Source organism: [Scytonema hofmanni] UTEX 2349 (genome assembly GCF_000582685.1).
Taxonomy (GTDB): Bacteria; Cyanobacteriota; Cyanobacteriia; order Cyanobacteriales; family Nostocaceae; genus Hassallia; species Hassallia hofmanni.
Window position 1 is genome coordinate 1 of sequence record NZ_KK073767.1, and the last position, 49,621, is coordinate 49,621.

A 49,621-nucleotide genomic window follows, 5' to 3' on the forward strand; every position below is an offset into this window, starting at 1 on the left:
GTCGAGCCTAAGCCCCCAGAAAACTAGAAATAGTTGAAGGAAGATGGGTAATGAGGTATGTTTGACATACACCAAATCATTGAGGAGCCGTGTGAAGCAAAAGTTTCAAGCACGGTTTTGTAGAGCAGCGGCTCTCGTGATGGAGTCGCTGACTTTAATCGAAGAGAAATAACGAAATAAGTAGGTAGGTAGAAAAAAACCAAACTATGTAAAGATCAAATAAATACGGAGAAGGCATCTACCGAGGTAATTTAAAGTATGGGCGCTCGTCTAAGAGTATTTTTGACTCGTGAGCAAAACCAAACCCTATTAAATCTAAGAACAGCAGAGGTGTCACAGAAGGTCAAAGACCGAAATTCGCGGCGTGTGGACGGACAGAATCCTCTGTCCGCGCCAATTATCAATGAAAGACAACGACAAACTTATTTCGGCGCTCTAAATTATTACACACAAGAGTTTCTAATTAAGCCTTGTAAAAAAGGTGATTCTAGTAACGCGATCGCGCAGGGTAAAATATTTAATTTCCCAGTATCCAAAAAGCCGTATTGCTTTGATTTGGGATGGCGCTAGTTATCATCGTTCTGCTGAATTTAAAGCTTACTTAGATACTCTTAATCAAGGGTTAAGTGAAGATAAATGGAAAATTACTTGCATTCGATTTGCGCCCAATGACCCAACGCAAAATCCTGTAGAGGACATCTGGTTGTACGCTAAAAACTTTATTCGAGAGTTTTACCACTTATGTAAATCGTTTCCTCAGATCAAGAGATTATTTGAACTCGTTACTAATCATCAAGTTTTTGATTTCCCGAAGATATTTATGTATGGTTCATTTTTTTCACAACTCATTTAGGATTGCTATATGACAGCTAGACACTACGTATTGGCAATATTTAAGACAATTAACCAGCAATAAAATTAATCTACTTCCACTACTTCTAATGTCAAAATCCCTTTCGGTTTATTCACAACCATGCGATCGCACGACTCGGGATATACAATTATCGTGCGTCATGTCATTTTCGCACTTTCTGCATATGTAGTCAAATTTTGACGAATTGGTATAACTGAAAAATAATTCGCATACAAAATATTTGGGATAAATTTCGTGAAGATTATCGAGTTACTATTGATGGAATTGTGTTTAATGGTATTTGCACAAATCAAGTTCTTGCAGATTTTGAAGCATTTGTTGGTTCCCCGGATGAACTTGATATTAAGTCAAATTACCTGCGGGCTTGGTGGGATTAAAAAGACAAATTTTATATCATCAAAAATATGAAAAACACAGAATTTAAATTTGACCCAATGATGACTGTTTGGGAATTTGGATATTGGAAGAAAGGGTGGAATGAACCAGATAGTGACCAGCACTGGGAAGGGGCGGGTAGTTTTGAACCTTGGAGTATTGAAAAAGCTTTAGACCGAGCGATAGAACTTGGTTTTTTGGATTCATCCGATAGAGAAAAAGTTCGCTTAACTTGCTTAACCGATGGCGAATATATGTTTGGATCGGAGGAAACTTCTGGATGGATGATTGAACAATATGAGGATTTTACTTGTACATCTCCTTATCCATACGAACCAGTATGGATGATGGTGAAAGTACCGGGCGGTAATATTTACTATTGTAATTCGCAAGCAACTGTTTGTCCTACTCTTTCTAGTTTAGAAGTTGAAAAACTGAACGATTCAGATAGGATTATTCGCAGTAATTTAACGTTGCCGGAAATTTTAAATATTATTCTGACAGAATCTGAGAAAAATCCGAAATACCAAGACGTGTGGTTGCAATGTTTATATGCAGCAACTGCTGAAGATTCTTATATCTACCGTTCAGAATCAAATAAGTGGATACAAATTTGTCGGCAATTTACTGCTGAAGAAGAAGCCGAATTTATGTCAAAAAAAGATAATAAGCTGTTCGACATATAACTTACAAAGAAAGGCAGCTATGCGCTCGGGCAGAGGGCAGAAATACATATGTATCAATAAAAACTGCACGTTGTGGGTATAAGGAACATGCTTCATAAAAAGATTTGTGGCATCATGGCGTAGCACTCAATCCATAACGCTCCTTACTTCAATCCCATACTTAAAAGTATGGGATCAGAAGTGCCAAGAGACGAGCGATCGGGGCTGCCTTTATGAATCCCCGTGAAAAGAGAAACGAGAAAAAATGTTGGACGTACTGCTCCCGGATTAACAAAAGCAAAAAGCAAAATACTACTTTGATTTTTAGGTTCAAATAAATCAAAACCCAATCGAGCTTTCTGTATAAATTCCTCATGAAGTGTGCCCTTATTTCACGCGCTCCTCAACTTTTTTATTCTGTAAGGCAATAAGCGCGGGGCGTACATAAAAAAGTATTGACAGCAGAAACTGTGCCGCGACGGTGACTCGACCGACAATGCCGTAATTTCGAGAGCAATTAGATAGTTACAAACTCAACCACGTATAAAACTGTGGCATCATTTGTTCTAATATACGTAGTTCTGAAGCTGCAATTTTCTCCAGCAGTAGCACAGCACACCACCGACGATCTTCACTCCAACGTTGGAGGATATCTTTAATGGCATCAACCCCATGCTTAATCCCAGAGCGCAGTTGTTGGACACAATCTCTAATTGGTGTAGGATCGCCATCTTCGGGTTCCAAATCGACAAAATCGATGTTTTCAACTTCGGTATCCACCCCCTCCCCTAGTGGTGGAACTATAGAATTAGGGGGGGGGGTGGATACGGGTGAGTTTGGCGGTGCAATCCCATACTGTAACTGCAATCTGGCTTGATATCGCCGTTGTTCTTCTTCGACTTGCCTAATCCGTTCTTCTTTTGCTTGTCGCTTGTAATCGCGGTATCGCATTACCGATAGCGCAAAGTCCAATTCCTCTTGAGATAGCAAGTGATATTTAACTTGTTTCCCCCGTGGACCTTTTTTATGGTCATCTAGTTTTAACCCCAATTGGTCAAGCAGCGTTCCCAACAACCATATAGGTTTGCACTTAGGGGGAACCGTAAACCCTAAAATCGCCTTAACATGAGACGCACAATTATAGGCTATTTCCGTCATTCTCACCAAATCCGGGTCACTCGCCGTAACCTCAACACCCGCTACTAGACGTTTGAGAATGCCATGCAGTCCCAAATTAAACCTAGCCAGCCAAGAAGCCGAATAATTCCCCCAGTCCATACAGAACGGCAGATGTAAGCGCTCCTGACGGTCTTTGTCTGCCACAATTGTTGGTGGTGCTGGGTATAATGAACCAGTATTTGGGTCAACAATTGTACCATCTGGCTCAGATAAAATAGCCTCCAAGTCAGCGATCGCCCGAATTAATTTCCCACTGTTATCTTTTTGCACCAGTGTTTCTGTCACCTCCATCCCGTAAGCATCTTTGATGCGGAATTTTTCGCACTCATAAATTTCTTCGGGTGATAGATAATCTTTACTTTGCCTTGAGCGATACTCAGTAGCCGAAATCTGGTTGGAAGAAGCAACCGCAGTATAATACGCAGCGTCTAGGGCAATGCCAGCATTTTTTAGTTGCTCTTGGGCTAGTTTATTTTCCTCCACACCCACTGGGATAATTACGTTACCCATCTCCGTTAACAAGTTGCGTAAATCAGCCCGCAAGTTGTTGATAGATTGGTGTCGCTTCCCTTGAATTTGACAGTACGCATCAAGGCAAGAGTCTTTTTCAGCACCTCTTCGTCCTGTTTCACGGTCAATCCTGATCAGGAAAGCCGTCATTTCGTTGGTTTGCAGCAACCGCTCCTTAATTTTACTGGCATTGGTATCTTTATAGCCAAAAGGCGGACGCGGAGCTACCCAAACATGAATCGGGACGTTGGGACGATAACGCCAAAGTTGTTGGGCGCATTCGGTAGCCGTTTGCGAAACCCCGTGAAAAACGCCAAAAACAGCGTCGAAATGATATTCAGGTATGTCCACCCCAGTTCCCAGGCTAGGAGACGCTAAAAGGGCATCTAGGCTCTTTACAGCGTTAGTTATGTCCTTGATGAAGGCAACGTTTTCTTCACTGCCGGAGTTTTCCGAGTGGATCGCCCAGATGCGTAGCGGCTGTTTGACATCTGACGTTTTTTTGTCATCTACCTTTTGGGGTAATTGCGATGCTTTAACACCTGACGTTTTTTTGTCATCTACCTTTTGGGGTAATTGCGATGCTTTAACACCTGACGTTTTTTTGTCATCTGTCTTTTGGGGTAATTGTGAGGGAACGTCAGAAATATTGTCATTTGCAATCACCGCCTGCAAACTAGGATCTGCGTTGCTACCCTCCACAACAAGGGGCATAGAGAGCGACTTTTCAAGTTTCTTAATAAAGCGCTTGGAGTCGGAAACCACCATGACTTTCTTACCCAGCATCAGCGCTGCTGAAATCTGGGCTACTAGGGCAGAAGAATTATCTCCTTCGTACCAGTAAATTGGGCGATCGCCATTTTTCCACTCGTTTTTGATAATAAACGGCTTTTCCTCTGGTGGACGCATTGCCCGGAAGAAGTCCACCGTCACGTCGTCCATATGCGCGTCGGCAATTACAACCAAGGGCGCATTATACACGATATATTCCAGAACTTCTAAAATCTCTGCCCGATGTTCTTTACAGGTTTTACTGTGCAGCAGGTGAGTCAGATACTGGCAAGCTTCATCGATAAACACGCAGCCGTAGGTGAGGGAATCGGTGCAAAGCTTGTGCAAGCTGTCGATGGTGATGCTGAGGGCATTGGCTTTAGCTAAACCCGTATAACCCAAATCTGAGTACATCTCGGTTTTGAGACGATTAGCCAGGTTTTTCAGCAAGTTAACTCGATGCCCGTTGTTGAGGAATCGCGCTTGGGGATGTGAGTCACGCCATTTTGAGAGCAACTCGGTTTTGCCGGTTCCCATATCACTTTCTAATGCTACCAGTCCTGATTCTGGTAATTCAACAGCTCCAGATAAATACTTGACATTTACCCGAACGTCTGGTTTGTATTTGTTGCTTAGTCCTCTCTGGCTGAGGTAGAACGATCGCTGATAATCTGTGAGGCTTTTGGCGTCGTCAACGATGGCAGTTAATAGGGCGCTAGCATCGTCACCACGGGCTACTACGAAGTCATCGACCCCTTTCTCCATTCCGGGGAGTTGAGCCACCTCACAGGCGCATAGAGATGCCTCTATTGCCTTACCTGTACGTAGGGTGGCTTGAAAGACCGACCAACGGGTTTTGGGGTTGGTTTCGTGGTCGAAGAGGATGATAAATTTGCGTCCCTTTTGTGCTAAAGGCAGCAAATCGGGGTGGAGGCGTTCGTCGAAGTCTTTTTTACCAACTCGTCCGTTCCAAATACCGGGGAGTGCGATCGCTACAAACCCAAGACTTAACAAACAGGCTGCTTTCTTTTCCCCTTCGCAAAGGATTATGGGGATTTCTGGGTGACGAATAACCCATTCCCAAAATAAGAGCGGATGTAGCCTATCACTAAGGCGCGACGAGAGGGGAGAATTATTGCACTTGATATTATACCGCTTTCGGACTAAATCCCAAATGCAGTCGGGGATATCGAAGTAAGTGACGCGGTTGGGGGTTTTGGGTGGTGACTCGTATTTGACGAGTTTGCCTTTTTCTGCATTAATTCGGGGGTTAGTGGGCTTAAAGCGCCCCCATTCCATCGGTTGCCAGTTGTTTTGAGGGTCGAGTCCGCTAATCCATAATCCACCCAATTCGGCGTGTTGGTACTGCTTTAAGAAGCTGTCGGTGACTCGACCGGCATTTTTGCGCTTTATTTGCTCGGAAATGAATAAGTACGAGTAAACTAATACGCCTTCGATGTGGATGAAATTAGCCTCGATTAGCGCGGGGTGAATGGCGCTCTTGTCGGCGAGTTCGTGGTACTCGGCGACTGTGAGGTCGTTGGGGTATAGGTTTGGGATATTGTCGTTCATCATCCCTCACCCCCTTTGAAGCTGGTATGGCGGGAGTGTGGGTATGAAGCACTACATCTATCTAAGTAAAGCGGGAGACAAGGAGAGTGTTGCTTTTGGCTACCTGAGCTGGTTTCAGGAAATAATCTCTTCCCTTGCTTGTACAAAAAGAGGAAAACGGGGTACAATTTAAACAACATTTTTAAAATTGAAATTGATTCGCCTCCCCTGCTAGTTACAGGGGGGGCTATTTCTTTTAAAGTAATTTTACACCTGCATTGGTCACAAATTCTTTGGCACATCTCCCAAACTGCTAAGGAGAGCGGCTGACTGGGGATGTTAAATATGTTTGCGCTGCGTATATAAATCTTCATGAAGGTTATCCGGTACGGAACAACCTTATTTCATACCATGCCGTTTTTTTGACCCCGAAAAATCGAGGTCGCTTAACTTAATTAACTTAATTAGGCTTGTCTACCAAGCTGGAACGATTGATTCACAAAGGTTTCAAAAAAAAGGCGTAGGGGGATTCTAGAGATTGCGTAGGTCGATTCTATAGATTTCGTAGGGGGATTCTAGAAAAACTTGTCTACCTACTCTAAGCTATATGGGATATGGATTTTACTGTTTTTATTCTCAATAAGCAAAGTAGACAAACGGTTTATCAATGGTTTCAGCTTTTGGCTTATTGAGAATAGCTGGCGCTGGAAAGATATAAACAGCCCCAAACCTTTTATAAGCAAGGGTTTGGGGCTGTTTCTTGAAGTTGGATGTAAGGATTAATTTAAAAAAAACTATTACCCGATTCTAGAGGAGTAGACAGAAGTAAGGTGATTTTAGGGAGAGTAGACAAGTAGGGGTAGTGTGGCAGATTTTGTGCGATCGCAAGGCAAAGTAGGCTCTTACCCTTGCCAACAAAGCTTTTTAGATGATTAACACTCTTGGTACTCGACAAAAGCCAAAGTTCCGGTTCCTCAACAAAATTCGGAACTTTCCACGCTTAAGCTGTGAAATAACTCCCATTTTTACATAGCTAAATTTTGGATGTGAAAATAATACTTTGTTGCAAAGTATTTAATTTCTCTTTTAACGTTTTTAGAAGCTTCTAAAAATTAATTACAGGCTTAGGATTAATATTTATCAACAAAATTATTCAAAGTAGTTACCCAATCAAGTACCTCTAACTCATTATTTGCTGCAAAACGTTCTATATGTTTAACATTAGTCGTAATAACAGTAACCTTGTCATAGTATTCAAACTGCTGCAATGCTTGTGCTGCAAGAATAGCATCGCAATCTAAGCTTTTATTATCGGATGTTGGTTTCCCTTGGTTTCGTACTTCCGCCCAAAATATAGCAGCTTGTACAAATGTTTCTGAATTAATAGGTATTAGACTGTAACTTATAAATTGATTAAGTCGCTCAATACTTTTGTTATTATTTAGCCTTATTAATTCTCGCCTGACCTCATAAACAGAAATTTCTGGAGATTTTAAAGCAATATTATTCTCTCGCAAAGATTGCATCCAATTTATTACTTCTGGCTTGATTTTCGGATGAGTAACCTGTGATAATGGATTAGCATCTAGCAAAACAACTTGTCGCATTTAAAAGATAAATTTTAATCTTGATTTAAAGCAGCTTCTATATTCGGATAAACTTCCTCATCATATCCTGATTCATCTTGTTGCCACTCCGAAACGAGCGCAATCATTGAATCTAAAGCTTGCATGTCATTTTGGTTGTTCACCTGTTTTACTGATGAAACAACAATGTCAATATCTTGAGCTAAACCCGAAACAAATGTTGCTTTCTCGTAAGACCCCTTGATACTTACTTGGAAATTATTAGGAATAGGATGTTTAACAACTGTATAATAATCCGTTCGATGTAGATGAGTTGTAATTTTAGAAGCAGCAGTATTTAAGGTTTTCGACTGTATTAATTTATCAACCTTCTCTTTGACTTCTAATAATTGTTCTAAGCTAAAATTATCCAACTCAGCCAGAAGTTCTGATGATGTGTAAAATTTCATAGCCTCAAAGTCCTAAACACTCTAACTATATAATAAAAGGTGATAAAGCTTTACGGCTACTCAACACCCTTAGGAAGCCACCAGCCGACTACTAACAAAGGATGGGTGTGACTATTGATCGCGGTTTTAATCGCTCATAACTTCGTTTAACTCTGGGGTTAACCACTCCCAAAGCCGTTTTAGATGAAGGGGTTGAATCTTACGGGTTCCATTTATCCACTTGCCAGGAAGCGATTTTTGCAAGCCCAACCGCTCTGCTAAATGCGATTTAGTCCATCCCCTTAGTTTCAAAGCTTCTTCCAAAGCCCATCCAGGAATTAGTTTTTGGCTATCTTCTACTGCTGTAATTCTTTGCTTGTTAGGGTGCGAATCTTTACTTTCAGTAAGTACAGTTTTAAGCTTTGGCTCAGGGTCAGATTTAGGCTTACTAACTGGAAGTGCAGGAGCGTTAATTGCTTCTAGCTTTTCCTGAATTTTTTCTGTAGGTTTAATAATTACTTTGGCTTCTAGCCAAATATTTAGCCACCCATTGGGTCGTCGCTGTCCTTCTTTATTTTTATCTGACGTTAATACCCAAATTGGTTGAATTGATTCTGGATAAGTAACTGGTTCAAAATCAATCTGCCAACCTAAATCTTGTAGGGTTAGTAGGGCATTATCCCACTGTTCAATTAGTTCCTTTCTTTTATAACGATTACTCGTACCCTGAAGCTCCTGCAATTGTGTTTCTGAAAGATATCCTATCCGTTTTAATAATGTTCCTACCTTGTATTCACCATCAATTTTAATTCGGCTCATAATAGTTAACAATACTGCTAACCTTGCAGCAATTGGATTTTGATAGGGGTTAATTTGTAAAGTACTTTTAGCTAAAAGTCCGTACTCATATAGTGAGCGGTAGTTTTCTAAATCCTGAAATGGTCGAACCCAGTCATTAGCACCAACAGTGATGAATAACTCTGTAGGGTCATCAAATTCATGGTCAATTTTGGATGGATAATTATGTTCTAAAGTTAAAGACAACTGACCTGTGTACTGAAGCTTTAGTTGCCACATAGCTTGAATTTCGGCTGAATATTTCATCCGCTTTAAGTCAAGCTTATTAATGGTGATACTCAGATGGGCTACTTGCTGGGCAAGCATACCGAGTTTTTTCAGCTTATTACCTAAACTTAAATCGGTTCTATTACTCCAGCCAAAAGTTTTAATTAAATCAGTTCCTTTGATGGTAAATGCACCCGACCAAGGTTGTTCTAAATCCGTGGCACAAGACGCAAAAACTAAAAACATATAAGCAACTTCTGGGTTAAACTTCTGAATAATCTCCCAGGCTGCATTCCCAGCTATAAGTTCTAGTCTGTTGGTTTCCGGGTTTTCTTTAATGATGTTGTGTTCTATAAAACCCTGACCAAAAAAGCGCCGAAAACAAGGAACACCTTCAATATCATCCCAAAGAGTTTTTCCTAAACAAGCTTGCGCTCCTGATAAGTAAGGGTGAGAAGTCATTACGGGAGCATCATCAGTTGTTTGAAATAAGGGTGGTTGTGTTACGGGAGAGAAGTGCGTGATAGTTTTAGAGTTGTCTTGTTGTTGAAACTCTTTGGCTGACATTGATGAAAAGTCTAGGGAGTTGATATTCTCTAATTTCAATGGCTCGTGTAGCTCGTCAATCTTGCTTCTTTTTACCAATTGAAATTGCTTATTATTCTTGGCTATTTTCACTAATTTCACCCCTTTTTAGCCTAAACACGTGCCCTTAAAAAGTTAGGAATGAGCGCAAGCGTCACAATATAAGGTCAACTGGCACATATATTTCAATTTGAGGTAAATGCTTGTAAGCATTGATTTATAAACGTTAAAGCCAAATTAATTTCATGTGACAGTTTTCAGATAAATGTGCCAGTTGCGTAAGTCCTGAAAGTAAAAAGATAAAAGTAAAAAGTAATGCATAGAATCCTCATAAATAAATTTAGGGGCGGCAAGGAAAGCGATCGCGGCAGCCATTCTAACAGGGAATATTGCAATTCTTGGGCGATAAGTGGCACTTAGAACACTGGACAATCAGCGGATTGTTTAACTTGAAACGCGATGTCTGCCCAATTATCTGGGTATCTATTATGGGATTTTTTCAACATCTTTATGTTACTGGGTGATATAGTCCCGTATCTTGATTAAACTCCCACCCAATACCAGAAGTATCCTTACGCTTAGACCACCCGACAAAAAGCGGGGGTGGCTGGCTACTTCTTTCAAAGCGTACAGTTTCTACATTCACACCTAATCTTTTAGCTAAATTTTCTTCTGTTAATGGCTGAATTTTAACAGTTTGCCCTTGATAATAAGAATTGTTGTACGATTTATTCCGCCTCGGTTGGTTATTAAGTCCTGTTTGTATTTGGATAATAGCCGAAGCAAATTGTGTCATCCGACTTGTCATCCCCTCGATTTTTTGTTCTAGATCGGCGAGACGTTTGGTTTCGGGTGTTCCATTGCTATTCGACTCACCCAACAATTGTGACTCCAAACTCTCAAGTCGTTCGCAAATTGCCCCTAAAGTTTTACTTTTGGCATTGTATGTGCCACCACTGCTGTTATCCAACGCCAATATTAGTTCATCCAAACCTTGAAGTACCTCACTTGTACGTCCTTGTCGGTGCAAGCGGGATAATTCGCGAACAGCGGGAATTAGGGGAGTGGGGACACGCACCATTGCACTTGGTTTATTATCATCGACCGTTTCAGACATGGTGATAGCAGTATTGATAGCAGAGAAGACCGATATCGAATAGATAGCATTGATATCACAATATCAGAAAATGGATGCTTGACATCCTCCCCACCCTGTAGAGGGATGGGGAATTCCGCGAAAAAGGTTAAAGCATTATTTGATTAACGCTTTTTTATGTCTCTGGGGAGATAAAAATGCTCTGATGTCCGTATCCGCCGACTTTCACGCGATAATGGTACTAAAACTGGGGCTTGAGTTTGAGCGGTGCTTTCTTTAAAACTTTCTACTACCTTAGATATTTGTGCAATTGTCGGTGCTTCAAATACGCTACGCAAAGGTAACTCCACGCGCAATGCGTCGCGCACTCTAGAGACAAGCTGAGTTGCCAGTAATGAATGACCGCCTAATTCAAAGAAATTATCATGAATTCCTACGCGTTTGAGTCCTAAAATCTCGGCAAAGATTTTCACTAGCACTTGTTCAACGGGAGTCTGAGGCGCAATGTAATTTTCTGGCAATTGAGGCTTAATAGCATCCAATGCAATTAAGGCGCGGCGATCTACTTTACCATTAGCTGTTAGAGGTAGAGAGTTGAGTACTACAAAAGCTGATGGCATCATGTACTCAGGCAGCTTCTGTAGTAGATAAGTCTGCAACTGCGGCACTAACTTGCTTGCAGCTTTGGCTTGTAGGGGATTATTGGCATAAGATTGCCACGGACGAGAGTAAGTCGTGCTATTTGGGAGAATAATTCTCTTACTTACTACATCTTGCCGGACAAAAGTGATGTCATAGCATCCTTGAGTACTTGAATCTGACCAATTAATATCAACGCTGTAGGGTACATTCAGAGTATACCAATCTTCTGGATCTACTCCTAAATTCTGGAGCTTTTGCAAAGCTTCACGCATTTCACCCGCAGTTTTAAAATCTTCTAGCCCTAATAACCATTTTGCTGTTTTAACTGCCGTAAATACTCGTGCATTAGCTACATTGGTAATGCATAAAATTTCTGGTTGCTTCTCAATTAATAGCTGACGTACTGCTGACACTGTTAAATTATCTTCAGACCAGTTCAGCACTAAAGAATTTTTAGTATTATTAACCGTCTCATTGCCAATATGAATAATCACATTGTAACGAAACTGAGTTAATTCATTGCGATCGCGTCCTCGGATAAGTTGAATTTGCACACTACTAATTTGAGGAAAATGCTGCTTTAATGCACTGAAAAAAGCTGGATCAATCACCAACTCTGTTTCTTGGAAAATTTGCATTTGAACCCGTTGCTGCAATTCAAAGCGGGTAAGGGAAGGTTCAGCTTGATACAGTTGCACTGAGGCATGGAAAGCTTGCAAAAGCGGCAAACTACGCACATCTCCTATGAAGATAAAGCCACCAGGAGCAGTTGCTTGCACAGCACCTTCTAGTACGCGGATAAGATAATCAATATTAGGAAAATATTGCACAACCGAGTTGAGAACTACTGCATCAAAAGCTGCTGTTTCTACTTCCTGAAAGTCAGTAGCCATCTTTTGTTGCAGTGTTACTTGCGGTATTTGTTGCTTTTCTAACTGTTGCTGAATGTAATTAAGTGAAACCTGGGAGAAGTCCGTCCCACAATATTTAGTGCAGTGAGGTGCAATCCTAAACAAAATTAAACCCGTTCCACAGCCAATTTCTAGCACTCGCTGGGGTTGCAAAGCCAGAATTTGCTCGACTTGATTATTCACCCACTCGCGCATCTGCTCTGCTGGAATAGGCTGATTTGTATAACTACTATTCCACCCTACAATATTAAATCTTGGATCTGAATCAGCAGCAGGTTGATTGTAAGTTTCATTGTAAAGCATTTGCCATTGCAAAACTTGTTCATCTTGCAATTGCCCTAATTGCATATTCTCTTGTTCGCTGCTGTATTCAGGTTTCAGTACCACACAAACTAATAGACGCTTTTCTCCTTGATGCTCACGAATTACTGCTACAGTTTGCTGCACTCCTGGATGTTGACTCAGCACCGCTTCAATTTCTCCCAATTCAATGCGGTAGCCGCGAATTTTTACCTGTTCGTCGAGACGACCTAAAAATTCGATGTTGCCGTCTACTCGATAGCGAACTAAATCACCTGTTTTATAAAGTCGTGCTTTTGGATTATTAGTAAAAGAATGATAAATGAAGGATTCAGCAGTTAAGTCAGGATGGTTTAAATAACCTCGTGCCAATCCATCACCGCTGATGTACAACTCTCCTGATACACCAATGGGTAGTGGTTGTAAATGTTTATCTAGTATGTAAACTTGGGTATTGGCGATCGCACTACCAATTACAGGTGCTAAATTATCTTTATTCTTAACAGAAATATGACCAGAAGTTGTTACAACCGTGTTCTCCGTTGGCCCATAATTATTAAATACTTGGAAAGAGTGGGAAGCTAAAGGATATTGATTTAGTTTGTCTCCACCTGTGAGCAATATCCGTAAAGCTGCGTTCTTAGGAAAATCTAATAATAGAAGCTTCTCTGCTATAGGTGTTGGTAAAAAGGAAATTGTGATTTTTTGTGATATTAGCCAATCTCGGAGATATTCAGGCGATCGCTTGATATCATCATCTACAATATAGATGCTTGCTCCAGCACTAAGGTAAGGCCAAATTTCCCAACTGCAAGCGTCAAAGGCAACCCCGGCTATTTGTGTTACTCTATCGCTAGGTGAAACCACAAAGGCTTTTTGATGCCAAAAAACTAGATTTAATAATCCTCTATGTTCAATTTGTACGCCTTTAGGTTTTCCTGTTGAACCAGAGGTATAAATAACATAAGCAAGGTTGTCTGCTGCAACTTCAATAGGAAGATTATCTTCAATTTCTTGAGCAATAATTTCGCAATCTTTATCTAAACATATTATATTTGAATTATAGTTTTCTAAACGTTCAAGCCATCGCTCATGAGTTAATAAAACTGAGACTTGAGCATCTTCAAGCATAAAGTTTAAACGTTCAGATGGATAGCTTGGATCTAAAGGTACATAAGCTCCACCTGCTTTCAATATGCCCAACATCCCGATTATCATATCAAAAGAACGTTCTACACAAAGTCCTACTAAAACTTCGGTTTTAACTCCTAATTTTTTTAGATAATGTGCAAGTTGATTACTGCGTATATTTAACTCTTTGTAGCTGAGTTGTTTATCGCCAAATACTAGTGCGTTCGCGGAGCGTGCGTTTAGCGCAATCGCATCGGGAGTTTCCTCCATCTGCGCTTCAAATAACTGATGGATGCACTTATCTTGAGGATAATCTAACTGAGTATTGTTCCATTCAACTAATAAATCATGTAGCTCCGATTCGCTTAAAAGTGGTAAATGTGCAATTCGGTCTTCTGGATTTGCAACTATACCCTCCACTAATATTTGGAAGTGTCCTAGCATCCTGGCGATAGTAACGTCATCAAATAAATCAGTGCTATAAATTACAAAACCACTAATTCCTTCTGAGCTATCTGCCCATAACCCATTTTTGGTATTTGGCTCCCACAAGTGGAACTCTAAATCAAAGCGTGTTGTTTCCGTTTCAAATGGTAGCGCTCTTAAAGTTAAACTAGGTAACTCTAACGCTGTCATAGGTGCATTTTGGAGCGCAAAAACAACTTGAAAGAGTGGATTTTGATTCAAATTACGCTCTGGATGCAGTTCTTCTACCAGCTTTTCAAAGGGTAAATCTTGATGGCTGTATGCTCCTAAAGCTACCTCTTTAACCCGACTCAATAGTTCCCGAAAAGTTGGGTTTCCTGATAGATCGGTACGCAGTACTAAGCTATTGACAAAAAAACCAATTAATCCCTCAATTTCACTACGGTTGCGATTGGCAATAGGTGAACCAATAGCAATATCTTCTTGTTGTGTATAGCGGTAAAGTAAAACTTTGAATGCTGCTAGTAGGGTTATAAATAAAGTTACCCCTTCTTGCTGTCCGAGAGCTAAAAGTGCTTCGCTCAAACTTTTTGATAATTGCAGAGGTTGCTTTGCACCTTGGTAACTTTGAGCAGCTAGTCTTGGTCTGTCGGTTGGCAGATTTAGCATAGAAATGCCCTCTAACTGCTTCTGCCAGTAACTCAGTTGCTTTTTTAATATTTCCCCTTGCAACCATTGGCGTTGCCAGTATGCAAAGTCTGCATATTGGATTATAAGTTCCGGTAAAGGAGAAGGCTGATTGCTGGCAAAGGCTGTGTAAAGTGCTGCTATCTCTTGAATCAGCACCCCAATAGACCAACCATCGGAGACAATGTGGTGCATAGTCAGCAGCAGGATGTATTGTGTCTCATCCAACCACAGCAGTTTTACTTGCAGCAACGAATCAGTTGATAAATTGAAAGGACGTTGAGCTTCTTGCGTAGTGAGTCGTCGTGCTTGTATTTCTCGTTCGGCTTGTGGCAGTTGCCGTAAATCTATTATTGGTAAAGGTATTGTTAGGGTAGGATTAATTACCTGAATTGGTTGCCCTGTCTGTACGACAATAGTGGTGCGTAAAGCTTCATGTCGTTGCACGATTTCGTTAAAAGTTTGCTCTAGTGCGGCTAATTTCAGCGAACCTGTTAAATGTAGTGCTAGTGGAATGTTATAGAAAGGATTATTAGGGATTAATTGGTCAAGAAACCACAGCCGTTGTTGAGCAAAGGAGAGAGGAAGATTTGCTGACCGCGAAATAGGTGCGAGAGGTCTAAAACTCTGGTTATTAGTACGATTAGATGCTTCTAAAAATTCAATAATTTCTGCTTTACGCTCTTGAATTTCTGCACGCAGTTCTGGTGTAATAATTCCTTCAGGGGCGTTAGCGCGAAACTTTTCACCATCAATAAAAACTTGAATATCTAAGCTGCGAAGATAAGTTAAAAACTCAACCGTATTCAAAATTAAACCCCTTCGCAAGTATTGTTATTTATTAGAAGTTAGTAGGCAGCTATGCTGGAAGAATATTGCTTGTGTCATTAGCTTTTTAACATTTTTTAACTGGATAGTTCTTTTTGCCAAGCTGCACTGCTTATTACCTAACTCAGTATTTTTATCACACTTATAACACTGTATAAATCATTCTTGGGAGTGAAAGTTGCATGATTATAACTATGGTATGAAGCTAAAAGACAACGCAGTGAACAACGTATTGCAAGGTTTAGGCTCATGATATTCATGCCTCATAATTTTCTGTTTGTATGGCTGGTTCAACTGCTGTCGATTGCGGTAATTGGCGGGGGGAGCTACATTCTCTATGAGTGGTACGAAGGAGAACTTGTAGGAACATTTTACTTAGTGGCTGGGCTAATAATGGTTCTGTGGACTTTTGGCGGTCGTTTTATCAGTTTGCCATTGCTGCGCCGTCCTGGAGCCGATGAACCTAAGTTTATGCGTAGCAAAACTGTTCAACGTTTGCCACGACCGGATGGTAGTGTACTGCAAGTAGAGTTTTTTGGCCCTGAAGATGGTCAACCGATTATCTTGTCACACGGTTGGGGGCCAAACAGTACTCTATGGTATTATGCCAAACGACAACTGAGCGATCGCTTCCGAGTAATTGTCTGGGATCTACCAGGGTTAGGAAAATCCGCCAAACCGAAAAACAACGATCACTCTATAGAAAAATATGCCCGTGATTTAGAAGCTGTTATCGCCATAGCAGGGGATAAACCTGTTATCTTGGTAGGGCACAGTATGGGTGGGATGATTAACCTCACATTTTGTAGGCTGTTTCCAGAGCAATTAGGGAGTCGGGTGGCTGGCTTAATTCTTGTAGATACTACTTACACCAATCCGGTCAAAACTTGTATCTTTAGCGGTCTGGTACGTAAATTGCAGAAACCGCTACTCGAACCTGTGTTGTACCTGACTATCGTGCTGTGGCCGATTTTTTGGTTGATGACTTGGCTTTCGTATTTGAATGGTTCGCTGTACATCACCGTCGAACTATCTGGATTTACGGGTACAGAAACACGGGGTCAACTAAGTTTTGCAGGTCTATTATCAGCATTGGGTTCGCCTGGTGTTTTAGCTCGTGGCACACTGGGAATGTTGAAGTTTGACGAAACAGACACACTTGCAACTATTAAAGTACCTGTGTTGGTTGTTTGCGGCAATTCAGATATAGCAACTAAACCTGTTGCCAGCGATCGCATGAAAGCTGAATTGCCGAACTCTCAACGAGTTACCCTCAACCCAGGCGGACACATGGCACTAATGGAGCAAAACCAACAGTTTGCCGAAGCGGTTAGCGCGTTTTGTGCCGGCTGCTCAAACTCAAGTGTTTCTCCTTAAAATTCTACCTCTTCTCGCTCCTGACCCGTAGTTCCAACTTTATCTAAACTTTTTGCCGCCCAAAAAGTTGTTTCAATGTATTTAGTAAGTTGTTCAACAGTTGGTGCTGCAAACAAATTGCGTACAGGTACATCTATTTGGAAAGTATCGCGGATTCGAGAAATTAACTGAGTCGCCAAGAGAGAATGACCACCTAATTCAAAGAAATTGTCGTAGATACCTACTTGCTCTTTTCCCAAGACTTTAGCCCAAATTTGGGCAAGTAACTCTTCAACTTGCGATCGCGGTGCCACATAATCTTGATTATTGAAAGAAATTGTATCAGGCATGGGTAAAGCACGCCGATCCACTTTGCCATTATGTGTTAAAGGTAGAGATTCCAGTATCACGTAGGCGCTTGGCACCATGTATTGTGGTAACTTTTCTTTGAGGAATTGACGAAGTAAGGATGTAAAGCCTTGCACCTCTTGCATCGCTATCTGTTCCTGGTTGAGAACAACATAAGCTACCAAGTACTTATCATCAGGTACATCCTCACCAACAATGACAACAGTTTCTCTCACTGCTGGATGTTTATTTAACACCGCTTCAATCTCTGACAACTCAATGCGGAAGCCACGAATTTTTACTTGATTGTCAATGCGACCTAAAAATTCAATATTGCCATCAGGTAAATAGCGAGCTAAATCACCAGTTTTATAAAGACGTGCTTTCGGTTTATTACTAAAAGAATAAGTAATAAAGTTTTTAGCAGTTAATTCAGTTAGATTGAGATATTCTCGCGCCAACCCCTCCCCACCCATATATAATTCGCCAGTAACACCAATAGGCACTAGTTGTAAATGGGCATCCAATATATAAATTTGCGTATTTGTAATGGGACGACCAATAGGAAAAGATGTGGCTAATGGTAAATCTTGTACGTAATAATAAGAAGAAAATGTTGTATTCTCTGTAGGCCCATAAACATGAATTAAATGCTTTGGCGCACCATGTTTAAGAATCTTTTTAACCCATCTTTTATCAACAGTCTCGCCACCAAACAGCAAATATCGCAACGAAGTAAAAGCTTGTGGAACATCTCTGGCAATCTGTTGAAATAACGCAGTAGTCAAAAACAGAATACTGATACCTTTTTCTCGTAGTTTTAATGCAAATTCGTGAGGCGAGAGGGTTATATCTTTACTAACTCCTACAAGTTGAGCGCCGTTAAGTAGCGCTCCCCAAATCTCGAATGTAGCTGCATCAAAAGAGGCGTTTGAGGCTTGGGCGACTTTATCAGATGGTAATAATTTTATATAGTTCGTATTGCACACTAACCGATTTACAGCTTTGTGAGGTACAGCAACTCCCTTGGGTTTTCCTGTAGAACCAGAGGTGTAAATAACATAAGCTAAATTATCACTATTTAAATCGCTTTCGGGATTGTCTTCCTTTTCTTGGTTAATAATTTGCCAATCTTTATCTATAGAAATAATTAGTTTTGAGAAACCTGCAAAATGCTTGAGCAAGTTTTCTTGTGTCAGCAACACTGAAACTTGTGCATCTTCAAGCATAAAATTTAGACGCTCTTGAGGATAACTTGAGTCTAATGGAACATACGTTCCCCCTGCTTTAAGAATACCCAACAATCCGACGATCATTTCTATAGACTGTGAGATACAAATGCCGACTAAAACTTCTGAACATACTCCGATTTTTTGTAAGTGGTGTGCTAGTTGATTGCTGCGAGTATTCAACTCTTGATAAGTCAGTTGCTCGTTAGCAAAGTTTACTGCTATAGAATCAGGATACTGTTGTACCTTTTCTTCAAACAATTGATGGATACACTTATCTTGAGGATAATCGGCTTGGGTGTTATTCCATTTCGCCAATACCTGATGTAACTCCGCTTCACTTAATAACGGTAAATTTGCAATTCGTTCTTCTGTATTTACAACAATAGCTAACAACAGATTTTTAAAATGTTCCACCATCCGGCTAATAGTGGCTTGATCAAACAAATCTGTGTTGTAAACAATTACGCCTCGAAAACCTTCAGAATATTCCCAGTTTCCGCCCCATAAGCTCCTAAAATCCTCAGAACACTTCCACAGATGCAGTTCCAAATCAAAACGTGTTTTTTTCAAGTCAATATTCATAAAGCTAGGTACTAATCCAGGTAGCTCTAGCGCTGACATTGGCGCATTCTGAAAACCAAATACCACTTGAAATAGCGGATGATGACTCAAGTTCCGCTCTGGATGTAGTTCTTCAACTAACTTTTCAAAGGGCAAATCTTGGTGGCTGTATGCTCCTAATGTTACTTCGCGTACTCTGCCTAGTAGTTCCCGAAAGGTGGGGTTTCCAGATAAGTTGCTACGTAGCACCAAACTATTGACAAAAAAACCAATTATCCCTTCTATTTCGCTGCGGTTACGATTAGCAATTGGCGAACCTACCGCGATATCTTCTTGGTGTGTGTAGCGGTAAAGTAATGTTTGAAATGCTGCCACCAATGTCATAAATAAGGTAACACCTTCTTGCTGTGACAGCTTTTCTAGTGCATCAATTAGCTTTTTCGGTAATTCTAGAAATTGCGTTGATCCTTGATAGCTTTGTATAGCTGGTCTTGGTTTGTCAGTAGGCAGATGCAGTATGGAAATACCGTTTAATTGCTCCCGCCAGTAAGCTAACTGGGTTTGGAGTACTTCTCCTTGCAACCACTCGCGCTGCCAGTGAGCAAAATCGGCATACTGAAGAGGCAGTTCTAATAGAGGAGAAGGCTGGTTTTGTGCAAAAGCTGCATACAGCGTTCCCAGTTCCCGAATCAGTACCCCCATAGACCAATCGTCGCAGATAATGTGGTGCATATTCAATAATAGAATATGTTCTGTCTCAGAAAGGACGAGGAGTATTACTCGCAGCAATGGCCCGGAGGATAAATCGAAAGGATGTTCTATCTCTGCGGTAATAATACACTTTGCTTTAACCTCTTGTTCATCATCTGGCAATTGCTGGAGGTCTAATACAGAAAGAGGTATTGTTAAGCTGGGTGCAATAGCCTGTAGGGGTTGCCCATCCGACACAATAAAAGTTGTGCGTAAAGTTTCGTGGCGACGCACGATTTCGTTAAAAGTCTGTTTTAGTGCGGCTAATTTCAGCGAACCGGTCAAACGAATTACTGTCGGCACATTGTAGATACCATTGTCGGGGATCAACTGGTCGAGAAACCATAGCCGTTGTTGAGCAAAAGATGCTGGAAAAACGAAGACTTCTTCAGAAGACATAACGATCCTTATTTTAAATTCTGTGCTTTCTCAATACAAGCTCTTAGCTGTGCGGCGAGAATTTGGATATGGGGTTTTCTGAGCATAGTTAGGTGATTGCCAGGAATATGATGAATTTCCGTTCCTCCCACAATTAGCTGATCCCAACCCATACTCGGATCTTCCTTGGCAATGCTTGATTGAACCTTTGTTCTGAAAAGATTAATTCGTTTAGGGTAAGCTTGGGGAACGTAGTTAAGAACTGCTTGGCTATTGGCATAAAAAACGCGAAACATTGGACGAATTGCTAACTCGCTTAAAAGTCTTAACTTGGATTCTTCAGATATAAGGTTGACTGTGGCATCCTCTTTTAGGATGAAGTTGGAGAATAGATTTGTTTGGAGCGATCGCGTTAGCGACTCCCAAACAGAATTTTGCACAATTTTATTAAAATTAGTTAACCCAGAAGTTAAACTGTTAATTCTGTTATTGGCGATCGCAATAATCAGATAAAAATAATCGAGGAAAAAGGGCCATATATATCGCGCCACTGTCGTCAGCATAAACTTGAAACCACTACCCAAAGAAGGTATATTGCCTGGAATTGGCGCTAAAGTGTCAAGCACAGCGAGTAAAGCCATTTCTTCCCCAGACTTTTGGAGTTGTTGAGCCATTTCAAAAGCAACCCAACCTCCAAAAGACCAACCTCCCAAAAAATAAGGGCCTTTCGGCTGCACTCTCCGCAATGCTTCAATGTAGTGGGTAGCCATATCCTCAATGCGAGTTAGTGGAGGAGTTTTCCCGTCAAGTCCAATGGGTTGTAGCCCATAAAATGGTTGATTTTTTCCCAAATTAGCAGCTAATTCGTAATAAGGAAAAACAACACCAAAAATTGGATGGACGCAGAAAAAAGGTGGATTTGAACCAGCAGGTTGAATCGGAACTAAGGGAGACCACGGGAGAGAATCTGCTTTTGAGGATAGAGCAGTTGCTAAACTTTCAATTGTCGGATTTAAAAATAAGGTAGATAACGCTAATTCGTTCTCAAACTGCTTGTGTATTTGCTTCAGGAGGCGTACAGTTAAAAGCGAATCTCCTCCCAAGTCGAAGAAGTTATCGTGAATACCTACACGCTCAACATTAAGGACTTCAGCCCAAATTTTTGCCAAGGTTGACTCAGTTGGAGTACGAGGAGCGATAAATGCTTTATCTATTAAGCGGCTAGCGGGACTGTCGAGTGCTGTTAGCGCCAAACGATCCACTTTGCCACTAACTGTTAGCGGCAGAGAATCCAGGACTACAAAAGCTTTTGGCACCATGTATTCGGGTAATTTTTCTTTTAAGAATTTGCGTAGTAGAGACGCAAAATTTGAGGCAGCGCGTTGCGGGGGTTCCCACGCCACTTCCTTCAAGCCGGGGAACCCGTCCAACGGAGTGGCTCCCCGTTGTAGCGACTGCCGTTGCGTCTCTACATTGGTAACAATATAAGCCACTAAATACTTATCACCAGATATGTTCTCTTTAACAATTACTACTGCTTTTTTGACACTTTCATGCTGACTCAGCACTGTTTCAATTTCTGACAACTCAATGCGAAATCCCCGAATTTTTACTTGATTATCGATGCGTCCTAAAAATTCAATATTACCGTCTGGTCGATACCGAGCTAAATCACCCGTCTTGTAAAGTCGCGCTCCCTTTTTATTATTAAAAGGATTGGGAAGAAATTTTTCAGTAGTTAATTCTGGACGGTTAATATAGCCTTGTGCCAATCCTTCACCTTCTATGTATAATTCGCCAGGAATCCCAATTGGTAGAGGTTGTAAATACTTATCTAATATATAAATTTGAGTGTTAGCAATAGGGCGACCGATGGGCGGTTTTTTACTCATAGTACTAATCTCTGCAACAGTTGACCAAACTGTTGCTTCAGTAGGGCCATAAGCATTAAAAAACCGACGCTGAGAGTTACACCAACGTTTTACAATATCATCGGTACAGGATTCGCCTGCACAGATAATAGTTTGCAATGTCGGCAGTGATTCTGTAGGTAAGACTGCTAAGACTGCTGGTGGAAGGGTGACGTGAGTAATAGCTTTTTCGCGCAAGAATTTGAGCAAAGGTTGTCCGGGTAGAAGGGATTCTTTGTTTGCTAAATAAAGAGTTGCTCCTGTTTGTAGTGCCATAACAATCTCAAAAATTGAGGCATCGAAGCTTAATGATGCGAATTGCAGAACGCGGTTATTCGGTTGTAAGTTGAAAATTTCAATCTGAGCTTTTGCTAAGTTAGATAATCCTCGATGCTGGAGCAAAACGCCTTTAGGCTTTCCTGTTGAGCCAGAGGTGTAGATAACATAAGCTAGGTTGTCAAATATTACGCAGTTAGTTGGGTTTTCTTGGCTGTGTTGTGTAATAGTTTCCCAATCTTTATCTATGTAAATAATTGGATTCGAGAAGTCTTCAAAATGCTTGAGTAACTTTTCTTGTGTCAGCAAGATTGAAACTTGTGCATCTTCTAGGATGAAGTTAAGACGTTCTTGAGGTAGGCTCGGATCTAAAGGCAGGTATGCTCCACCCGCTTTGAGGATGGCTAATAATGTGACGATCATCTCTAGCGATCGCTCTACGCAAATACCTACTAAAACGTTAGGGACTACCCCCAATTTTTTCAGATAATGTGCAAGTTGGTTGCTGCGTATATTTAACTCTTTGTAGCTGAGTTGTTCATCGTCAAAAACTAGTGCGTTCGCGGAGCGTGCGTTTAACGCAATCGCATCGGGAGTTTCCTGCACTTGTGCTTCAAATAATTGGTGAAAACACTTGTTCTCTGGATAGTCTCGTTTAGTGTCATTCCAATCAATTAATAACTCTTGTCGTTCTTGCACAGTAAGCAAAGACAAATCTGAAATCCGCTGTTCTGGATTTGCAACAATGCTTTCTAGCAGCGTTTGGAAATGTCCTAGCATTCGCGTAATGGTTTTGTCATCAAATAAATCGGTGCTATAAACCATTTGTCCTTTCAAACTTTCCAAGTCTTGCCACAAATGGAATTCTAAATCAAGCTTTGCAGTTTTGCTATCGAACTCAAATAGCGAAAGTGTTAACCCAGGTAATTCTAGCGTTTCGATAGGAGTGTTTTGTAAGCTAAATACAACCTGAAAAAAAGGATGATAGCTCAAATCTCGCTCTGGGTGAAGTTCCTCCACCAACTTTTCAAAAGGCAAGTCCTGATGACTGTATGCTTCTAAAGTTATCTCTCGCACTCGATTCAACAATTCTCGAAACGTCGCCTTGCCTGAGAAATCTGTACGTAACACCAAGCTATTGACAAAAAAACCAATTAATCCTTCTAGCTCGCTACGATTGCGATTAGCAATAGGTGAACCTATTACAATATCCTCTTGCTGCGTGTAGCGATAGAGCAAAGTCTGAAACGCGGCAAGCATTGTCATGAACAAGGTAACGCCTTCTTGGTAACTCAGTGCTTCTAGCGCTTGAGTTAAGGAGTGTGGTAACTCTAGAAATTGTTTTGCACCCCTGTAGGTAGGAACTGCTGGTCTGAGTCGGTCGGTGGGGAGATTCAATACCGAAATCCCGTCTAATTGCTTTTGCCAATAAGCTAACTGGGTTTGTAGGGGCGAACAGCCGTTTGCTCCTACTGCTTGCAGCCACTTCCCTTGCCATTCGGCGAAATCTGCATATTGAATGGGTAGTTCTGGCAGGGGCGTAGACACGGAGTCGCTTGTCGTCAGACATCGCTTATCCTCTGCAAAGGCTTTGTATAATAACCCCAATTCTTTAATTAGCACTCCAATTGACCAGCCATCGGCAACAATGTGATGTAGATTTAGCAGCAGCAGATATTCTGCTTCATCCATTTGTAGCAGCTTTACTCGCAGCAATGGGCCAGTGGTGAGGTTGAAAGGACGTTGAGCCTCTTGGTTTACGATTTGCTGCACTTGTGTGTCGCGTTCTTGGCTCTCGAAATGGCGTAGGTCTATTAGGGGAAGAGGTATGGTTAAACTGGGTGCGATCGCCTGCACTGGTTGCTGCTCTACCATAACAAACGTAGTGCGTAAGGTTTCGTGGCGACGTACAATTTCGTTAAATGTCTTCTTTAAGGCGGTGAAGTTGAAGGAACCTGTCAGGCGAAGTGCTGTTGACACGTTGTAAAATGGATTGCCCGGTGCTAACTGGTCAAGAAACCACAATCGCTGTTGAGCGAAAGAAGTGGGAAAAACGAAAACCTCTGCTTCTTCAGAAAAATTAAGTTCTTCATCATCTGTAAGACTACTGAGAATATACTGGCTCATAAGTGAATGGCAAATAGTTGTGGTGGAATTTATAGAAACTTTTTCTCAGCCCCTGAATGTTGTCAACGCTCACAAATGTGAATTGTTATAGTACGATTTATTTCGCTTTGGTTGGTTATTTAGGTTACAGGACTTACGCAACTGGCACAGGCGATCGCCATTTAGTAGTACCTTTGTATTAGCATATCTGACGTAACTGGTACAGGGCGATCGCTATCTAGTATTACATTTGTCTTCTAAGAAAGAATTTCAGTGATCGCCTCAAGCTTAAATTAGTAATACTAATCAATTGTGGAAAGTTGACTGGAAAATTTTATGAGAAAATTAATAGAGGGTGGATCAAAAAACTTGTTTAGCAATGAGATTTACTAAACTTAACTATTGCCAATACTTACTAAGCAGTCAAATTAATTATACTCTGACAAATTTGGCAGAGCATTTAGAGCAGATTAGCAATTGATTTAATTAACCGCTATCTCAAAAATGAAAAGCGCTCCCCCACGCTTGCTTTGGGATAATGTTAAAGATATTATCCAAGTAAGTGATAATGCATATCTAGTTTTTGATGACACAGTGATTGATAAACGATACATCTTCACATACAGCTAGCAACTTTACACTTGAGAATATAAATAATACTTACTACGGAATTTTCCGCGCATCACTCAACATTCAGGGGCGGCATAGAGTACTTGCGCTCCCGGCAGCGCTTGAAGCACGTTCTGGAGCGGTGCCGAGCTTTCGAGCGATGCCTTAGTTGTGCGTCGGCTTCTCTACGAGAGGCTCCGCCGTAAGCGTTCGCGTAGCGTGTCCGAAGGACTCAGCTATGCCGTTCGCGTAGCGTCTCGTAGAGAAGGCTTTACGCCAACGGCGGTACTATAAGAGACCATCGCCCGTATGTCCCCCAACCCCAAACGGATCTCTGTGTTCCAGCCAAGCTCCACTTGGCTAGAATCCTCTGAAAGGCAATTCGGGGATAGGGCTAAAGAAGCGATCGCACTTCTTGACTCTGCGATCGCTTCTTAAGAACGCCATCAAGTCTTTTTACGAGACAAACACAATTTAACAGCACTAATTGAGTTATCTTACCTCTATATGGGGCAGAGCCAATCAACTCACTTATGAGCCGAATAATTGCAATATTTAATCAAGCGGGTGGTGTCGCCAAGTCAACTCTTACCCAAAACTTGGGCTATCATTTAGCACAACTCAAACATCGTGTCCTCCTCATCGACATGGACCCTCAAGGCTCCTTAACAATCTTTATGGGTTTAGTTCCTAGAGTTTTAAACAAAACCGTCTATGATGCCATAGTCGAAGAACAACCCCTGCCGATTCATCAGGGAATTCATGGCATGGACTTAGCCCCCACCAACACCACCCTTAGTACAGCGGAAATGCTATTGGTCAATGCCGAACTGCGCGACTTTCGCCTCAAAGAAGCTATTGAGCCAATCCGGGACGATTACGACTTCATCTTAATAGACTGCCCTCCCAGTCTAGGACTGCTAAGTTACATTTCTCTTGTAGCCGCTACTCATGTCCTTGTCCCCATCGAAACCCATTTCAAAGCCTTTGAAGGAACAAACGAACTCCTGAAAACCGTCGCCAGGATTCGCACCAAAGTCAACCGTCATCTTGAGATAGCTGGTTTCGTTCCTACAAAATACGATTCCCGTAATTCCCAAGACACTCGCACCTTGGGAGCAATTCAAGAACAACTCTCTCTCGCAGGAAAAGTCTTTCCCCCCATTCCTCGTTCCACTACCTTTGTTGATGCAACAGAAGACCGAATGCCCTTAGCCGTGTATGAGCCAAAGCATCCAGCTGTTGCTGTCCTTAAACAGTTAGCTAGCAGCATGGAGTCCTTGAAATGATCCGCAAACGTAACCAACCTCTCAAAAGTCAAATTGAAGTGCCTTGGGACCCCAGAAGCGATTTATCTCCCAACGCTGCCGCCGAGTCCACCCACAACGTGCCATTAGAGCAGATAAGTCTCCCCCAGCAGCAACCCAGGCGTTACTTTGACCCCCAAGCTCTAAACGAGTTAATCTCCTCAGTCAAACAGCATGGCATCCTGCAACCCTTATTAGTGCGCCCCATTGATGAGGGTAAATACGAATTAGTGGCAGGGGAACGACGCTACCGCGCCGCAAAAGATTGTGGACTTGAAAAAGTCCCCGTCGTTGTCCGCGAGTTAAGTAACGAAGATGCTTTTCAACTGGCACTAATAGAAAACTTGCTTCGAGAAGACCTTAACCCAGTGGAGGAAACTGAAGGCATCCTACAACTGTTGGCAGTCAGATTAAAGCGCAATGTTGAGTCAGTTCCAACCTTACTGCATCGCCTGCAACGCGAACAAAAAGAAGCCGCCAAACTTGCCAATAACGTTATTGGCAAAAGTGAAGCATCGGCTCAAAACTCTGCCAATAACGTTATTGGCAAGAATGACTTGGATGAACCTGACACTGCCGATAATGAATCGGATAAACCGGAATCTGCCAATAACGTTATTGGCAAAAGTGAAGCATCGGATAATGAATTAGACTCTGCCAATAACGTTATTGGGAAGAGGGAATCAGATGAGATGGAATCTGCCAATAACGTTATTGGCAAAACTGAGTCAGATCCAGACGCTGCCAATAACGTTATTGGCAAGAATGAATCGGATGATGAACCGGAATCTGCCAATAACATTATTGGCAAGAATGAATCGGATGATGAACCGGAATCTGCCAATAACATTATTGGCAAGAATGAATCTGATGAGGGTAAATCTGCCAATAACGTTATTGGCAAGAATGAATCGGAGGAATCAGACTCTGCCAATAACGTTATTGGCAAGAATGAATCGGATGGTTCATCGCCATCCCCTAACCCGAATTTAAGTGTCAACCCAGATTTGAAAATTATTGAAGAAGTATTTACCGGCTTAGGGACAATGACCTGGGAGTCCTTCGTCAATAATCGCCTGCCTCTACTAAACCTCCCAGAAGACATCCTCAATGTGCTGCGCTCTGGACAAATTGCCTACACCAAAGCCAAAGTCATTGCCCAAATTAAAGAAGATTTGACACGGCAAACCGTCTTAGAAAAAGCCGTTGCCAATAACTGGTCGCTATCGCAAATTAAAGAACACATCCAAACTCTATCACCCACTACGCCACCACCAACGCCTCTCAAGTCTCGTCTAGATGCCACAATCCGTCAGGTGAAGAAAGCCCGGATTTGGGATGACCCCAACAAGCAAACTCGTCTAGAAACACTTCTGGCTGAACTGGAAACCCTTCTTACTGAAAATTAAACGCCACTAAAAACAACACCCATAATCCGTAAAACCCTTACCCTTAGTGCATTGTACAGTGTATAAGCAACTACGAACCTGGCTGAACCGGAAACCCTTCTCACTCTCGATTAAACGCCACTAAAACCTACGTCGTTTTACCTTTGAGGAAGTATTCTCCCTTAAGGCTTCTCACTCTCGATTAAACGCCACTAAAAACAACACCCATAATCCGTAAAACCCTTACCATTGCTGTATTCGAGAGTGTATAACAAACCACAAAAGCAAAATTAATAAACTACACTAGCATTTAAAGCCAAAGTCGATCGCCCTTTCCTGACAATGCTAGATAAGCATAAGATTGATCAGCTACTGAACGCTTGGTTGGATTTCTTTTATCTGGAAAACCTCTCCCATGCTGAAGTTGATGCTGCCGACGATGATAACCAAATCTTTGACAAAGGCATCTCCCTGGTCGGCGATAATCTGCTTATAGAAGAATCCTTATTTAAACAACTCAAACAACAATTCCTTGCGCTCAAGAAGAAAGGGAAAAATAATGACTTTCAAATGGCTGTAGCTTTGCCTCAGATTTGGCGGGCAATTGAAGGCAGTCGCCGATTTTATCCCCTATTCAAGATTGATATTTCTAGCATCTTTCAAGGCAACTACCGCGCTAAAGGTTGGGATTTGACTTCTTTTGAGTTCCAACCCGTTCCCCCAAACTTGATGGAATTGTATCAGCTTGACGAAGAAGAAATCGAAGCCTTAGTCATAAAAGAAGGTCTCAAGGTCTTCTTAGAAACCACCTTTAAGCAATCTTTCACCAATCTGCAAGACTTTATTGACCTTGTTGACTTGCCAGTCAAACCTTACACAACCAAACGCGCTCCCTATCTGCTGCACTTCGACTTCGTTGCTTACAATTACAATCTCAAAAAAGACTTACAGAAAATATTAGAGCAGCCGCAGTGGGAGTGGGCAGATGATGGTCATCCCGCTTGTGAATATCTGTTCGGGCAACCCCAACCACAACACCACGAGATACTGTTTCTGGGAGCTTTTCCAACTCATCCCCCCACTGACTCTCAAGCAGTGGCTCTCAAACACACCGCTACACCAATCCTTGACTCCGGTGGACAGCCTTCTCCTTCTAAGACGCAAGCGCGAACATCAAAAAATGTCGTGGGGAATCGCGGATCTACAAAACAAGGCTGTCCACCGGAGTCTACGGAAAGACCCTCCCAAGAGAACCCCATCACTGCCGTTATTGGTCCTCCGGGAAATGGCAAGACTACCTTGCTGTTGCACAAAATAGCCCAGCAAGTCGTTAAGCGGGCTGTGCAGTTGGCGCAAACGGGACAAGATGAAAGTAATCTGACCCTTGTTACCAGTACGAATAATCGGGCTGTCTCCAATGTTGAGCAACGATTAGCTCAAGACTTTCCAACCGACCGATTTTACTTATCAGGAGGCTCCAAAGAGTTAATCACAAAACTTGTTATACCCAAACTACAAGCTGCCATTGACTGGTTACAGAAGGAGACTTTTAACGAAACCGAATGCCAGGAAGTGTCGGAAAAATTGTTGGCAGGAGTCAACCAACTGCATTCTCAACTAGAGTTTGACCAAAGACAACTTCAACAACGGGCAGAGGATGAACAACTGCTTCGAGAGCTTGTTGAGAATATCGAAGCTCTGTCTGTTGAGATAGAAACGCCTCAGATTAAGCAGCAACTTCAACAACAGCTACCATATTCCGAACCCGACTACTCCCAATTCCCCCTAGAAGCCTACCAGATAATCAAACCGCATTTGGACAATGCCAAGCGATCGCTTCCACATGTAGACCGCTCCCAATTTAATCGTAAAAATGGTAATTGGTGGGTGCGATTGCGGCACTGGCTCACGAGATTCTGGCAAAAGCTGACCAGAACCACTGAGGCACACATCCTACGAAAGTTGCACAAACAGATTTCAGCTCCGATTCTGGCTACCCTAGCAACACCCTTTCCCTTTCAAATTCCTCTCACCAGGGAATCTCTGTCTGCTGCTTGCTCCTCTGTCGCTTTACAACTAGAAGCAGCACACCAGTGGCACGCCAAATTTCAGAAATTGGCTGACACTCAAACCCATTTAGACTCGCTCCAACGCCGTCAAGATGACCTTGTTGCTGAGAAACAACAAGTTGAAAAACGGTTGGCTGGCTATCCCACTCAAGATTTTTACACTCGCTTCTACACCGAACACCACCCGCTTTCTGTGCAATTATTTGAGTGGTCTTGGCAGTATCTGCAACTCCAAGCACTACAACGCAAGCATGAAGTTATTGCCTCTTTAAAGACTTACATTAGTGTTTTGAGTGGCGAATGGGAGGCTTACCGCTCCTTTGGGCGTGACTGGCGAAATATTTACTCTGACCTCAGCCTGCTGTTTCCAGTTATCACTTCAACGCTGCACTCTGTCCGCAATCTACTGCCCTATCCTGACAGTGGCTGCATTGACCAGCTGATTGTCGATGAAGCCGGGATGATTCCCGTCCATCAGCTATTTCCTGCCCTCGTGCGCTGCAAAAAGGCTCTTGTGGTGGGCGACCCCTTGCAGTTGGAGCCAGTTATTAGCTTTAGCAAACAAACTCTAGAACAATATTGCACGCAGGCTTTTTTCAAACGGGGACTGAGCGAGTCAGACTATGACCGTTACAGTCCCACAGCTTGCGACACAGCAACCGCGTATCACCGAGCAGCAGGAGCTAGTGGTCAATCGGGAGACTTGGGCAACGGAATTATTCTCAAAGAACACCACCGCTGTGTTCCACCCATTATCACTTTTTCAGATCGCCTCTGTAACTATGGCTTAATCATCAAAACCCCCGACAAAGCTTCTGCACTTGGTTCCAACTTGATTGCTTACCACGTCGAAGGCAAGTACGAATCCCACACAAACCCTGAAGAAACGAGAGCCGTCGAAGCGATTATTGAGGAGCTGCTTAAGTATGGTTACTGCATTGATTCGCCTGACTCGGAAAAAACAATTGGGGTAATTTCGCCTTATCGTCGTCAAGCCAACGCCCTTGGGTCTCGTTTATGCTCACGCTGGAAAGATTTTAGCAATAACAGCATTGGGACAATTCACACCTTTCAAGGGGGCGAGAAATCGGTGATTCTCCTATCCACTCGCCAGTGCCGTAAAGAAGATTCGCTGTGGTTTATTAATCGCCGACCGAATCTGCTGAATGTGGCTGTGAGTCGTGCTAGGGAATTATTTATTTTGGTGGGGAATTTAGAGCATCTGGAGCAAGGAGGTGGTCACACCAAGATGTTAGTAGAGCATATTCGGCAGCATGGAGAAATTCGCTCGTTCCCGTGAGCGCACCCCGATTGTGGGGACGTGTCAGTTAAAGAAAGGCTTATCCAAGAAGCAATTAAAATATAATAAATATACTTACTACGGAATTTGTAAAATCATTCAGCTTTTACACTCCTCCAAAGCACAATTAAACAGGAGAGATTGATAAAGGACAAGCCGATGGCTTACGCAATCTTTCGCATTGAAAAGCAAAAAACTTGGGGACAAATCGCTGGCAGTGCCAGTCACGCCCAGCGTACCAGAGAAACACCTAATGCTAACCCCAATCAAGAAAATATCTGGCTGATTGGCAATCCTAAACAGGATTTAGTACAGGCTGTGCGCGATCGCATAAATGAGCAAACGATTCGCAAGAATGCAGTGCTTTGTGTAGATATGTTACTGGCTGCTTCTCCAGAATATTTTCGTCACGACAGTGTAGCGGAAGCAGGGTTATATGAGGATGACAAATTAGAAGCCTGGGTGAAGCTGAACGAGCAGTGGTTGAGTGAGCGATTTGGCGATCGCATTGTGTCCGCTGTCCTGCACCGAGATGAAGCCACTCCCCATATTCAGGCTCACTTGGTTCCCATTGATGAAAAAGGCAAGCTCAACTGTAATGGCATCTTTGGCTCTCCCAAAATTTTGAGGAAATGGCAAGATGATTATGCTGAAGCCATGCAGCCACTCGGTTTAGAACGGGGGATACGAGGCAGTAAGGCTACGCACATCGACATCCAGCAATATTACAGCAATATTAACGCTGACCATACGTTGGATATGGACGTGCTGCTCGACAAAGCCAGAGACAGGGATAGAGCCGAACGTCAGCGTAGGGAGATGGAAGCTACTGCTAAGGCAGCACAAGCGTCAGCTGACCGATTGAGGCAACAAAACCAGCGGTTGCAATTACAAATTCGCAAGCTCAAGAAGCAACTGGCACAACAATCAGAACAGCTGCAAGACATCCCTCTAGAAGATGTGGCTTATGAACTTGGGTTGTCAGGCAATAATGATTTGGAGAATCGCTGGATTGGTGCAGGGATTGTGCTGGAAATAAACGCAACTAAGTTCTCCGACTCTGGGACACAAACCAATGGTGAGGGTGCGATAGAACTGGTGCAGCACGTTATGGACTATGACTACCCCTCAAGTGTTGCTTGGTTAGCTGATAGATTTGGGGAGACAAAAGCGATCGCTGCCACTACAGCTAAGTCCCAACGACAAGCAGAGGATATTATTGCCACCAAAAGAGTTCCACAGTTTGAACCACCAGCACCGGATGAAGATAAGTGGTCGCTCTTGAGACACCACCTGGTCGAGACTTGTGGACTGAGAGAAAACTTGGTGGACAAGACGCACTCGGTAGGGCGCATCTATGCTGATGCCCAAGGAAATGCTGTATTCTTGCAACAGGCTATGCACTGCACTGATGGACAACTTAGGCGCGGTAGTGTCACGGGAGCCAGTATGAAGGGAAGTGGCTTTAATGGGTTAGCACTCGGTTCAAGTCGAGACGAAGGCTGGTTTGGGGTAGGATTAGGTCAGGGAGACTTACAAAGAATTGCACTAGTAGAGTCTCCTATTGAGGTTTTGTCAATAGTTTCCTTGTATCCCAATCCCAAAGTCCCCACTCTCTATTTGGCAACAAATGGAACTGATGCCCTGCCAATGGAGTTAATGCACTCCTCAATGGAGCGTGGCGGTGAAATCTTTGTGGCTTATGGTGCTGGTGAGTCGGGGGAAAAGCTAGCTCAACAAGTGATGGAGCAACTGCCTGAAGCAACCAGAGTTAAACCCCAACAGGGTGAAACTTGGAATGAGCAGCTACGAATTAGTCAACAGCAAGTTCGAGAGCAGATGAATAGACAAGCGCAACAGAAACAGAAATCTATTGGTGGTGGGGGAATGGAGCTTTAATGGGTTGTTGGATGTTCAGGCGCCAGCAGGCGATGGTCAGGGAGACTACCGCCGTTGGCACATCAAGGAGCGTCCAGGAGAGCGCAGCGTCTCCGCGATTGAGAAGTGAAGCCGACGCACAACTAAGGCATCGCTACAGCTACCCATTAAAGCTGGAACTTATTGAAATCAAGAGGAGTGGAGCCTAGAAGAAGGATGCGGTTATGGAAAAAGGCTCGTTAGAGAAAATTTCATTCCTTCCGTGAGTTCGTAATTCTTTTAGTCCACCATGTGTAGTCCACCATGTGTCCGTCCCTTGACCACCCCATCCTTATCAAATCACTTCATGCATTTTCAGCTGCCAATAACGTTATTGGCAATTATCGCCATCAAATTACTGAATGAAGAGTGAATTTGCCAATAACGTTATTGGCAACGTGACTGCTGAAAAAGGAGAGAACGTAACATTTAGCAAAAATTGTACGTGATCGAAAAAGATGAAAAGGCTCAAATCATTACCAATAAAGCTTTAGAGCCATGTAAAAATCATCACAAAGCCGATAATGTTTGGGGCGAGGTCCGGATGCGCGTTGGCGGAATAAATAGGTACGATACCTATTAAATAGGTACTGAAAAGTTATCTAGTACCTATTTGTTGGGAAATTCAGTTTGGATCTGAAGTTTGGTAGCCTTGGGTTAAGCCTGTTGCCGGAAATTTCACAACTAAAGCAGTTCGGCTGCTATGGCTCTAGCCAAAGTGGGTGCTTGGAAATCTTCAAATAAGGAGTCGATTTGACGTTGCAGTGCGTTCAATTATTGCCAGGGTTTGTAGCGTACTAATACCAGAACTCTCTCCAATTTGTAAGTCTTTCTTTACTTTATTCAGGCTTGATCATTGCTTTGATTATTAGTATATTGCGAATTATCATGACTGGAAATACGGTTAATCGCACTTATTAAATTCAGGATTACCGCACCTAAATTTTGACTGAATAAAAGGTAGTAACAATACGAATTTATTGGGTACGGTTTTCCCTAAAATGTCTAGCTCAAAAAGTGTGGTGATGCGGATATCGTTTTGCGATCGCCTAAGAACAACTGGTACGTTATGGATGTAAAATACCCTAACGGTACAAAAATTTATCATGAGTGGATGTAACGCGCCCGATGATTACCATGACCGATTCTGAGGCTGATAACCAAAAACTACAAACGCAACTCGCCCAAACGTACCGTCAGCTACTACCACTGGAAGAAAAGATTGTCCAATTGTTCTCGGTAATTTACGAACCGATCAACAGAACTTCGTTCTTAGACTGTTTGAATTACATCGGTGCGCGCGATCGCAACTACAAGCCTTTCGTTAACGCTACATTAAAGCCCTATATTGATGGATTGCTAGCAGCAGGCTTGCTGGTTCAAGAACAAGGACAGGGGCCTCAGTGCCATCCGTTACTGGTAGAGATTGCTACTCGCTCGGCAGTGAAAGCCGGATGTTTTGAAGTCATGGCAAAAACCGTGCATGATAAGTTAGGAGTAAAAGCTCGTTGGCAAGATGGGCCACTGTATTTCCAGAGCGCGAGCCAATTTATCCGAGAAATCCGCATTGGTCTTTACAGCCAGAACCTCAGTTTCATTAACAAACAGATTGAAGATTACAACAGATACAATAACAGCAAAGACAAGATATCCATAGAAAATATCTTCGAGCAAGTATGCACTAACCCATTCGATGCAGATTGGTTTCGCACCCTGCCACAAGAATTGTATGACAGCTGCATATCTATCATCCTCATCAATGCAGCGCTCTTATGTTCTCCCGCAGATGTTGCCTTTGCCCTACTTCAAGAAGAATGCGCTACTTCGAGTGGACATTCCTCAGATTACTTGCACCTAATTTTGACAGAACAACTGCTGCTACGAGGTTGTATACAAGAAGCACAAGAGAGTTTGGAGTGCATATCCGACGATTATCAAGCGGAAGCCGCCGTATACAAGGGTTGGTTGAATTTTTTACGTGGCAATAATCAGCAAGCGATCGCAAATTACACTGCTGGTCTCAAAGCCCTCAAAAAAGCCACAGGCAAGCGTCAAGTGTATTTTAGCACTATGGGCGGCTTGTTTTTTATTTTGGCACTGTTAAAAGATGGTTCGCGGGACAGTCTCCAAGAAGCACTTGATTACACCAGTCTGCTTGCACGTCAGTCAGACCATTGGCTGAGGTCGATTTATGCACAGTTGAAAATCTTGCTGCAAGTCCAATTAGGCGACATCGCGCAAAAAGAATTCATCCTCAGCAACCGTATCTTATTCCCTGAAGAACACAACAGCCTAGAAACCCTGTTTTTCGCTCTGTGCCATTACTGGGTAGATGCCGACAGAGCCAAAAAGCACCTGCCCAGATTGTTAGAGGAATTTTACCAGCAAGCTGTAACATCTGGTTATCACTGGTTGGCGATGGAGAGTGCAGAACTCTTGTCCCGACTCAAACCGAACAGCAGCTATGAAACCCAGGCAGAAATCCTGGGCGAAGATATCGGTATCGACAGCATTATTGACGTAATGCAGCCACAAGAACCTTGGGAGATGTGCTTAAACGCACTGGCAAATCTCCAGAAGGAACCCCAAGCAGCTGTAAAAGCTGAAGCAGAACTGCGCTTGGCATGGTTTATTACTTTCTATCCCAGCAAATGTATCCTGCAACCCCGCGAGCAAAAGGTTAACGCCAAAGGTGAGTGGAGTAAGGGTCGCCCGATAGCCATCAAGCGTTTAAGCGGCAATCTGGGTGAGTTTGATTATCTCACGCCCCAGGATATCCGGGTATGTGGCTGCATTGAAACATTTACTTCTTACGACTACGGATATCACGGCAAAACTGAGTATACTTTCAGCGCCAAGGCAATCTCTGCGTTAATTGGACATCCCTTGGTATTTTGGGAAGATGCACCAACCACCCGCGTGGAAATTGTCAAGGGAGAACCAGAACTAATTGTTAAAAAAGGCAAGCGAGAACGCTTAACTTTGGAATTTTCTCCCAAACTAGAGGCATCACAGAATATCCTCGCTGTCAAGGAAACCCCAACCCGCATCAAAGTGATTGAAATTAGTGCCGAACACCGACGCATTGCCGAGATTATCGGTAAAGAAAATCGGCTCAACGTACCCGCTACTGCCTCTAAGCAAGTCTTAGCCGCCATCAATGCTGTCTCTGGAATCGTCACCGTGCATTCTGATATCGGTGGTGGAATGGCCGGATCTGAAGAAGTACCAGCCCAGACTATACCCCATATTCACCTGTTGCCTGCCAATGCCGGATTGAAAGTATCCCTGCTATCTCGTCCCTTTGCCCAAGGTGGCCCCTACTACCGTCCTGGTGCGGGGGGCGAAACTGTGATTGCAGAGATTGACGGCAAGCGTCTGCAAACCAGACGAAATCTGCATGAAGAAAAGCAACTTGCCAATGCCGCCATAAAAGCCTGTCCCACCTTGACTCGTGCTGAAGCACAAGATGGTGAATGGCTCATAGAAGACCCAGAAGACTGTTTGGAACTGCTGCTAGAACTCCAAGCACTCTTGGACACTGTAGTACTGGAATGGCCGGAAGGAGAAAAACTGCGTGTCAAGCACCAAGCTGACCTCAAAGATTTTCAGATGTCCATTCAACGCCAGCAAGATTGGTTTGCTGCTACTGGCGAGTTGAAATTGGATAAAGATTTAGTGCTGGATATGCAGCAACTACTAGAACTATTGGATAAAACCCCAAGTCGTTTTATCCCTCTTGGTGACGGTCAATTCCTGGCTTTAACCCAAGCGTTTCGCAAACGCCTTGATGAATTGCGGGCATTTTCAGAAAAACATAGTAAAGGTATACGCTTTCACCCCTTGGCAACATTAGGCTTAGAGGATTTGGTAGAGGAGGTAGGCATCCAGAAAGCAGACAAACACTGGAAGGCACACATCGAGCGTCTCAAGGAAGTGCAAAGCCTCCAACCGGAACTTCCATCTACGTTTCAAGCAGAACTCCGTGATTACCAGATGGAGGGGTTTAGTTGGCTGGCGCGGTTAGCTCATTGGGGTGTGGGAGCTTGTTTGGCAGACCAAATGGGACTCGGTAAGACCGTGCAGGCATTGGCTGTTATCCTCAGAAACGCTCATGAGGGGCCAACCCTGATTGTTGCCCCCACTTCGGTGTGCATGAATTGGGTGAGTGAAGCGCAGAGGTTCGCTCCTACTCTTAATATTATTCAATTTGGTGGGAGCGATCGCGTTGGTGTTGGTGAAACCTCTCGTAGAGAAACCTCCCGTAAAGAAGCATCGTCTACGGGGAGTCGCCAGCAATTACTTAACAACTTGCAACCATTTGATATGTTGGTGTGCAGCTACGGTCTGTTGCAACAGGAAGAAGTATCCCAAATGCTATCCCAGGTGCAGTGGCAAACAATTGTGCTGGATGAAGCCCAGGCAATCAAAAATATGACTACCAAACGTTCTCAGGCTGCAATGAACCTCAAAGGTAGTTTCAAACTGATTACCACCGGGACTCCGATTGAGAACCACCTCGGCGAACTGTGGAATTTGTTCCGCTTTATTAATCCTGGGTTACTGGGTTCCTTTGAAAGCTTCAATCAACGCTTTGCTATCCCCATTGAGAAATTTCAAGATAAACTTGCACGCAACAAACTGAAAAAACTCATTCAACCATTTCTGTTGCGGCGTCTGAAAAATCAGGTGCTGGAAGAATTGCCGAATCGTACCGAAATTCTGTTACATGTGGAGTTAAGTCGGGAGGAAATGGCTTTCTATGAAGCGTTGCGCCGTGAGGCAATATCTAAACTGACCGAAAGTGAGGCAACTGCTGGTCACAAACACCTGCAAGTGCTGGCAGAAATTATGAGACTGCGCCGTGCTTGTTGTAATCCTAGTTTGGTTATGCCTGACACTGAACTATCCAGCTCGAAATTGCACCTTTTTGCTGAGGTGCTAGGAGATTTACTGGAGAATCGCCATAAGGCCCTTGTGTTTAGTCAGTTTGTTGACCATTTGCACATCATCCGCGATTATCTGGATAAGCAAGGTATTAATTATCAATACTTAGACGGCAGTACCCCAGCTCCAGAGCGTAAAAAACGGGTGGATGCTTTCCAGGCTGGGTCAGGAGATGTGTTTTTGATTAGCCTGAAGGCGGGCGGTACTGGTCTCAATCTTACTGCCGCTGATTACGTCATTCACATGGACCCCTGGTGGAATCCCGCCGTCGAAGACCAAGCCTCAGACCGTGCCCATCGCATCGGTCAACAACGCCCGGTGACTATCTATCGCCTAGTAGCGAAAGATACTATTGAAGATAAGATTGTGGACTTGCATCAGCACAAGCGAGATTTGGCAGACAGTCTGCTGGAAGGTACTGATATCAGTGGCAAGATATCGACAGAGGCGTTACTAGAGTTGATTGGGGTATAACCGAGAGTTGATGGATGCCTTGCAGCAAGCGGGTTGTGCAAAGATTTACTCAGTAAATATAAGTGGAGTGAAAGCAGCCTAACCGATACCACTTGTTTATTTTAAGTTGCCTGCTTATAAACTATCTCGTGGAGGCAAGTGCCGATTTCACTTCTTCTTTCCAAAATTTCAGCGCTACGAGACTTTTACCCCAAATGGGTGGAGAGAAAAGGTATTCTCACAACATATCTTCAAATTGCTTCCAGGAGTTTTGATTCAAATATTCCATCGTCCGCCCTCAAAGTGCGCGGCTCTAATCAGGGCAGCAATGCGACCATACTCTTGCTGCACAACCGACACAGGCAACCGATTCAATCGACTCTCTAGCACAAGCGGAACGACCGTTGGGAATTGAGTAATCTGCGATACCCACCAAGTTTTTTGTGTAATGCGGGAGTGGGTGTCATGCCGCCCGTCATTGTCGGAGATGTGAATCTCTAAAAGTCTTAGGCGTGGGAGTTTCAACCATTGTAGTTTTGAAGAATTGCTGTGGTGATGCCAAATATTGAGGTGTGCTAAGTCAACAACTATCTTGATTTGAGGGGCATCTTGGCAAAACTGGGCAACTTCCGAGGCATTGTCCAAAAGGTTCTCTTTAGTGCTAGTAGGGAGTGTGGGATACATCGTTTCGACACCGAGAACAATGCCTCGCGTTTGGCAAAGCTGGTGGAGGCAATGGACGTTTTCGAGAAATGTTGCATAGGCTTTGGCGCGATCGCTGACCGTTGGAAAATTCCCACCATGCACTGAATAAGCTGTGATGCCTTCATAAGCTAAGAAGTCTGTTAGTCGCTCGAAATAATCCCAGTCTTGTGAACGCGCTAAATTAAAAGGATAGTGGCGATCGCCCCAGACGAAGGCATGGTGCGCTCGATAGACCATTCCTTGTTGCCTAAAATCCTGGATTGCCTGCACTGCATCGGTATCGGGCAAGGGACCGATTGCCAGTTCAACATGCCGAATTCCTGCTTCCCAAAACACCGTCAATGCTTCACGGGTTGACACTCCACCGTAAGCAGACAAACTGAGATACAACTCCATTAGTCCTCCTGCGTTGATGTATATTCAAAGTTTGCAGTTCTCGGCGTGAGGGCAAACAATGAAGTGGCATACCCCACCAAAGCGCTTAATTCAGCCGTCAATTGATTTATTTCTGCTTCTGGGTGCTTTATCTCTCTGAGCAAGTCATCCACATCACCTGCGATGTAGAAATCAATTTGTTCTTTTAGAGAAAAATCTCTGTGTTCGTTGAGGTTGTAGGTACGTTTGTAAGGTATCTCAACAACACGTTCAGCATTGCCTAACCTCAAAGACAGAGAATAGCTGTACAGGATATGGGTGCGTTCGTCATCATAGGCGTTAGGGTCAACAGAGGTCTGGTAGTTGCTTAAACTTATCGGTAGTGAGAGTGTTGCCAATAACCAAGTAGTTGGGTCGTCTGCGATGGGAGACTCTGGTTTCTGAGAGTACCAAGGGCGAGACATTCGCTTGAACTCCTGCACAAACGCGCTCAATTCTGGTGTTGGCAGCAAACACCTCGCATCCGTAGCCAGGGCATCGGTGATGCGTTTCAGTTCTATTGCCTGTGCTGACACCAGTGCCTGTTCTCTTGAACGAAGTTCTTGCATTCGTGCTTCTACTAGCTGTTTGAGGGCTGTAATTTCTGGGTCGAACGAAAAGGCATGATTTTGCACCAATGCTTGATAACCAGAAAGTAGGGAATCAGAATTTGTCATCTAGACCTCTCATGAAGTTTGGAAACTGTGCGGATGAAAGCGACGGAGGAAAACGAGTGCGTTCTTATTAATGACTGTTGCAGGAAAGCAGAAATTGCAAACTCGGGTAATAGTTCTTTTGTACTAATATATCACTGATAACCGCTATGAACTAGTGGATGACAAACTAGAGAGCCAGCCCAGTAGAAGGAGTTGACGTTCACATGTGGAATATGTGTGTGCCCGGCTTCGCAACATTTAAGCCGAAGTTTAAATGCGATAGGGCAAAGCCCTTAAGCCGAATGGCTTATCGCTACGATCGCCTGGGAGAAAAAGGGAAGGGCGGACACAAAGATTGCAACGCGCTTGGGCGATGTAGCGGTTTCTATGGAACATCGCTAAAAATCATCCCTTAGGTATTGAGGCTAAAATGGACATTTTGAAATAGTGCATAAAATGTTTGTTTTTGTCAACATATATTAGTGGATCGGCTCTCTAGAACTAAAATATTGCGACAAAAGGCTTTTTATAAATTGTTTAATAAAAGCTATGTACGATAATCTTAAGGGTTTGAGATGCTATAGTTGTCTAATTGTTTTATTCACCTACAGAATTATTGCTCTTGGGTGCTTCATTTGGTGGAGGATATGTTAAGTAACTCCGCCCAATTCGTTCGTGACCAAAAGATGCGATGTCTGACGACAAGCCGCAAAGTGTCTACGCAAATTCCAATTTTTCTCCTGAATCGCTGGCGTATCCCTTACCGGTACCGCTAACTTTACACCCAGCTGAGGTTTACTTGCGATCGCTAGGTGAAGGTTCCCGACGCACGATGCGCGAAGCTCTCAATAATATAGCGAAACTCCTCACTAACGATGCTTGCGATGCAACAACTATTGATTGGTCGAAACTAAGATACCAACACACGGCTGCGGTTAGGTCGGTGCTGATGGAAAAATACAGTCCGGCGATGGCGAACAAGATGTTATGTGCGTTGCGACGAACGCTAAAAGAGGCATGGCGGTTGGGGTTGATGTCCACGGATGAGTATGGACGAGCGACTGATATTGAATCTGTGCGGGGGAAGAGTTTGCTGAAAGGGCGATCGCTCGATCCGGAGGAAATTACTGCATTATGGGATGATTGTATACGGGATAACTCAAATTTAGGGGCGAGGGATGCGGCGCTGCTGGGGGTTTTGACGGTTGGGTTGCGCCGTAGTGAAATCGCGCACCTTGATTTGACCGATTTTAAGCCGCGCAGTCGATCGCTGACTATCCGCGAAGCTAAGGGGCGTTCGGAGCGAATTGTATACTTACCATTAGCTAGTGTACGGGCTGTGCAAGATTGGTTACTTATCAGGGGGAAAGAGGCGGGAGCGTTGTTTTATCCGTTGGACAAGGGACATAAAATTATACCAAGACGCATGAGCGAGCAAGGGGTATTGCGGGCTTTGCAACGACGTGGGGAACGTGCGGGTGTGGAGGGGTTTACGCCCCACGATTTTAGAAGAACTTTTATTGGTAATTTATTAGATGCAGGGGCGGATATTGTCACTGTAGCTCACCTTGCAGGTCATGCGTCGCCAAACACTACGAGTAAGTACGATCGGCGTGGGGAAGCGGCGAAGAAACGGGCGGTTGATTTGTTGGATGTACCTTACAGTGGGCGGGGTAAAGGTAATTAAGCAGTAATCAAATTAATCTACTTCCACAGAAGAATGCATGTCAAAATACTTCTTGGTTTATTCATAACCATCTGCATGATATACAACATCGGGTTGGATAGAATAAATTAAAACCAAGTTATCTTATCTCGGAATTAAACGCTCACGACTCATGAACCGTGGTAACTTTTTAGTTAAGATGTTTGGAATTAAAAATGGAGAAGAAAAATTTTGAAGCATTCACGCTCCTTACCAGCTTTGAAAAAAAATGCTATTCAACTCTGCGGTCAAGATTTTATTGATAGTTTAACAGTCAAAGGCATATACGCCAAACACGATGAATTATGGCGTCTTGTCAACAAAAAGCTAAACGTTACTGATGATGCTTATGAAATAAAACAGGCTAGGGAACAAGCAGAAAAAGAACGAAAATTAGCAGAAGAAAAAGCGATAAAACAAGCAGAAAGAGAAAGACTACTAGCAAACAAGAAAGAACTTTACAGTAAAAATAGGCAAGGATGGACAATTACTGTTTTTGAGCTTCCAGAATCAGATAAATACGGAAATAAATTTGTTGCACAATGCACTAAAGAAGCAGAATTGCAACAGACTACCTATTTTTCAAATACTGCTGGTGATTCCTATAGTCAAGCCTGTAGCCTTGTAGATGAATTTGAAATAAGGCAAGACCAATTAAGACTATTTATGGAAAATTATAAAGTTATAAAACCTTTATATCTAATGCTTATATATCTTTCTGGTTGGGATGAATATAATCCTTATCTTGTCAACCCCAAGAATAAACACTGCAAAGATAATTTTGTCGGAATTAGCTTTTGGAACGGATTTAATTTTGAGATAGTTAATCGTTTAGAGGCAGAAGGATTATTAGAACTTTCAACAACGAGAAAAACTCTCACCATGACTAAAAAAGGAATGAAAGAAGCGAGAGATATCCTACTCCATATTAATCTTGATGGAGTAGGAAGCCTACTAAAGCAGCGAGAATATCATGAAGAATACATTAATTATCAGAGCCAATTAAATATTTTACAGGAGGAACAAGAAGAAGAATAAATTCTACTCAAATTACTTTTTTATTAAACTGCTGAAGATACCCCGTCCCATTTTAGGACAGGGTAGTTGATATTGTTTAATCACCTCTCTCTAGAGAACGCGCCATCAAGTAAGCTTCTTCCGCTGTATACCGCGTACCTAGACCGCCTACAACATTTACAATGTACTTCTGCTTGCTCTTGTGGCTAATCCTGTCTAGGTCAATTGGTGAGGAAGGTTGACCAAACACCTGGTAATTTGTTTGAGTTTCTTCAATCATCCATACCGCAATGCCCTGAAATTCGTAATTGGCGAATACGGATGCTGCGTGTTGAGCTTTTTCTAGGTCTGTCATTGCCTGCTACTCCAATTCCGGCTTAATTAATTTACCACTCTCTTTAATACATATGTACTAAAGAGAGTAAAGCGTGTAAATCCCATCAAAAAGTCAGGGAAGTCTAAGTGTCAGTCAAGAGATTCCTTACTCCGAGTCCGACTCTTCTAAATCTTCTGATTCCGCTACATCCTTGGCACTAACCGCATACTCTTTGGCTAAGGTTGCAAACGAGAAAGGTAACGGTAAAGAAACTTCGTTTGCAAAATAAGGCCACCGATCTCTGAGATGATGAACAAAACAAGCCAACTTATCGCGGTCAATTCCTGGGTGATGAATAACAGCTATTTCTAATGGTTTGGGGTTCCCTGCTTGCAAGCTACCATTATCGAGCCGGGATTCTTTCCGTTGTAATGTGCTTGTACCTGGTTCTGTATTTAACAGCTTTCTAATGCTTAAGTAAAGTGCTATTGCCTTATCATCACAAACATCCTGCCAACAGAATAAACCATTGGTTCTGCTACCAGGAGAATCTTTGACAATGGCTACAGGAACTTCGCTTCTATCACCAGCAACTCGCAACCGCACAACCAACAAACGATTTATTTCTGATTCTGTCATGTGCCGTTTTAGTGCATCAGGTAAATCGTTAGCTGGTAGTTCGGGGTTTTTCAGCCACGTCAGCATACTGCGAGCGTTTTGTGCTTCTGCCATAAATAGCACTCGCGGAGGTTTTTCCCCTTCAATGGGGGTACTCAAGCAATCGCGTAAGCAATCGGTAATAAATTTATTGAGTAACTGTTGTTCGTTTTTGATATCGCTCGACTGTTGTTGGTCGCCAATGTCACCAATGGTTTCATTCTTCAAGGAATCAGGGTTCCATTTTTCTGTAAGCAGGTGCCCTAGAGCTTTTGGATACGATACCCAGCCTTGTGTGTTAAATAAGGAAGGGGTAGTAACCTGCACTGTTCCTATCACTGGGTTAACTCGTATCATCAGCGCTACAATGGAAGGAGCATTACTGGCAGTTGTTTTTCGGGTTCGGCGTAATACGTGAAAGCAGGTCAGCCAAGTATCAGAATTAATGCCATCCTTTTCGGGGTCGATTAAAGGAGCAGGTAAAATCCCAAATTGACGCAGCAAGTCGGATACAGCTTTTTGTACTCGATTGGGAGCATCTTTGGTTACATATTCTTCGCCGTCCTTTTTAATCTTTGTTAAAGCGTGGATGTGTTGATTGACATAGCCAGCTCTCATTGCTCCAATTCGCAATGCTAGCTTGGGGTCGGACTCTGATATTAAGGGTTTGGGCTTAATTTCGATTAAGGCACCACTCAGTTCTTGTGGTTTGGGTAAGGATGAGACAATTTGATCAATGCGCTGATCCATGCAATTAATGCGTTTTTGCTGTCGGCTATTGCCTTCTACAGAAGGATTATCGAAATCGAATATTTGTGTAAGGTCTAAGACGTGCTGAGTTTTGATACACAGGCAACCATAAGAACCTTTGTAAATAGTTTCTTCTCCTTGTACCTCACTAGGGGTTGTATATGTTTTTGTTTCTCCTTTTTGTGACAATAAAAGTAACTCGCAAATTTCAGCAATCAGTTCATCCCGACATTTTTGGGTTTCCCACAAAATCAGTATTGTGTTTGGAGAATTCTTAGGAACATCTGATGAAGGGGAAAGAGTGGCTTCATCATTATTAAAAGAAGTAACTCTGCTAACTTCCCCTGCTTCCGCTACTTCGTCATTATTGAAAGAAACAACTTTCCTAGCTTCCCCTATTTTTCTTGCTTCCCCTGCTCCACGCCACTGCTTTGCAGAGGTTTCCTCGTTGAGTGCAAGTGGCTCCCCTGCTTGTTTATTAAGAACACGAAATGTCGCGGGTGCAGCGATTTTAGATCGCTGCATTGGTGTAGATAAATCGTCACGGTTTTTAGCTTCTTTACTACCTTTCTTTTGTGGCTTCCCTGGTTCCCAAAAAGGCACATAACCTGATTTTTTTACTGCTTCACCAACTCTGCGAACAGGGCAATTTTCTTGCTCTATATTATTTTGAATAGCCCTATCTAAACTGGCTAAATCTAGCGGGCTAACACCGGGAAGGCAAGGTACAGCACCACGATGTCGAGAGTCGTAGGCGATAGCTGCTTGTATCCTACTAGGGTCTTCACCAATTGCTGACCAGTTATAAAGTGGTTCACCAGCTAAGGTGTTAGGGTCAGGGAGTGGGGAGTCGTTAATTTTAAGTAATTCGCTAATGGCTTTAGGCCATTTTGCTTCCCTTCCGGGACGTTTCATATCAAGAGGAATAAAGCAAAATGGTTGATTTTTGCCATCCAACCAGCGTCGATTATCGCCAATAAAAGCAGTAGCACCTCGGTATGGTAGGCGTTCCATAGGCTCGGCGACCCATCGCCGAATTGAAAGTTGGTGGTAAATTATCGGTTCATTGCGCCAAGAAACTGTTTGCAATTTGAAACGGATGACAAACGAGATGTCTGCTGTACCGACTTGTTTTTTATATTTAATAAGTGGAACCGGATAGGGAGGCCACGACATCAGTTCGGCTCCTTTGTTGAGGCTGACCACTTGGTAAAAAGTTAGTTGGTACTGATTATTAGCGCCAAAATTGATTTGTGGTTTTTTGAGAAATTCAAAAGCCAGGAAATCTGGTATCGCTTGAAAGCGAATATCTATGTTGTTCGGGTTTTTTGTTTGAAGTCGTAACGGATAGATTATTGGTTTTTCTTCCCACTCCCAAGCATCATTGTCAAGCTTTTCCAGAATGGACTCGACTTCATCATCTCCCAAACAACTGCTAAATTCCTCACGCAACCAATCTTTGATAAAATGTGGTAAATCAGAAAGGTCGGCGCGTTCTGTCGCTAGCAACCAAGGCACACCAGTACGTTGCCAACCGTTACGCTCTGTCTTAATAATTCTTGGAAAGCTACCACCGATGATGGAGTCGAGGGAGTAAACGGGAACGGAGGGATAACCCCTGCCTAAGAGCTTGACTCGTTTTTGAGCGAGAGATTTAGCAACTTGCTGCCATGCAGTAGGAACAAGCAGAGAAAATAGCTCGTATTGGATGTCAGCAGTTAGTTCCCAAGCTCCAGGAAGAATATATTTAAAGCTCATAGCGTAATTCCTTTGTTTGTTTGAGTGCGTTGAAGAAAGCGCCGTAAAGCGATCGCGCACTTGTTGTTTCCCAAGGTTGTTTCCCTTCAGCCTCGATAGCGATTTGCAGTTCCTTGATAATGCCAACTAAAAGTGAGGTGACTTCGCTGTCGAGTTTGCTTTCGACTGATAGGAGTGCAAACTTAACATCGAGAAAATGGACAATGCAGGGTACGCCACCCCGTACCAAACGTCCGATAATTTGCCAAATACTCACCAACTGAGTCCAACAGAGTACAGAACGTTCGTCCGAGGTCAGTTGCTTGAAGGACATCGCCCGACAGTTCAAGTCAAGCATTTTTGCTACCGCATACTGATAAAATTCGTTTTCTACCTTCGTTAGCGTCAGAGCGTCGCCTCGTTTTTGTAGTGCTTCATAAAGACTAAAATCTGAAGATTTTTCCAGTGCCCAATTGTTGAGTTGCTGGACGGTAGTTTGCCAATCGTCGGGAACTGGCATCGGTCGGCTTAAGAACACTGCTGCTCCAAATGCTGCTATCCGGTTCTCGTTCAGAATATTGTGACCCCTTTCCAGTGCCATCAGAGGAACTATAACAATTTGGGTTGGGAGTTTACCGATGTCACGGATTTTACCCCGACGAATACCGCTTAAGTGAGCTGGAGCATTGTCACGGCGCAGGGTGGCAATGCCATCAAAGTGAGCTGGAGCGTTGTCACGGCGCAGGGTGGCAATGCCATCCAGATGTTCTACGCGGTAAAGAGGTTTCAAAATTGACTCAACCAATTCGGCTTCGTCGTAGCTGTTAGTAATTAGCAGCAAGCGTTGGCGATCGCCCCATCTTTCTGGGTCTTTCTGTTGTAGGTCTTTTAAAGTATCAAATAATTCAGTAAGAAAGCTTTTGGCTTGTCCTGGACTGTGACAAATAGCTTTGACCATCTCGTCAGCAGCTTTTCTTCTCTCATCTGGTGGCTTTCCTGATAAAGCAATGTACTTTCCTTTCTCATTACGCTGGGGACTGAAGAAAAAATCACTTTCGCCAATTCCGGCATCGCCTGCCGTGTGATTATTGCTAGCAGATTCTAGTAAAATAGTAGGGTTTTTCCGGATATGATAAGCGGGTGTGCCAGGAGCGTAGCTGGTTCCTGAAATCAGTACTGTATGGGGACCATCCCAACCATCAACCGCAAAGAGATTGGGGAAATTAAGGAGTAAATAGCGACCAACCCCAACATAGCGAAAATACTCCAGCTTGCCACCAAATTTGTTAGTGCGATCGCCTCCTAAGGGGCTACGCCCATCGCGTGTATATTTGAAGCCCAAAATATTTCCTACTGGGGAGGATGGCACAACCGGAAGATAATCGCGGGGTGGACGATACACAAGAGCAAGACTGGTGTCGTGTAGGTCGAGAACGCGGGTTCGCATGAGTGCGTTTAGGTTGTCCACCAGAAAACCCAGTCTATCGTTGAGTACCGTCACGAGAATTGCCAAATATATATGGTGCGTGGCTTCATCAAACTTAGCTTTATCAGCAAGCGATATTCCCAGAGATTCCAACCATCTGCGTAACCAATCAGCAACATCAGCTAATGCCCTTGCATCCGAGTCGGCACTCAGTAGCGTAAGGGCAAGCTCTGAAAGTTCTTTTCCCTTCCGAGGATTGAGGGGAGCCTGCAAAAATCCTGAGAGCGTTTGCATGATTATTTTGCGGCGTTGGCGTTCCTCTTCAGGGGGTAAACCTGCCTCAATCCGCTTGCGTCTTTCCTGACTGCGTTTGGCACGGGTGAGTTTTGGAGATAGTTCGTCGTCTTCTGTTTCCGGTGTTTCCAAAATGTCGCGGATAATATGGGCGAAAAGGGAACGACCTGTAAAGGGATTTTGTCCCAACCATTCCACAAGTTTTGGGTGGTTGTAGAGTCGAGGGAGAATCAGGTCGGTGGCAATTTGAGCGTAGTCGTTGGCTTTTTTTGCTGCTGCTACGAGTTCAACTGCCATGCTGCGACGATCTGAATTGTAAAAAGATGTGGCGAATTTTAGTCCTAGCTTATTTAATAAGGAGTTTCCAGAGGCATCGACTAAAACTTCATCTGGGGCGCAAGCTTCGTCAAACTGCACCTGTACCCTATCGGCTTCATCAACGAACAGAAAGTCACATTCGCGGTAAACAGCTTCTGCAAAAGTAAGTTTTTCTGCAAAAACTTGAGGGGGGACGCGGGTATGGATGAAGCTGGCTGGGGTTAACACCCACACCAAAGCTGTAGCAATGTCTCGTTCTAATTGATGACGCGGACATTTGTAATACAAGGGACAGGTATATTTATCTTCAGTTTCGCCCTCCTCCAAAGCATCCAATTCCTCATCATCGTCAATACGGTCGTTGCCATTTTTGGTAGTAGTGGCTTGTTTTTGGTAAAGATTGTGACAAGGTTCCTCACCAAACTCCCACTTATCCTCTGATTGCACTAACGCTAATAAGGGGCAGACTGGACTAAACCAACGCCATGCTGGATGTGTTGCTCCTTTTTCAATTTCTTCGCCTTTGGTCGCTAAAATTGGTTCGTAGACTTTTTCTAGATGTTGCGAGCGGTTGCTGGTTCCCAGCACGGGAGCAGCAGAAATCTCCAGTCCGTCTTGAAAAAGCGAGGCTAGGTGTAATAACCTGCAATACTAATCACTCAAACCTGCAATCAACGCATTTCCAAACCAGGATTATTTGCAACTATAATTACACTTCAACCAGGATTAATTGCAACTGAGCCAGGATTAACTGCAACCAACCTGCAATCATCGGTTTCAACCAGGATTATTTGCAACTAAGCCAAAGTCCTGTCAAACAGGAGTTTGGGAGTTTACTTAAAAACTGCTTCAACTTTACAAAAATATATTAAAATTTGAACCAGAATTAATTGCAACTATAAGGTCAAATAAACGGTCGTTTTTTAACTGTTATGACCACCCAGATTGCAAACCAGAAACCGAATCAAGTTTAGTAACGAAACTCGGTAATTATATCAAAGTCAACATACCCTGTTAAGTAACGAGTATATGTACTTGTTAAGGGTTCAAAGTATGTTAATAGGTTATGCCCGAATTTTCAACAGATGACCAGAATCTGAACCTGCAAA

The 49,621-nt window shown here is 43.1% G+C and carries 24 protein-coding genes and 2 pseudogenes; 11 read left to right on the forward strand and 15 right to left on the reverse strand.

Going from position 1 to position 49,621, the window contains the following annotated elements; translation table 11 throughout:
* Window positions 1–598: 598 nt before the first annotated feature.
* Window positions 599–853, forward strand: a pseudogene (locus TOL9009_RS42040) (IS630 family transposase); the annotation flags it as partial.
* Between the two features lie 425 nt (window positions 854–1,278).
* Entirely contained in the window at window positions 1,279–1,935 is a 657-nt protein-coding gene (locus TOL9009_RS0104915; RefSeq protein WP_029631584.1) for a hypothetical protein, read from the forward strand.
* 143 nt (window positions 1,936–2,078) lie between these two features.
* Here TOL9009_RS0104915 and TOL9009_RS45165 read toward each other — a convergent pair whose 3' ends face one another.
* The 7 genes from TOL9009_RS45165 to TOL9009_RS38160 form a co-directional block, all read right to left on the reverse strand.
* Window positions 2,079–2,264: a hypothetical protein gene (locus tag TOL9009_RS45165; protein ID WP_144238155.1), complete on the reverse strand. Its 186-nt coding sequence runs from the start codon at window positions 2,262–2,264 to the stop codon at window positions 2,079–2,081.
* 175 nt (window positions 2,265–2,439) lie between these two features.
* Window positions 2,440–5,946 (reverse strand): DUF3854 domain-containing protein, encoded by a 3,507-nt coding sequence (locus TOL9009_RS0104920; RefSeq protein WP_029631585.1) that lies wholly within the window; start codon window positions 5,944–5,946, stop codon window positions 2,440–2,442.
* Window positions 5,947–7,055: 1,109 nt separating this feature from the next.
* Window positions 7,056–7,532: a type II toxin-antitoxin system VapC family toxin gene (locus TOL9009_RS0104925; RefSeq protein ID WP_029631587.1), complete on the reverse strand. Its 477-nt coding sequence runs from the start codon at window positions 7,530–7,532 to the stop codon at window positions 7,056–7,058.
* Between the two features lie 14 nt (window positions 7,533–7,546).
* Entirely contained in the window at window positions 7,547–7,960 is a 414-nt protein-coding gene (locus TOL9009_RS0104930) for a hypothetical protein (RefSeq protein ID WP_029631589.1), read from the reverse strand.
* Between the two features lie 126 nt (window positions 7,961–8,086).
* A complete protein-coding gene (locus tag TOL9009_RS38155) occupies window positions 8,087–9,682 on the reverse strand; it encodes a helix-turn-helix domain-containing protein (RefSeq protein WP_260675846.1) in 1,596 nt (531 codons plus the stop codon).
* Between the two features lie 415 nt (window positions 9,683–10,097).
* The gene (locus TOL9009_RS0104940; protein ID WP_029631591.1) at window positions 10,098–10,706 is read right to left on the reverse strand and encodes a hypothetical protein; all 609 of its coding nucleotides are present in this window, start codon (window positions 10,704–10,706) and stop codon (window positions 10,098–10,100) included.
* Between the two features lie 143 nt (window positions 10,707–10,849).
* Complete coding sequence (locus TOL9009_RS38160; RefSeq protein WP_038296138.1) at window positions 10,850–15,592, reverse strand: non-ribosomal peptide synthetase; 4,743 nt, start codon at window positions 15,590–15,592, stop codon at window positions 10,850–10,852.
* Window positions 15,593–15,868: 276 nt separating this feature from the next.
* Between TOL9009_RS38160 and TOL9009_RS0104950 the strand changes: the two genes are divergently transcribed.
* On the forward strand, window positions 15,869–16,987 hold the full coding sequence (locus TOL9009_RS0104950) for an alpha/beta fold hydrolase (protein ID WP_242055542.1): 1,119 nt from the start codon (window positions 15,869–15,871) through the stop codon (window positions 16,985–16,987).
* Here the strand turns inward: TOL9009_RS0104950 and TOL9009_RS0104955 are convergent.
* Window positions 16,984–20,256: a non-ribosomal peptide synthetase gene (locus tag TOL9009_RS0104955; protein WP_029631594.1), complete on the reverse strand. Its 3,273-nt coding sequence runs from the start codon at window positions 20,254–20,256 to the stop codon at window positions 16,984–16,986. The two genes, TOL9009_RS0104950 and TOL9009_RS0104955, sit on opposite strands and share 4 nt — an antisense overlap.
* A gap of 8 nt (window positions 20,257–20,264) precedes the next feature.
* Window positions 20,265–24,548: a non-ribosomal peptide synthetase gene (locus tag TOL9009_RS0104960; protein WP_029631596.1), complete on the reverse strand. Its 4,284-nt coding sequence runs from the start codon at window positions 24,546–24,548 to the stop codon at window positions 20,265–20,267.
* A 358-nt stretch (window positions 24,549–24,906) separates the two neighbouring features.
* Here TOL9009_RS0104960 and TOL9009_RS50710 point away from each other — a divergent pair.
* The 5 genes and pseudogenes from TOL9009_RS50710 to mobV all read left to right on the forward strand — a co-directional run.
* Window positions 24,907–25,139, forward strand: a pseudogene (locus TOL9009_RS50710) (IS701 family transposase); the annotation flags it as partial.
* 530 nt (window positions 25,140–25,669) lie between these two features.
* The gene (locus tag TOL9009_RS0104970) at window positions 25,670–26,425 is read left to right on the forward strand and encodes a ParA family protein (RefSeq protein WP_029631598.1); all 756 of its coding nucleotides are present in this window, start codon (window positions 25,670–25,672) and stop codon (window positions 26,423–26,425) included.
* Window positions 26,422–27,852, forward strand: coding sequence for a ParB/RepB/Spo0J family partition protein (locus tag TOL9009_RS49995; protein WP_029631600.1), 1,431 nt, complete (start codon window positions 26,422–26,424; stop codon window positions 27,850–27,852). The genes TOL9009_RS0104970 and TOL9009_RS49995 overlap by 4 nt, the downstream gene beginning before the upstream one ends.
* A gap of 321 nt (window positions 27,853–28,173) precedes the next feature.
* Complete coding sequence (locus TOL9009_RS0104980; protein WP_029631602.1) at window positions 28,174–31,200, forward strand: DEAD/DEAH box helicase; 3,027 nt, start codon at window positions 28,174–28,176, stop codon at window positions 31,198–31,200.
* Between the two features lie 159 nt (window positions 31,201–31,359).
* On the forward strand, window positions 31,360–33,099 hold the full coding sequence (gene mobV, locus TOL9009_RS0104985) for a MobV family relaxase (RefSeq protein ID WP_029631604.1): 1,740 nt from the start codon (window positions 31,360–31,362) through the stop codon (window positions 33,097–33,099).
* A 922-nt stretch (window positions 33,100–34,021) separates the two neighbouring features.
* On the opposite strand, the gene TOL9009_RS45170 is transcribed toward mobV, so the two are convergent.
* Window positions 34,022–34,225: a hypothetical protein gene (locus tag TOL9009_RS45170; RefSeq protein ID WP_144238156.1), complete on the reverse strand. Its 204-nt coding sequence runs from the start codon at window positions 34,223–34,225 to the stop codon at window positions 34,022–34,024.
* A gap of 20 nt (window positions 34,226–34,245) precedes the next feature.
* Here TOL9009_RS45170 and TOL9009_RS0105000 point away from each other — a divergent pair, with 20 nt between their 5' ends.
* Window positions 34,246–38,538, forward strand: a complete 4,293-nt coding sequence (locus TOL9009_RS0105000; protein ID WP_199341492.1) for a DEAD/DEAH box helicase — start codon at window positions 34,246–34,248, stop codon at window positions 38,536–38,538.
* A gap of 255 nt (window positions 38,539–38,793) precedes the next feature.
* Here the strand turns inward: TOL9009_RS0105000 and TOL9009_RS38170 are convergent, their stop codons facing one another.
* Window positions 38,794–39,618, reverse strand: a complete 825-nt coding sequence (locus TOL9009_RS38170) for a sugar phosphate isomerase/epimerase family protein (RefSeq protein ID WP_051502806.1) — start codon at window positions 39,616–39,618, stop codon at window positions 38,794–38,796.
* Window positions 39,618–40,313 (reverse strand): hypothetical protein, encoded by a 696-nt coding sequence (locus tag TOL9009_RS0105010; RefSeq protein ID WP_029631609.1) that lies wholly within the window; start codon window positions 40,311–40,313, stop codon window positions 39,618–39,620. The genes TOL9009_RS38170 and TOL9009_RS0105010 overlap by 1 nt, the downstream gene beginning before the upstream one ends.
* Window positions 40,314–40,983: 670 nt before the next feature.
* On the opposite strand from TOL9009_RS0105010, the gene TOL9009_RS0105015 reads away from it, so the two are divergent.
* Both TOL9009_RS0105015 and TOL9009_RS0105020 read left to right on the forward strand, forming a co-directional pair.
* Entirely contained in the window at window positions 40,984–41,979 is a 996-nt protein-coding gene (locus TOL9009_RS0105015) for a tyrosine-type recombinase/integrase (RefSeq protein ID WP_029631611.1), read from the forward strand.
* A gap of 210 nt (window positions 41,980–42,189) precedes the next feature.
* Window positions 42,190–43,035 (forward strand): DUF6429 family protein, encoded by an 846-nt coding sequence (locus TOL9009_RS0105020; protein WP_029631612.1) that lies wholly within the window; start codon window positions 42,190–42,192, stop codon window positions 43,033–43,035.
* Between the two features lie 76 nt (window positions 43,036–43,111).
* Here TOL9009_RS0105020 and TOL9009_RS0105025 read toward each other — a convergent pair whose 3' ends face one another.
* The 3 genes from TOL9009_RS0105025 to TOL9009_RS0105035 form a co-directional block, all read right to left on the reverse strand.
* Complete coding sequence (locus tag TOL9009_RS0105025; RefSeq protein ID WP_029631614.1) at window positions 43,112–43,369, reverse strand: hypothetical protein; 258 nt, start codon at window positions 43,367–43,369, stop codon at window positions 43,112–43,114.
* 126 nt (window positions 43,370–43,495) lie between these two features.
* Window positions 43,496–46,495 (reverse strand): pPIWI_RE module domain-containing protein, encoded by a 3,000-nt coding sequence (locus TOL9009_RS0105030; RefSeq protein WP_029631616.1) that lies wholly within the window; start codon window positions 46,493–46,495, stop codon window positions 43,496–43,498.
* On the reverse strand, window positions 46,485–49,100 hold the full coding sequence (locus TOL9009_RS0105035; RefSeq protein WP_029631618.1) for a hypothetical protein: 2,616 nt from the start codon (window positions 49,098–49,100) through the stop codon (window positions 46,485–46,487). Before TOL9009_RS0105035 ends, TOL9009_RS0105030 begins: the two co-directional genes overlap by 11 nt.
* Window positions 49,101–49,621 lie beyond the last annotated feature (521 nt).

Excerpts from the sequence above, each read along its gene's own strand:
- TOL9009_RS0104950 (WP_242055542.1), top strand. The coding sequence starts at position 15,869 with ATGCCTCATAATTTTCTGTTTGTATGGCTGGTTCAACTGCTGTCGATT.
- mobV (WP_029631604.1), top strand. The coding sequence starts at position 31,360 with ATGGCTTACGCAATCTTTCGCATTGAAAAGCAAAAAACTTGGGGACAA.
- TOL9009_RS45170 (WP_144238156.1), bottom strand. The coding sequence starts at position 34,225 with ATGATAAATTTTTGTACCGTTAGGGTATTTTACATCCATAACGTACCA.
- TOL9009_RS0104930 (WP_029631589.1), bottom strand. The coding sequence starts at position 7,960 with ATGAAATTTTACACATCATCAGAACTTCTGGCTGAGTTGGATAATTTT.
- TOL9009_RS0104915 (WP_029631584.1), top strand. The coding sequence starts at position 1,279 with ATGAAAAACACAGAATTTAAATTTGACCCAATGATGACTGTTTGGGAA.
- TOL9009_RS0105025 (WP_029631614.1), bottom strand. The coding sequence starts at position 43,369 with ATGACAGACCTAGAAAAAGCTCAACACGCAGCATCCGTATTCGCCAAT.
- TOL9009_RS0104920 (WP_029631585.1), bottom strand. The coding sequence starts at position 5,946 with ATGAACGACAATATCCCAAACCTATACCCCAACGACCTCACAGTCGCC.
- TOL9009_RS0105000 (WP_199341492.1), top strand. The coding sequence starts at position 34,246 with ATGATTACCATGACCGATTCTGAGGCTGATAACCAAAAACTACAAACG.
- TOL9009_RS0104960 (WP_029631596.1), bottom strand. The coding sequence starts at position 24,548 with ATGAGCCAGTATATTCTCAGTAGTCTTACAGATGATGAAGAACTTAAT.
- TOL9009_RS0104980 (WP_029631602.1), top strand. The coding sequence starts at position 28,174 with ATGCTAGATAAGCATAAGATTGATCAGCTACTGAACGCTTGGTTGGAT.
- TOL9009_RS0104970 (WP_029631598.1), top strand. The coding sequence starts at position 25,670 with ATGAGCCGAATAATTGCAATATTTAATCAAGCGGGTGGTGTCGCCAAG.
- TOL9009_RS0105010 (WP_029631609.1), bottom strand. The coding sequence starts at position 40,313 with ATGACAAATTCTGATTCCCTACTTTCTGGTTATCAAGCATTGGTGCAA.
- TOL9009_RS0105030 (WP_029631616.1), bottom strand. The coding sequence starts at position 46,495 with ATGAGCTTTAAATATATTCTTCCTGGAGCTTGGGAACTAACTGCTGAC.
- TOL9009_RS0104940 (WP_029631591.1), bottom strand. The coding sequence starts at position 10,706 with ATGTCTGAAACGGTCGATGATAATAAACCAAGTGCAATGGTGCGTGTC.
- TOL9009_RS0104955 (WP_029631594.1), bottom strand. The coding sequence starts at position 20,256 with ATGTCTTCTGAAGAAGTCTTCGTTTTTCCAGCATCTTTTGCTCAACAA.
- TOL9009_RS38170 (WP_051502806.1), bottom strand. The coding sequence starts at position 39,618 with ATGGAGTTGTATCTCAGTTTGTCTGCTTACGGTGGAGTGTCAACCCGT.
- TOL9009_RS0105015 (WP_029631611.1), top strand. The coding sequence starts at position 40,984 with ATGTCTGACGACAAGCCGCAAAGTGTCTACGCAAATTCCAATTTTTCT.
- TOL9009_RS0104925 (WP_029631587.1), bottom strand. The coding sequence starts at position 7,532 with ATGCGACAAGTTGTTTTGCTAGATGCTAATCCATTATCACAGGTTACT.
- TOL9009_RS49995 (WP_029631600.1), top strand. The coding sequence starts at position 26,422 with ATGATCCGCAAACGTAACCAACCTCTCAAAAGTCAAATTGAAGTGCCT.